The organism is Brevibacillus antibioticus, assembly GCF_005217615.1.
Taxonomy (GTDB): Bacteria; Bacillota; Bacilli; order Brevibacillales; family Brevibacillaceae; genus Brevibacillus; species Brevibacillus antibioticus.
On record NZ_SZNK01000001.1, the window covers coordinates 1,494,353 to 1,552,023 of the forward strand.

Annotated in this window: 42 protein-coding genes and 2 tRNA genes (2 of these 44 running past the window's edge); 38 read left to right on the forward strand and 6 right to left on the reverse strand. The window is 46.9% G+C overall.

All coding sequences use genetic code 11. The annotated features are described in order from the left end of the window. Positions 1 to 220 carry the 5' end (the start) of a hypothetical protein gene (locus tag E8L90_RS07125; RefSeq protein WP_244297171.1) on the reverse strand. 263 nt of this gene lie to the left of the window's left edge, so 220 of the gene's 483 nt are visible here — the first part of the coding sequence; it begins with the start codon at positions 218 to 220; its stop codon lies beyond the left edge, outside the window. 216 nt (positions 221 to 436) lie between these two features. Here E8L90_RS07125 and E8L90_RS07130 point away from each other — a divergent pair, with 216 nt between their 5' ends. From E8L90_RS07130 to E8L90_RS07155, 6 genes are all read left to right on the forward strand, one after another. After that, positions 437 to 1,783 carry an NAD(P)-dependent oxidoreductase gene (locus E8L90_RS07130; RefSeq protein ID WP_137028599.1) on the forward strand — a complete coding sequence of 449 codons (1,347 nt, stop codon included), beginning with the start codon at positions 437 to 439 and terminating at the stop codon, positions 1,781 to 1,783. Positions 1,784 to 1,798: 15 nt separating this feature from the next. Further along, positions 1,799 to 3,076: an NAD-dependent dihydropyrimidine dehydrogenase subunit PreA gene (gene preA, locus E8L90_RS07135; protein WP_137028600.1), complete on the forward strand. Its 1,278-nt coding sequence runs from the start codon at positions 1,799 to 1,801 to the stop codon at positions 3,074 to 3,076. A gap of 89 nt (positions 3,077 to 3,165) precedes the next feature. After that, positions 3,166 to 4,551: a dihydropyrimidinase gene (gene hydA, locus E8L90_RS07140; RefSeq protein ID WP_137028601.1), complete on the forward strand. Its 1,386-nt coding sequence runs from the start codon at positions 3,166 to 3,168 to the stop codon at positions 4,549 to 4,551. 34 nt (positions 4,552 to 4,585) lie between these two features. Further along, a complete protein-coding gene (locus E8L90_RS07145; RefSeq protein WP_137028602.1) occupies positions 4,586 to 5,476 on the forward strand; it encodes a nitrilase-related carbon-nitrogen hydrolase in 891 nt (296 codons plus the stop codon). A gap of 89 nt (positions 5,477 to 5,565) precedes the next feature. Beyond that, positions 5,566 to 6,078 carry a hypothetical protein gene (locus tag E8L90_RS07150; RefSeq protein WP_137028603.1) on the forward strand — a complete coding sequence of 171 codons (513 nt, stop codon included), beginning with the start codon at positions 5,566 to 5,568 and terminating at the stop codon, positions 6,076 to 6,078. A 106-nt stretch (positions 6,079 to 6,184) separates the two neighbouring features. After that, positions 6,185 to 7,897 (forward strand): methyl-accepting chemotaxis protein, encoded by a 1,713-nt coding sequence (locus tag E8L90_RS07155; protein ID WP_137028604.1) that lies wholly within the window; start codon positions 6,185 to 6,187, stop codon positions 7,895 to 7,897. A 66-nt stretch (positions 7,898 to 7,963) separates the two neighbouring features. Here the strand turns inward: E8L90_RS07155 and E8L90_RS07160 are convergent, their stop codons facing one another. After that, positions 7,964 to 9,454 carry an NCS1 family nucleobase:cation symporter-1 gene (locus E8L90_RS07160; RefSeq protein ID WP_137028605.1) on the reverse strand — a complete coding sequence of 497 codons (1,491 nt, stop codon included), beginning with the start codon at positions 9,452 to 9,454 and terminating at the stop codon, positions 7,964 to 7,966. 418 nt (positions 9,455 to 9,872) lie between these two features. Further along, a complete protein-coding gene (locus E8L90_RS07165; RefSeq protein WP_137028606.1) occupies positions 9,873 to 10,409 on the reverse strand; it encodes a YceI family protein in 537 nt (178 codons plus the stop codon). Between the two features lie 423 nt (positions 10,410 to 10,832). Between E8L90_RS07165 and E8L90_RS07170 the strand changes: the two genes are divergently transcribed. From E8L90_RS07170 to E8L90_RS07215, 11 genes are all read left to right on the forward strand, one after another. Next, positions 10,833 to 11,558: a DUF981 family protein gene (locus E8L90_RS07170; RefSeq protein ID WP_137028607.1), complete on the forward strand. Its 726-nt coding sequence runs from the start codon at positions 10,833 to 10,835 to the stop codon at positions 11,556 to 11,558. Between the two features lie 408 nt (positions 11,559 to 11,966). Continuing rightward, a complete protein-coding gene (locus E8L90_RS07175) occupies positions 11,967 to 12,557 on the forward strand; it encodes a GNAT family N-acetyltransferase (protein ID WP_137028608.1) in 591 nt (196 codons plus the stop codon). A gap of 94 nt (positions 12,558 to 12,651) precedes the next feature. Next, positions 12,652 to 13,068, forward strand: a complete 417-nt coding sequence (locus tag E8L90_RS07180; protein ID WP_137028609.1) for a DUF3054 domain-containing protein — start codon at positions 12,652 to 12,654, stop codon at positions 13,066 to 13,068. A gap of 55 nt (positions 13,069 to 13,123) precedes the next feature. Beyond that, on the forward strand, positions 13,124 to 13,255 hold the full coding sequence (locus tag E8L90_RS31070; RefSeq protein ID WP_255344520.1) for a hypothetical protein: 132 nt from the start codon (positions 13,124 to 13,126) through the stop codon (positions 13,253 to 13,255). Positions 13,256 to 13,338: 83 nt separating this feature from the next. Next, positions 13,339 to 13,701, forward strand: a complete 363-nt coding sequence (locus E8L90_RS07185) for a hypothetical protein (RefSeq protein WP_137028610.1) — start codon at positions 13,339 to 13,341, stop codon at positions 13,699 to 13,701. Further along, positions 13,685 to 14,308: a thiamine phosphate synthase gene (locus E8L90_RS07190; RefSeq protein ID WP_137028611.1), complete on the forward strand. Its 624-nt coding sequence runs from the start codon at positions 13,685 to 13,687 to the stop codon at positions 14,306 to 14,308. Before E8L90_RS07185 ends, E8L90_RS07190 begins: the two co-directional genes overlap by 17 nt. Positions 14,309 to 14,311: 3 nt before the next feature. Continuing rightward, positions 14,312 to 14,974, forward strand: a complete 663-nt coding sequence (gene thiE, locus E8L90_RS07195; RefSeq protein ID WP_137028612.1) for a thiamine phosphate synthase — start codon at positions 14,312 to 14,314, stop codon at positions 14,972 to 14,974. Between the two features lie 87 nt (positions 14,975 to 15,061). After that, positions 15,062 to 15,970 (forward strand): hypothetical protein, encoded by a 909-nt coding sequence (locus E8L90_RS07200; protein ID WP_137028613.1) that lies wholly within the window; start codon positions 15,062 to 15,064, stop codon positions 15,968 to 15,970. 86 nt (positions 15,971 to 16,056) lie between these two features. Then, positions 16,057 to 16,347 (forward strand): antibiotic biosynthesis monooxygenase family protein, encoded by a 291-nt coding sequence (locus E8L90_RS07205; RefSeq protein ID WP_137033315.1) that lies wholly within the window; start codon positions 16,057 to 16,059, stop codon positions 16,345 to 16,347. 258 nt (positions 16,348 to 16,605) lie between these two features. Then, on the forward strand, positions 16,606 to 18,132 hold the full coding sequence (locus E8L90_RS07210) for a two-component system sensor histidine kinase NtrB (RefSeq protein ID WP_137028614.1): 1,527 nt from the start codon (positions 16,606 to 16,608) through the stop codon (positions 18,130 to 18,132). Between the two features lie 192 nt (positions 18,133 to 18,324). Further along, positions 18,325 to 18,834, forward strand: coding sequence for a hypothetical protein (locus E8L90_RS07215; RefSeq protein WP_137028615.1), 510 nt, complete (start codon positions 18,325 to 18,327; stop codon positions 18,832 to 18,834). Positions 18,835 to 18,845: 11 nt separating this feature from the next. Here the strand turns inward: E8L90_RS07215 and E8L90_RS07220 are convergent, their stop codons facing one another. Further along, positions 18,846 to 19,532 (reverse strand): response regulator, encoded by a 687-nt coding sequence (locus E8L90_RS07220; RefSeq protein ID WP_137028616.1) that lies wholly within the window; start codon positions 19,530 to 19,532, stop codon positions 18,846 to 18,848. Next, on the reverse strand, positions 19,529 to 20,764 hold the full coding sequence (locus E8L90_RS07225) for a sensor histidine kinase (RefSeq protein WP_137028617.1): 1,236 nt from the start codon (positions 20,762 to 20,764) through the stop codon (positions 19,529 to 19,531). The genes E8L90_RS07220 and E8L90_RS07225 overlap by 4 nt, the downstream gene beginning before the upstream one ends. 171 nt (positions 20,765 to 20,935) lie before the next feature. Here E8L90_RS07225 and E8L90_RS07230 point away from each other — a divergent pair, with 171 nt between their 5' ends. The 13 genes from E8L90_RS07230 (at position 20,936) to E8L90_RS07290 (ending at position 30,922) form a co-directional block, all read left to right on the forward strand. After that, on the forward strand, positions 20,936 to 21,268 hold the full coding sequence (locus E8L90_RS07230; protein ID WP_167497588.1) for a MarR family winged helix-turn-helix transcriptional regulator: 333 nt from the start codon (positions 20,936 to 20,938) through the stop codon (positions 21,266 to 21,268). 122 nt (positions 21,269 to 21,390) lie between these two features. After that, the gene (locus E8L90_RS07235) at positions 21,391 to 24,528 is read left to right on the forward strand and encodes an efflux RND transporter permease subunit (protein ID WP_137028619.1); all 3,138 of its coding nucleotides are present in this window, start codon (positions 21,391 to 21,393) and stop codon (positions 24,526 to 24,528) included. A gap of 28 nt (positions 24,529 to 24,556) precedes the next feature. Beyond that, positions 24,557 to 25,783, forward strand: a complete 1,227-nt coding sequence (locus E8L90_RS07240; protein WP_137028620.1) for an efflux RND transporter periplasmic adaptor subunit — start codon at positions 24,557 to 24,559, stop codon at positions 25,781 to 25,783. 227 nt (positions 25,784 to 26,010) lie between these two features. Next, positions 26,011 to 26,721, forward strand: a complete 711-nt coding sequence (locus E8L90_RS07245) for a cytochrome c biogenesis CcdA family protein (RefSeq protein WP_016743533.1) — start codon at positions 26,011 to 26,013, stop codon at positions 26,719 to 26,721. Between the two features lie 23 nt (positions 26,722 to 26,744). Beyond that, on the forward strand, positions 26,745 to 27,278 hold the full coding sequence (locus tag E8L90_RS07250; RefSeq protein ID WP_137028621.1) for a TlpA family protein disulfide reductase: 534 nt from the start codon (positions 26,745 to 26,747) through the stop codon (positions 27,276 to 27,278). Between the two features lie 171 nt (positions 27,279 to 27,449). Continuing rightward, positions 27,450 to 27,644, forward strand: a complete 195-nt coding sequence (locus tag E8L90_RS07255) for a hypothetical protein (protein ID WP_137028622.1) — start codon at positions 27,450 to 27,452, stop codon at positions 27,642 to 27,644. A 454-nt stretch (positions 27,645 to 28,098) separates the two neighbouring features. After that, complete coding sequence (locus tag E8L90_RS07260; protein ID WP_137028623.1) at positions 28,099 to 28,734, forward strand: outer membrane protein assembly factor BamE; 636 nt, start codon at positions 28,099 to 28,101, stop codon at positions 28,732 to 28,734. 204 nt (positions 28,735 to 28,938) lie between these two features. Continuing rightward, positions 28,939 to 29,373: a hypothetical protein gene (locus tag E8L90_RS07265; protein ID WP_137028624.1), complete on the forward strand. Its 435-nt coding sequence runs from the start codon at positions 28,939 to 28,941 to the stop codon at positions 29,371 to 29,373. Between the two features lie 99 nt (positions 29,374 to 29,472). Continuing rightward, on the forward strand, positions 29,473 to 29,643 hold the full coding sequence (locus E8L90_RS07270; protein WP_015891498.1) for a YycC family protein: 171 nt from the start codon (positions 29,473 to 29,475) through the stop codon (positions 29,641 to 29,643). Between the two features lie 27 nt (positions 29,644 to 29,670). Then, positions 29,671 to 30,237 (forward strand): thioredoxin family protein, encoded by a 567-nt coding sequence (locus E8L90_RS07275; RefSeq protein ID WP_137028625.1) that lies wholly within the window; start codon positions 29,671 to 29,673, stop codon positions 30,235 to 30,237. Between the two features lie 66 nt (positions 30,238 to 30,303). Continuing rightward, positions 30,304 to 30,615 carry a hypothetical protein gene (locus E8L90_RS07280; RefSeq protein ID WP_137028626.1) on the forward strand — a complete coding sequence of 104 codons (312 nt, stop codon included), beginning with the start codon at positions 30,304 to 30,306 and terminating at the stop codon, positions 30,613 to 30,615. A 95-nt stretch (positions 30,616 to 30,710) separates the two neighbouring features. Continuing rightward, positions 30,711 to 30,795 (forward strand) — tRNA-Tyr (locus E8L90_RS07285). A 45-nt stretch (positions 30,796 to 30,840) separates the two neighbouring features. Continuing rightward, a tRNA-Leu gene (locus E8L90_RS07290) sits at positions 30,841 to 30,922 on the forward strand. A 157-nt stretch (positions 30,923 to 31,079) separates the two neighbouring features. Here E8L90_RS07290 and edeQ read toward each other — a convergent pair. Next, entirely contained in the window at positions 31,080 to 31,517 is a 438-nt protein-coding gene (gene edeQ / locus E8L90_RS07295) for an edeine self-resistance N-acetyltransferase EdeQ (protein ID WP_137028627.1), read from the reverse strand. 299 nt (positions 31,518 to 31,816) lie between these two features. On the opposite strand from edeQ, the gene edeP reads away from it, so the two are divergent. From edeP to edeI, 8 genes are all read left to right on the forward strand, one after another. Further along, the gene (edeP, locus tag E8L90_RS07300; RefSeq protein ID WP_137028628.1) at positions 31,817 to 36,322 is read left to right on the forward strand and encodes an edeine non-ribosomal peptide synthetase EdeP; all 4,506 of its coding nucleotides are present in this window, start codon (positions 31,817 to 31,819) and stop codon (positions 36,320 to 36,322) included. A 79-nt stretch (positions 36,323 to 36,401) separates the two neighbouring features. After that, positions 36,402 to 37,649 (forward strand): lysine 2,3-aminomutase, encoded by a 1,248-nt coding sequence (locus tag E8L90_RS07305; protein WP_137028629.1) that lies wholly within the window; start codon positions 36,402 to 36,404, stop codon positions 37,647 to 37,649. A gap of 24 nt (positions 37,650 to 37,673) precedes the next feature. Continuing rightward, entirely contained in the window at positions 37,674 to 44,189 is a 6,516-nt protein-coding gene (gene edeN / locus E8L90_RS07310) for an edeine non-ribosomal peptide synthetase EdeN (protein WP_137028630.1), read from the forward strand. A gap of 15 nt (positions 44,190 to 44,204) precedes the next feature. Next, positions 44,205 to 45,368 (forward strand): pyridoxal phosphate-dependent aminotransferase, encoded by a 1,164-nt coding sequence (locus tag E8L90_RS07315; RefSeq protein WP_137028631.1) that lies wholly within the window; start codon positions 44,205 to 44,207, stop codon positions 45,366 to 45,368. 17 nt (positions 45,369 to 45,385) lie between these two features. Then, positions 45,386 to 48,676 (forward strand): edeine non-ribosomal peptide synthetase EdeL, encoded by a 3,291-nt coding sequence (edeL, locus tag E8L90_RS07320; RefSeq protein ID WP_137028632.1) that lies wholly within the window; start codon positions 45,386 to 45,388, stop codon positions 48,674 to 48,676. A gap of 33 nt (positions 48,677 to 48,709) precedes the next feature. Then, positions 48,710 to 52,693, forward strand: coding sequence for an edeine non-ribosomal peptide synthetase EdeK (gene edeK, locus E8L90_RS07325; RefSeq protein WP_137028633.1), 3,984 nt, complete (start codon positions 48,710 to 48,712; stop codon positions 52,691 to 52,693). 30 nt (positions 52,694 to 52,723) lie between these two features. Further along, a complete protein-coding gene (gene edeJ, locus E8L90_RS07330; protein WP_137028634.1) occupies positions 52,724 to 55,414 on the forward strand; it encodes an edeine non-ribosomal peptide synthetase EdeJ in 2,691 nt (896 codons plus the stop codon). Between the two features lies 1 nt (position 55,415). After that, positions 55,416 to 57,671, forward strand: the 5' end (the start) of a protein-coding gene (gene edeI / locus E8L90_RS07335) for an edeine biosynthesis hybrid PKS-NRPS EdeI (RefSeq protein ID WP_137028635.1). 6,402 nt of this gene lie beyond the right edge of the window; the window shows 2,256 of its 8,658 coding nt (coding positions 1–2,256); the start codon lies at positions 55,416 to 55,418; the stop codon falls past the right edge of the window.

A 57,671-nucleotide genomic window follows, 5' to 3' on the forward strand; every position in this document is an offset into this window, starting at 1 on the left:
AGGTCTCCCGTTCGTCTATCCAATCCCCTAAAAATCCTTGATCTGCCCAGCGTTTGACGGTTGCCATACTACCAGCACGACCAGCTTTTGTCTCCAGGATGTCAAGTATTTCGCGCGAAGAGAGAAACGCTTTGCGCCTTTCGAGTTGCGTCAGGTAGTTTTTGCGCTCGGTTTCCAATTGGCAGAGAAGCGCATGGGCATCTTCGATTTTTTGTTTCACTACCCTGATCTCCAGGTCGTAATCCTTCATACGGGACGGCCCTTTCTTCCTTGTTTGTTTTTATCCTATTCGAACATGAAATCATTCATGTCAATCCAAACAGATTGATTTCGTTTCCTCACTAGGCAAATACGAAATGTAACAATCATAAAAAAGCGATTTCGCACATTGATTAATAGCAAGCATGTTTAGATCTGGTGAGGAGGTTGTGGACAGATGAGCATTCCCAATGAGCTCGCGAAAAATTTCGCGGAAGTCGTGCCTGCCTTAAAACCGTTGGAAGCCATCGATGAAGCGAATCGCTGCTTGTATTGCTATGATGCCCCCTGTATTAAGGCTTGTCCTACGTCGATTAACATCCCTTCCTTCATCAAAAAAATTGCGACTGGGAATTTGTTTGGATCAGCCCGGACGATCATGGAATCGAATCCCGTCGGGGCGAGCTGTGCGCGCGTATGTCCAACCGAGGAGCTGTGTGAGGGTGCCTGTGTACTAAATTCAGCTTCCAAGCCCATCATGATCGGTCTACTCCAGCGTCACGCGACAGACTGGGCAATCCAAAATCAAGCCACGCTTTTTTCAAAAGGCGAAGCAAATGGAAAACGCGTAGCCATCGTTGGAGCGGGCCCAGCGGGATTATCAGCAGCGCGTGAGCTTGCGCGTTTCGGCTACACGGTTACGGTATTTGAAGCAAAGGAAAAAGCGGGGGGATTGAACACGTACGGCATCGTGTCGTTCCGTCTGCCACAGGAAATTGCGCTATGGGAAGTAGAGCAAGTAGAGGCTTTGGGGGTAGAGATACGTACCAATACGCGAATCGGCGTGGATGTAGTGCCAGATGAGCTACTGGACCAGTATGACTCTATCCTGTTGGCCCCCGGTATGGGCAACGTCCCTCAGCTGCATATCCCTGGAGAAGAAGTGGAAGGTGTCGTCGATGCCATCGCACTCGTGGAGGAGACCAAGACCAAGCCACCATCAGACGAGATGCTCGGCAAAAAAGTCGTCATCATCGGTGCGGGGAATACGGCAATAGACGCTGCCACCTGTTCCAAACGTCTGGGTGCAGACAATGTTCAGATTCTGTACCGGCGGACAGTTCAAGAAATGTCCTGTTATCAGTTTGAGTACGAATTCGCCAAGCAGGATGGCGTAGAATTCCGCTGGCTCGTTGCTCCAACGCGTATACTCGCAGAAAACGGCCGAGTGAAGGGATTGGAACTGGTGCGCATGGAGCTCGGTGAACCGGATGAGAAAGGAAGAAAGCGCCCCGTAGAAATTCCAGACAGTCATTTTGTCATCGAAGTCGATTATGTCGTCAAAGCGATCGGACAAAACAGACATCTGTCTTTACTAGAAGCATTTGGGCTCCAACATCGTCATGGGATTGTCGAGGTCGAGGAAGGCACCTATCGAACCTCCCATGTAAAAGTTTACGCGGCGGGCGATGTCATTTTTGGTGGAGGCAAAACAGATGCGATGGTAGTCGACGCAGCCAATCACGGGAAACGAGCGGCTCATGCTATCCACCAATCGCTCCGTGAACAAAAACAGCCAGTATAAAGGAGGAGACCTATTATGGCAGATCTCAGCATAAATCTGGCGGGAATCCAATCCCCGAATCCATTCTGGTTGGCCTCTGCGCCGCCGACCAATTCAGGCTACCAAGTACAGCGTGCCTTTGAAGCGGGCTGGGGTGGCGCGGTCTGGAAGACACTCGGAGAGCCGATCATCAACGTCACCTCTCGCTTTGCCGCTCTGAACTTCGGGGGTCAGCGCGTCTTTGGTTTCAACAACATTGAACTGATTACGGACAAACCGCTTGAGGTCAATTTGAAGGAAATGGATGAAACGAAGCGGCGTTTTCCGAAGCACACGTTGATTGCGTCGTTAATGGTTGAACATAAACGGGAAGCATGGCACGAGATTGTCAAAAAGGTAGAGGCAATCGGCGTAGACGGTCTGGAATTGAATTTTGGCTGTCCGCACGGCATGGCAGAACGCGGGATGGGCTCTGCGGTTGGTCAGCATCCAGATTTAATCCGGCAACAGGTCGAATGGGTAAAAGAAGTCGCCCAAACCCCTGTTATCGTCAAGCTCACCCCAAACATTACGGATATTCGTTTTACTGCACGATCCGCAAGCCAGGGAGGGGCAGATGCCATCAGCATGATCAACACGATTAACAGCTTGATGGGGGTTGATCTCGATAAATGGCTGCCGATCCCACATGTGGATGGAAAAGGGGCGCACGGCGGCTATTGTGGTCCGGCAGTCAAACCAATCGCTCTGAACATGGTCGCAGAATGTGCACGCGATCCCAAGGTTGGTATCCCGATCTCTGGCATTGGAGGAATCTCTGATTGGCGTGATACCGTTGAATTTTTGCTGATGGGAGCAACGGGTGTTCAAGTATGTACAGCTGCCATGCATCATGGATTCCGGATCGTCGAAGACATGATTGATGGGCTTACCAATTACCTGGATCAGCGCGGGATTGCCTCCGTGATGGATATTGTCGGAAAAGCCGTGCATACGTACTCGGATTGGGGTCAACTGAATCTGAATTACAAGGTCGTGGCACGCATCCATGAAGAGACCTGTATTAACTGCAACAAGTGTCATATCGCTTGTGAGGACACTTCCCATCAATGCATTGACATTGTTCCTGATGCAGCGACAGGCAAAGAGCGCTTAGTCGTACGAGAAGAAGATTGTGTAGGCTGTAATTTGTGCTCCATCGTTTGTCCAGTGGAAGGAACGATTGAGATGGTCGAGATTCCGAGCGACAAAGCCCCTCTTAGCTGGAATCAGCGGCAGGCTGCTTTGGCTGCGGGTGGCAGCTGCGAGCTGTAAAGCAGTCATGTTTTCGGCATGGGGTGCATAGCGTGTACAGGGGAAGGCATGTCTACTCGGTGACGGGTTGAAGGGGAGATGATCATCAGATGAAAAAATGGATTCGAAATGGCACAGTCGTGACAGCGTCAGACACGTATCAGGCGGACATTTTGATCGATAGGGAAAAGGTAGTCGCAATTGGCTCCAATCTGGATGGAAAAGATGCCGAAGTCATCGATGCTACCGGATACTATGTTTTCCCAGGGGGGATTGACCCACATACCCATCTCGATATGCCTTTTGGCGGAACGGTTACTTCCGATAACTTTTATACAGGCACGAAGGCAGCCGCATTTGGCGGGACGACGAGCATCATCGATTTTTGCCTGACGAATAAAGGGGAGCCATTGCATTCATCCATTTCAACCTGGCACGAAAAAGCAAGGGGTAAAGCGGTCATTGACTACGGCTTCCACCTGATGGTTTCCAATGCGAACGATCAAGTGCTCGAGGAATTAGGAGCAGTCGTACGAAATGAAGGGATTACTTCGCTCAAAGTATTCATGGCCTACAAAAATGTGCTGATGGCCGATGATGAAACGTTATTTAAAACGTTGGTTCGGGCTAAGGAACTCGGTGCCTTGGTACAGGTCCATGCAGAGAATGGAGACGTTTTGGATTATTTGATCAAGCAGGCGATTGCAAAAGGGCAGACAGACCCCGTGTACCACGCCTACACCCGCCCTCCTGAAGCGGAAGGAGAAGCGACGGGACGTGCAATCGCATTGACTGCTCTGGCAGATGCCCAACTGTATGTCGTGCATGTATCGTGTGCAGAGGCAGTGCGTCGGATCGCAGAGGCTCGCGAAAAAGGATGGAATGTGTACGGGGAGACATGCCCGCAATATTTGCTGCTCGATATTACGGATCTACAGAAGCCGGGCTTTGAAGGTGCGAAGTACGTCTGGTCCCCTCCGCTTCGGGAAAAGTGGAATCAGGACGTCCTGTGGAGCGCGTTGAAAAATGGCATTTTGCAAACGGTTGGCTCCGATCATTGCTCTTTTAATTTCTCCGGTCAAAAAGAGCTGGGGCTAGGGGATTTTACGAAAATCCCGAATGGTGGGCCAATCATTGAGGACCGGATGCGCCTCCTCTTCTCGGAAGGCGTTGCAAAGGATAAGATCAGTCTCAATCAGTTCGTCGATATGACCTCTACAAAAGTAGCTAAATTGTTCGGGATGTTCCCGCAAAAAGGAACGATTGCGGTAGGTTCGGATGCGGATATTGTATTGTTTGATCCAACGGTGAAGTGCACGATCTCCGTTGAAACTCATCATATGAATGTCGACTACAATCCATTTGAAGGCATGGTGGTGAACGGCGATATCATCTCGGTGCTTTCGCGCGGCTCATTTGTCATTCGCAATCAGCAATTCGTCGGTCAAGCCGGGGCTGGACGCTTTGTAAAACGATCGACCTTTGCAAGACCGTAATCAATGAGAGTGCACAAGGGAGAGGAGGGCGATTATGGCAGATATCATTCGCATCGGCTTGATTCAAGCGAAAAACGAAGTCCACGGAGACGAACCGGTTCATATACACAAAGAAAAAGCCATCGAGAAGCATGAGAGGATGGTGCGGGAGGCGGCAGCCAAGGGGGCACAAATCATCTGTCTGCAAGAAATCTTCTATGGCCCGTATTTTTGTGCCGAACAGCAACCGAAATGGTATGAGTCAGCGGAAGAAGTCCCAAATGGACCAACCGTGCAACTTTTCTCTTCCCTTGCCCGCGAATTAGGAACGGTACTCATTTTACCTGTGTACGAACGCATAGGGATCGGTACGTACTACAACACTGCCGCTGTGATTGATGCGGATGGCACGTATTTGGGCAAATATCGCAAGCAGCATATTCCGCATGTCGGGGTGGGCAGCAGTGGCTGCGGATTCTGGGAGAAATATTACTTTAAGCCCGGAAATCTCGGCTATCCCGTTTTTGAAACCGCTTTTGCCAAGGTCGGGGTCTATATATGCTATGACCGCCATTTTCCGGAAGGCGCACGATTGCTGGGCTTGAATGGGGCGGAAATTGTATTCAATCCGTCCGCGACTGTCGCCGGCTTATCTGAATACTTGTGGAAGCTCGAGCAGCCTGCTCATGCCGTAGCCAACGGTTATTATGTGGCAGCGATCAATCGGGTAGGGACAGAAGCACCGTGGAACATGGGAGAGTTTTACGGGCAATCGTACTTGGTCGATCCGCGCGGACAATTTGTCGCTATGGGGAGCCGGGATCAGGATGAGGTCATTCTCGCTGAGATGGACCGTAACAAAATTCATGAGGTGCGGGATACGTGGCAATTTTATCGGGATCGCAGACCGGAGACCTACGAAGATATGGTAAAGCTATTACCTTAATAAAAGAGTGAGGGAGGTGCCGGATACGCGCCTTCCTCCTTTTCGCATCATTGGAAGGATTCCATCAGAGTCAAAAGGAGCGTTCAGGGATGAGGCAGATTGTATATCGAGGGGTCGAATATGGTGAGGGACTTCGCGTCGTGAAAGCGCAAAAGTATGAAAGGGCAGAACGACGTCATTTTACAAACGGTGCGAGTGCAAAGGCGGTGTTTGGCGCTGGTGTTTACTTGGTGAGCAATCCGGAAATCGCCGCACAGTATGCGATTTGTCATGCAGAGACCAATGGGGAGAAGGCAGTTGTGTTGAGCCAACAGCTACATTTGCAGGGTCTCGTTTGTTTGGACGAGCGCTATGGGGAAAATGAACTGCGCATCGATGCATTGCGTGCTGCTTATTCAGAAGAGGAGCTCGAACTAAGACAAAACGGAATGGGCTATGAAGAGTGGCTCGAATGGACAGGGGATAAGGTACGTGCGTATTTGATTGCCTGTGGATACCGGGGGATTCGGTATCGGATCAGCCCGGAGCTAGCGTATTATATTTGCTATGAGCCTGACGTTCAAATTGAAGAGATCGCGATTCTATCTGTGCTCGATGTGTGAGAAGGAGCCTATGACTATCGACTTATTCGACAAACTTTGGTAAGATTAGACAACATTTGCGCTTTTTCTAGCTTACTTATTTGACACAGGAAGGATTGCCGCAACGATGAGTCTATTACGTAACCTCAGCACCCGAGCTAAACTGTTTAGCTTGATTGTGATGATGGCCGTCTTTTTGTGTGCTGTCGGATTCACCGGATATTTTCATGTGCAAGTCTCAGGTGAACGCATACAGGCCATGTACGAAGAACAGCTTCTTCCCGTTAAGTGGATTAACGATTGGAGACAAGAAATCCGCGCGATTGACGGATTGGTCTATAAAATGATTCTCGAGCCATCTCCTACGGTCTTTGCTGAGTACAAAACAGAGCTGGACTTACGGATGGAAACAGCAGACAAAACGTTCCGATATCTCCAGGACTCTAAGCTGGATGCACAAGAACAAGAAAGAGTGACGACGCTAAAGGAGCTTACCGAGCAGTATCGCAAAGACCAGAGCGAGGTCGTTAAAATGATCCGGGAGGGTAAATCGGATCAAGCTTATTCGTTTTATCGTGCAACGGATAAGACGCTGAATTGGATTAATCAGGAACAGCTCAAATGGGCGAATGAAAAATCAGAGCACGCAATCGCCATGCAAAAGGAAAACCAAGATGAAACGCATGAAGCGATTACGTTCCTGATCGTGGTTGGAATACTGTCGATCCTACTAGCCAGTATATTGGGGCTCATTATCTCCCGGATGATCGCGGACCCACTGCGTACCGTTTCGATCCGTATGCAGCAATTAGCGAACGGAAACATGGCAGTTGCCCCCGTCACCTACGTGACTCGTGACGAGGTAGGGGTGCTTGGTACTGCGTTCAATGAATTGGTAACGAATTTCCGTTCATTGATTGAACAAGTAAAAGTGGCGGGTGAGCAGGTCGCTGCTTCCTCTGAGGAATTGTCGGCGAGTGCGGAACAGTCCGCCTATGCTACGGAACAATCGATCAGCAGTGTGCAGCAAATTGCCTCTGCCTCCGAAGTACAGACGCAACGGACGCAAGATAGTGTTCGTGTCATGGAAGAAATGTCAATTGCCATCCAGCGGATTGCCGATACGTCTGGAGCCGTTTCTGAATCATCGGCACAGGCAGCAGAGGATGCGGAGCAAGGAAACATTCATATTCAGCAAGCCGTTATTCAAATGAATACGATCTCCAACTCGGTGAATCAAGCAGCGGATCTCGTGCAACTGCTCGGGGCACGGTCAGAAGCAATCGGCCAAATTGTTGACGTGATTACTGGAATTGCTTCCCAAACCAATCTGCTGGCGCTCAACGCGGCGATTGAGGCAGCACGTGCAGGAGAACATGGCAGGGGATTTGCTGTCGTGGCCGATGAGGTCCGTAAACTCGCCGAACAGTCAGCGGAATCTGCGGGCGAGATTGCACGACTGATTGGGGAAATCCAGCAAGAAACCACGCAAGTCGTGCATGTCATGATGGATGGAACCAAAGAGGCGAAAAAGGGTGCAGAAGTCGTTCAAGAAGCGGGTGTCACCTTCCAGCGTATCGTAGCGTCTTCTCATGAGGTTGCAGGTCAAATTCAGGACGTATCTGCTGCTACCGAGCAAATGTCGGCAAGCATACAGCAAGTTGCAGCTGCTATGGATGAAATGAATCGACTCGCACAGGAAGCAGCCGTACATACCCAAGGAGTTTCGGCGGGAGCGGAAGAACAGCTTGCCAGCATGCAAGAAATCGCCCGTTCCAGCACGAATCTGAATGAGCTTTCTCAAGAGCTTCAAGAATCCATCAGTCAATTTAAATGGTAGAGCAAGTGAGTAAACGAAAGACTGGCAAACCCAACGGGGCAGCCAGTCTTTTTTGGTAGTTTGCTATTAGGAAGCAATCGTTTGTTTATTGTTTGCCGTGATTTTCTCGTATTCGTTGGCACTCAAGATCGAAGCATCATTTTTCATCATCCATGCGTAAATCACGAGTGAAATCAGTAGTCCGACCGTCCAGGCATTGTCCCAAATAATGGTTAGACCCGGAATGTATTTACTGATAAAAGGAATCGCAATCCCGATTAGCATCGCCCAGATGGCTCTGCCATTCAAGCCTGTTTTGTAGGCGTAGATGCCGTTTGTTTTGTACAGTTCTGTCAAATGAATACGCCGTTTGCGCACGAGCCAATAGTCGGCAATGGCAATTCCGTCGATCGGACCCAACAAGGCTCCATACGTTCCCAGCCATAAAAAGATGTAGTTGCCGAAGTTATCCAAAATGTACCAAGGCTGCATCAAGAGCGACACGACCCCGGCGATGATGGCGCCAGCTTCATACGAGAAGCGGCGAGGGGCCAGATTCTCCACTGCCCGGGCGGGAGCAACGATATTGGCCGCTACGTTGGTCGTCAATGTGGCAAGAATAATTCCAATGGTTCCGAGGAAAATGGCGAAAGGCGAGAATTTAGCCAACACGGCAGCAGGGTCCCACAACGCTTCTCCGTAAATAACGACAGTTGCGGAAGCGACAGCAACACCGATGAACGAGAAGAAACCCATCGTGGTCGGCAACGAAGAGGTTTGTCCGATGATTTGGGCTTTTTGACTTTTGGCATACCGACAGAAATCCGGAATGTTGAGGGCCATTGTTGCCCAAAAAGCAATCGCTCCCGTCAATGCTGGGAAGAAAACCTTCAGGAATTCTGCATTGGTAGTGAATTTCGAAGGTGCCGAGAGCATCGGTCCCCATCCGCCTGCTTTCGTAAGCGCCCAAACGAGGAGAGCCAAACTCATAATGATCAGGACGGGAGCAGCCCAAGCCTCCATTTTTTTGATCGCTTCCGGACCGCGATAAGCGACCCATACGTTCAAGAGCCAGAATGCGAAGAAGGATATCCAGAGATGTCCGGGAACATTTGCCCAGCCTGTCATCGACATGAGGAGCGTATCGATGGCTGCACCTCCGAACCAACAGTTGATGCCGAACCAGCCAGCACCAATCAAACCGCGTGCGACAGCAGGGATGTGCGCTCCTTTCGAGCCGAACCAGAGGCGCGCAAATACTGGATACGGAATGCCAAATTTCGTCCCGGCATGAGAGTTTAGGAGAATGGGAATAAGGACAATACAGTTACCGAGAATAATCGTCAAAATGGCCTGCCACCAGTTCATACCCAAGGAAATTAACCCTGCCGCCATTGCATACGTCGGCAAACAGATCGACATACCGATCCACAAGCTGGCGAAGTTGTAGGAAGTCCAGCTGTGTTCTGCTGTCGTCGTTGGCCGAAGACCTTCATTATAAAGCGGACTGTTCTTGATTGCCTTTTCGCCTTCTTTTGTCAGGGTCACAATTCCATTTGATACTGTCTGCGTTTTCATTTCTTTCCCTCCTTTTCTCTTCAAGATGTCTCGTATTCGGACAAGCGCCCTAGTTTGTCTTGAATACAAGTTGTAACATTATATTGGAGGAAAGAAGGCCTAATACCTGATTTTTCGTCGTAAAAAGACAGCCTGCAACGATATGCTTCGCCGTTTTCTTCTATTGTTGCGTCTTCAATTGAAGAGCAGGTGGGCAAAAAAGCATTGTGTGAGTTATAATGAATGCTGTCACTGTTTATACTTAACTTTGACATCCTATTATAACTAAAAGTGTAATTTGATTTTTTAATCCTGTTATGAAAAAGCCTTGTCATAACAGGATTTTTTATTTTCTTTGTCGTCATTTGTTCATTCTTGAAAACTTGAGTCCAGTTAGAGAAGTCCAAATTTACGAGAAATTATTATTCTACGTAAACCTTTAAGCTCCCTGTTTTGCTGCTTGTATGTCCAGTGAAATTTGTACTTGATCTGCCACTAATACTCCCCCCGTTTCTAATGCCGCATTCCAGGTGAGCCCGTATTCACTTCTACTAATTGACCCACTAGCCTCAAAACCTACTTTTTCATTTCCCCAAGGATCTTTGCCGCTTCCCTCGTAACTAACAAGAAACGTTTCTGGTTTAGTGGTCCCACGAATGGTTAAGTCCCCAGTTACTTCATATTCACCAGGGCTCTTCTTCGTGATTTTAGTCGATTTGAACGTCATTTTAGGAAAGTGTTCAACATCAAAGAAATCACCTGAACGCAAGTGATTATCACGGTCTTCGTTACGTGTATCGACACTATTCACGTCTACTGAGAATTCAATTGTTGCTGTTGTTAGGTCTTCAAGATCAGCATCTATTGTTGCTTCAAAAGTTCGAAACGTACCTTTGACTTTAGACACCATCATATGCCTAATTTTGAAATCAACACTACTATGTGCAGTATCTAAATTCCACTTATTATTTGTCATACAATCCCTCCTGAAATTTTTCTCACTCACAAACAGATTAGACAAAAAAGCAAGATTGTAATCAGCAATTTTATTTTACGTATAAAATCTAAAACACTGATATAGCTACAGGAATTGTCCATATCTTCTTTGGTTTAAAATTGACACTGGGGTGTGTAACAATCATTTTAGATAAATAATTGCATAGTATGTTGCACAAAGTCCCTGTTAGTGATGCAACTAGAAATTCAAATCGAATGGAAGCTTGGGGTGCAAGATATGTAAAAATACCCATAATAGACTTCTTGGTTTATAATAATTCTTTACTAACATTGCCATAATAAATAGTAGGAAATATTTTCCTTCGAAATTTGAACTGAAATGATAGAAAGTTATATTAAACCAACAAAGTTATATTAAACCAACAAGGAGGGGGTATAACTTATGGTTATACATTGGGAAACAACAGCAGTATACAATACGATTATGTCTGTATCAGTGGGTGTTGCTTTATTATCCATTGTTAAATTTTATTCGCAATTACATGCTAATAAAATTGGACATTTAGAAGGGTGGGCTATTGGCTTTGGAATACCCGGTTTCATATTAACGTTAACGGGTTTACATATGACTTTAACTTGGCCACTTTCAAAAATTGGATTTCCATTTGATGATATTATCTTTGGTGAATCATCTTTAGCTTTTGGGGTTCTTCTATTGGCAATAACGATTCTCTTATGGAGAAAGGCAAATTCATATATAAAACAAGGGATTGATATGAATGATGCAGCTTTAGTATCGGAAAACTTAAAGAGAAGTTTACCACATTTATTAAAACCATTATCTTATTTTGCAATAGCAATGGGTTGTTCTCTTATTGCAATGGGTTGTGCTGGCGTAACTTTTCAACTATTTGCCGCTCCTCCGGAAGAACCTATTTCTGGATTATTCGCTGCCTATCCAATGGTTGAAGCAACATTTATGTCTATTTTACTTGCTCTTACAGGAGTTGGAGCAATCTTATTCGCTGTTAATCAAAAAGAAAAACCAAACGAAAGTATGGCTAAATTAAATAAAGGTGTCTGGACCATTACTGGTATTATCTGGACAGCGTTCGGTATTATGAATTATTTTACTCATATTGGATTAATCGTAAACACAATGGGATAACGTTTTAAATAATTTATGGCCTATTAAAAGAATCCTAGATTTATTTACTGGATACATATTTTGGATTTCTGGTTAAATCTATAATTTTATATTACTTGAATTAACTAATATCCAAATCTGGAAGTACCAAAAAGGAAAAAGGTTCATATTCGGATGAATTTGCCGATATGAGCCTTTTTAGATTGGAAAAACCCGAAAAATCGGTCGTAGAAAGCCAAGACTAAATCTTCAATTTACGCTGTTTTTCTGGTTTGTGCGCTTTTGTGGTTGCTAATCCCAATCTTCTTAAAGCGCAGAGGGAAGTATTATTTTGTCTTGACAGTGTCCTCGCGAGCCCGTATCATTGGAAAAATTTCGGGAAGCTGTACTGCTTGATGGATGAAGCAGAACAGTAGAGGAGAGGCAGACATGTTAAACATTGAACCTGTTATCTTGAAAGGCAACCTGGTCCGATTGGAGCCGCTTAGAATGGCCCATGTAGACGATATCTGGAAGGCAGGTGCCTACGAAGAGATTTGGCCGCATATGTCCGTTACCATTCGAACAAGAGAAGATGCTCAGGCTTTTATTTTGCAGGCTTTACATAATGAACAAGCCCAAACAGAATTGCCATTCGTGATTATTCGCCAAACAGATGAGCAGATCATCGGGAGCACGAGATTTTTAGGAATAGCAAAAAAGGATCGCGGATTGGAAATCGGGTTTACATGGCTGACCCCATCTGTCTGGAAAACGGGCGTCAATACAGAATGTAAATGGCTTCTCCTGCGCCACTGCTTCGAACAACTAGGTTGTATTCGCGTACAGCTCAAGACAGATTCGCGCAATTTGAATTCGCAACGTGCCATTGCCCGAATCGGTGGCGTTCGAGAAGGTGTCCTGCGCAATCATATGGTGATGCCAGATGGATACATTCGCGACTCGGTATACTTCAGCATACTCGACCGTGAATGGCCAGAAGCCAAGCAAAAGCTGCAATTGTTGCTGTTTGGTGAATAAAGGCTTGGATTGATTGAAGGGCGTTCAGCGCATGTGTACAATAGGGGTGAACCAAGAGGGTTTACTCTGCCAAGACCCGGAAAAGAGGGTATACATGAGACTGCGTTTGTCGACACCGGGCTATTTATTGTTGCTCGGAGATCTGATCGCTTTTGTGCTTTTTGTTTATTATGGAAAAATCATTCATAACTACCCTGTTACGGTCATGGGGATTCTCGAAACATTGGCCCCCTTCCTGGTGGGATGGATCATCGCGATTCTGCTTTTCAAGAGCTATGGGCAGCGAACGTATGAATCTGCGGGCCGACAATTATTATCTGCACTAATGACGTGGACAGTAGCTGCACCAATCGGCTTACTGATCCGCTCCTGGTGGACAGGGGTACCGACTACGCTTGTTTTTGCAGGTGTGACTTATTTTATTACGCTGGTGTTTTTGCTCGGGTGGCGTGTACCGTTTGCCATCGGCTACGCGATCTACAAACGCAAGAGACTACTCGCAACTAGCTAATAAAGTGCCCCGAATTGGTTACGCTATCCTATGTACGACGTAGGAGGTGAATCAATTGGGAAAGAACAACAACAGCAAGGATCTTGGAAAAAACCGTGGAAAAACGTTGGATGAAAAAGATCGCAACACAAATTTGCGACAATCGAACCATAATGATCGAAATGAAGGAACGGCAAAAGACCGCTGAGCAATCAGCGGTTTTCTTAATGGATATAGGTCATGATGTGATATAATAGATTTTGTTTTTTTCTAGTGAGTGGAGGGAAACGTATGACGGAACCGATGCAGAATGTACAGCCGGTGACCTTGTCGTCACAGGCGTTTTTACTTTTGTGCAGACTATATGATGGCTGCTATGACGATTTGAAGCAAAATGAGCAGTTTTACGAACTCGTGGAATCCATCGGTGATATTTTGTTGGCGGGCATAGAAACGTTGGAGAAACAGGAAACCAAGCCGAAAAATATTACTTTTCCACTTACCTTGCAACAAGCATTTTTCTTGCGTCGGCTCGTGGTTGAGCTGTTGGCTCAGTCGCCGACGGAACAAGAAGACCGAACGACGCAATGGCTGCAGGAATGTGTGACAGCACTCGCTGGAGGCGGTGTCCAACCTGATGTCAAGCACACGTGAGCTGCATGTGATTACGAGCGGTCGGCATTCTCTTGATGACGTATTGCGAATGGCAGAAGCTGCTTATGCAGGTGGTATGAACTTTTTACACATACGGGAAAAACAGCGTACCGCAAAGGAATGCATGGACTGGGTAAAGGCATTGGCGAATGTCATCCCCCTTTCGTCCTTGATTGTGAATGATCGAGTGGACGTGGCTGCAGCGTCGGGTTGTGCAGGTGCTCACCTGGCATACCATAGCCTGTGCCCTGTGGAAGCGAGAATGGTACTGAAAACTGGTCAAAAAATAGGGCGTTCCGTCCATTCCGTGGAGGAAGCACAGCAAGCCATTGCCGCACAAGTCGATTATTTGCTCTACGGACATATTTTTGCGAGTGGTTCGAAGCCGGGTCAGGCACCAAGAGGAACAATCGAACTCGCGCAAATGACGGCAAGATGGCAGGTGCCGATCATCGGACTCGGTGGTGTCACCCCGGAGCGGACGGCGCAAGTTTTGGAAGCAGGTTGTGCGGGCATTGCTGTTTTATCGGGGATCACAGATGCAACTGATGCCAAGTCAGCAGCCAGCGCTTATCGAGAGGCATTGGATCGTTGGGAGGGAAAATAAAGCATGCGTGATATAAAAAGACTTCGGGAAAAAATGGGTGTATACCTTGTCGTTGGTACGCAGGACTGCGAGTATTCCAGCGAAATGACCGTGCAAACCGTGGAAGCTGCATTGCGCGGAGGAGTGGGCACGCTTCAGCTGCGTGATAAAGGAAGCAAGCTGACTGCCGAGGAACAATATGAGCTGGGCAGACAATTACAACAGCTATGCCGTGACCACGATACCGTATTTTTTGTGAATGACGATGTGGAACTGGCGATTGGCTTACAGGCAGACGGTATCCATGTCGGGCAAGATGACATGGCATTGGCAGAAGTACGCGCCAAAGTTGGCTCTGAGATGTACATCGGTGTTTCGGCAGGTACGGTCGAAGAGGCGCTCGCTGCCCAAAACGGTGGCGTCGATTGTATTGGTGTAGGAGCGATGTTCGCTACCCGGTCCAAGGCAGATGCTGGAGAGCCTATCGGACCAGTTGGGCTAGAGGAGATCCGTAAGGCAGTCGGTAATGACTTGCCTATCGTCGGGATTGGTGGCATCACACTGGAAAATGCCGCTGAAGTGCTTGCTGCAGGTGCCGATGGAGTCGCGATTATCAGTGCGATCAGCCAGGCCGAATCACCTGAAGAAGCAGCGCAAGCTCTACAGCGGATTGTAAGATCTCGTTAGCACGGACAAAGCGACGATTACATATGGTAGGGTAATAGAAACAAACCAGGATGCTGTAATCATAGCGATCAAAAGGAGGTGAAGCCGATGAAAAATCGGATTTACCGCATCGGATATGAATGGGTGAGCAAGCGGGAATTGCTCGAGCGATTGTTCATGACCGACTGCATTCTTATCGAACACAAGCGTATGCATCCTCCACCGGAGGATCAAGATACGGAATTGCCACCAGAAAAGGAAGTTCATGCTGTTTTGGTTCGCAGCCAGCGTCGCCCGGGCGAATGGGTGACGTTTAACGGGCTATATGAAATACAGACGAGAGAGCCTATTCCTTGGATAGAGTCACCGCTGGAGTACCATCAATTCGGCGTAGAATTGATTCCCGGTAATATTCGCAGGGAAAAGGCACCTCAAGGCAGGATACCAGCGCGAACCAAGCTGCAAATCGCAGCTGTGCGGCAAGATACGGTCTTTGTCACGGTTCCTGGGCATCCGTCCAGGCGTTACGAAATGTCGTTGGCTCACGCGCGTTTTGCCAAGGATAACCCCACAGAATTGGAAATGAAGCTGCAAGTATACGCTTTTCCTCCACGCAACGATATTTTTGTGGATTGGTTATTGAAAGAAGGCCGCAAAACAGGAATCATTACGCGCCCCAATCAGGAAAGGGTAGAAAAATCAGCTTTTCAGGTGTGGGAAGATCTACGCCAAGAATACGGCATTAGTGTCAGCGCGGCATTGCTTGCGATTAAACAGGCACTCATTGTTCTGGATCGTGCTGGTGTCGAGACTGACTTCCCATACCCGCCCCAGGAGCGATCGGATATATCTTTGTTCAACGAATCGGAGCGAGATGCCTTTTATTCCTACCAATCCGTTCGATGTGCGATGGCCGCAGTCGCTGCTCTGCTGACGGTAGACCCGAAAGATCCGTTGCAGGATACACTGTTGATGGATATTATGCTCGAGCAACAAATCAACCGCAGGCGCGAATAGCGTTTGCGGTTTTTAGGTTTTTCGCTAAAAGGAGTAGTATAATGGGAGTTAGTAGATGAACCCAATGAAAAGGACGTGTGACCATCATGTATGTATCCATGAACAGACTGACTGTACCAGCAGACTACCAATCCCATTTGGAACGTGCATTTGGTAATGGGGGGGAACGGATGAAGGAGGTTCCTGGTTTTTTGGAGTTCCTTTTTCTGGCACCAACGGAAGGTGACGAATACGTTGTTTTTACGAAGTGGACAGATGAGGAATCATTTAAAAATTGGACAGAAAGCGAGGCTTTCAAGCGCGCGCATACAGGAACCAACCCAAATAGCCCGGTGAAATCGGATTTGCGCAATTACGCTGTCAAATCCCATTCATAAAGCAAAAGCATTTGTCTCTACGGGGGCAAATGCTTTTTAGATGGTTGAATAATAAACATTCTTTACCATTTTATGCTCGATCGTGATATGATAGAAAATGGCGGGAAAGCGTTTTCAGACAAACATGTTTAGGAGGTGAAGGTGTCATTCTCTTCATCAAGCCGCTTTACATCTTGTCTCAATTACGTTCATAATAGAGCCTATACATACTTGGAAAAATAGCCTCAATGAAGCACGGAGAAAAGGAGCCAGAGTGTTTTGAAAAATCGAATAACTAAGTATCTTACTCATTTGGTCCCTGCGGCGGTGGCCAAGACGTTTTCCTTTCTTTCAGATCATCATTACTCTGCTTTGCTTCTAGAAGACCGCGAAAATACAGAGGCTTTGTTTGTTCAGCAAATCACGAAATGGATTGAAGTAGTAAAAGTAGTTGACACGTATGCATACGAGCGAGAATGGAGCGAAATGGCGTACAAATTTTCGTTGCTTGGAATGAATCTTACTTATTTGCAGCAATTTTTGCGCAAGTGTCGAGATGTTATTATGGAAGAGATGAATAATAACGCATTTTCTCTTGCCACGGCGGAAATGGAGCGAGTAGAGCTTTTGCAAGCACAGATTCGTCTCTATCAATCGATGGACTACATTTTGCATCAAATGGACGTTGTCTTCAACAAAAATTCGCAACAATTTCCGGTTGAGAAAACCCCAACTTCTCCTACAAGCTCGGCCAAAGGAGAAGATGTTACAATGCTCGCTGAACAGGAGCTTGTCCAATTGGTTCTGCAGTCCAGTGATATTGCCGTCTTGATGATCGACCGCCAGTTAAGAGTCATTGAAGCGAATTACGCTGTCTGTCATTTATTTGGCGTAGATCGGAATCAACTCATTGGTCGAAACATTGATCATGCCCTTCGCCCTCATGTAAGCGAGCGTTTTGTCCAGTGGGTGATTGAACGCGGGCAGTCTGGGCATTATGTTGCGGAATACAGAGGCAAGTGGACGACAGTTAGTACGAGCCCCATTTATTATAATGGAGAAATGTGGGGAGCGATCGCCGTTCTTCGGAATGTTACGGAAAGCAAAAAGTACGAAGAAGAATTGAGCAAGCGTGAAGCGCTGGCAGCAGTTGGGCAACTGGCTGCTGGGATGGCACATGAGATTCGGAATCCACTGACGGCCATTAAGGGCTTCATTCAGTTGTTGCGGGAGCAAGGGGAAGCAAATCGTAGTGAATCTTATTTTTCTGTTATCTTAACGGAAATTGAACGCATTGATGGGCTGTTGAACGATGTTCTTGTTTTGGCCCGGTACAGGGATGATAAAATCGTATCGGAACGTTTCTTAGTGATGGACGAATTATATGGCGTCATTCGTTTACTGGAGCCAGAAGCAAATCGAAGAGGAATCAAGCTTGAACTGGACATTGCACAAGGCGAGTGGCATGTGTTTGGTCATCGTTCGCGAATCAAACAAGCTATCTTGAACATCTTGAAAAACGCGCTTGAAGCATTGATGACCCAGGGCAATCTCGTTCATGTGAAAGTGTACTCATCTCTCAATCAAGTCATCATTGTTGTGGAAGATAACGGACCTGGTCTATCAGATTCTTGCCTGCAAAATTTATTCGTTCCTTTTTATACGACCAAACAAGAGGGAACGGGGTTAGGTTTGTCTACGACACAACGCATCATCGCGGATCACGGTGGCGAACTCTATGCGGAAAACTCTCCGAAATGGAAAGGAGCCCGTTTTGAGATTCGTTTACCTCTTTCAATTTCCTGAAAAAACAAAAAAATATTGTGACTGTAGACGGATCGAATATCCGTCTTTTTTTATGTTTGAGTGAGCGAATGGTCCTATTAGCAAAAAAGTTGCAAGTCTTTCGAATCAATCTTTTTGTTAGTTGTTGTCAAAGCGTGTCGATCAGTGGAATAATTTACAAAACGGTTACAATTTGAACGGAGTTGAACAACGGTGATACGGATGCTGAAAAAAAACGAAACGAGGTGGAGCTACTGGGAGGTTTGGTATGACGAATCGGAGCACCTTTACACTGTTCATTACGGAAATGTCGGAGAAATTGGCGACTATTTTGCGGTAGTAGCGGAGCAGATCGAGGGAAGGCCTGATGAGGTTTTACAAAGCTGGGCAGAACAGATGAAAGAACAAGGGTATCGGGTCATGAAAGAGAACGATTTCCATCCGATGATCATTCGCTTTCCCCATTTGTGTGAGTCAGAGATTGAAATGCGCTATTTTATCGAACAGCTGTTGGACGAATGCTTGGGAAAGACAGGGAATGGCCACAGCGACGGTGGGGAAGACAGTGAGAGGACATTGGCAGTGATTTGCCGGGTGATCGATACGAAGAAAGCGGCTGCTACCGTATTTGAAGCGATGTCTAGCGCACAGCTGGTGGAGAGATTTTCCGTCAGCTTAAAGCAGGAGGATGGAAACTTGATTCCACTCAATCCTCCTGCCTAAAACGATCAGATTTATTTCACGATTTTGTGCCGCAGAGCTTTTGCTACTGCCTGTGTACGATCCTCGACACCCATTTTTTGCAAGATCCGATGAACGTGTGTTTTTACAGTGCCTTCTGATATAAACAAGTTTTGCGCAATCTGATCATTTCGATAGCCATTTGCGATCTGTTGAAGTACATCCAGTTCTCGATCCGTGAGTTCATCTAGCAAGACTGATTGGGAGGTGGTCGTCGAATCTGGTGTCTCACGTTGACCTTGCAGAGCTTCGGCAAGGGCCTTTGCAGCTGTTACGGTGTGGAAGAGTGCTTCTCCCTGGTGGGCTCTGCGAATCAGATCAAGCATTTCCTGAGAGTCGGCATCCTTTAGCATATAGCCAATAGCACCAGCGCGAATCCCTTCCACCACATAATTGTGATTGTCAAAGGTGGTAAGAATCAATACCTTCGTGCGAGGATGCTGTTGCATGATTTCCCTGGTGGCTTCAATTCCAGACTTGTTGGGCATCTGAACATCCATTAAAACGACATCAGGTGCGAGGGCGCCAATTAGTTCTACTGCTTCTACACCATCGGAAGCTTCTCCAATTACTTCCATATCGGATTGCATTTGAATGACATAACCTAAACCTTGGCGAATCATGGTTTGGTCATCTACTAGGACCACGCGAATGGCTCCTTCTTTTTGTTTACCGGTCATGTTCGCATGCTCCTTTCAGGTTCAGTCTGGCGAATTGGAAAGCTGAAATCGAGTTGGAATCCGTGGGGTTCTCGTATGCGATAGGCGAGAGTTCCGTTCAATAATTGAATTCGCTCAGATATGCCAGTTAGGCCAAAGCCAGGTTTGATTTTTTGGTCGCTCGTGATACTTCCGTCGTCGCGGATGGACAACAAAAGGATGTCCTTCTTTTGTTCAATGATGACGAGTATTTCTTTTGCGTCAGAATGACGGAGGGAATTGGTGATCGCTTCTTGCAAAATTCGATAAAACGTTATCGTCATTTCCTGAGAGAGTGGGATGTCCAAATCGGAGCATATCAGCTCCATCTTTATTCCTGTATGCTTTTGAGCCTGCGACAAAAGAGCCCGCAGAGGCGTAAGTCCCAAGGAGGTTTTATCCAGAGCCAGTGTATGGACTGACGTGCGAATATCCTCCAGACTTTGCTTGGCAACACCGAGCATGTTGCGCACGGCTTCTTGTGCATTGTCAGGTCCATCCTGCAACATATACTTTAAGGCATGTAGCTGGACAATGAGTGAAGTCAAGCTATGGCCCAATGCATCGTGAATATCACGGGCAATTCTCGTTCGTTCCTCCAGAACCGCTACTTGAAGAGAATGAAGCGCAGCTTCTTGAAGTTGTAAGTGCGCCTCTTGCAACTCTGTATGAGTTTTTTGTAGCTGCTGCAGGTGCTGTTGGTTGGTTTCATATGCTTCTGTTTGAATTCGATAGCCACGTGCGCCGATATAGCAACCCACATACGTAAGAATATAAGAGATGATATGGGTGAATTTTAGGTTTTCTTCAAAATACAAAAAAAGCGTACTGCACGTACCAAAAAAAGTAGCATAGGCCAACGCACGGTGTCCATGAATGTGAAAACCGATAAAAACAGCGAGTGGGAGCATCAAGCCGAAGCCCTCTCCACCCAAGATGAGAGATTTTAGTAAGGAGACCATTCCCAGCACGACTGTCACTAACTCGAATTGGAAAGGCTTCCATTTTTTCTTGGAAGTCCAAAATACCACAAGGTAACAAATAAATAGTACAATGGTAAGGGAAAATTGCAACGGAGTTTCCCGTTTAAATGAATCAGGAAGCAAAGCTAATACAATTAAGATGGAAAACCACATGATCAGCAAACGTTTTTGTATGGCTTTCATCATTATCTTCAACAATGAGAAGTCCTTCTTTCTCTGCCGGATAATCACTTAACTTCATTCTAGCATGCGTTGTCGTCTATCTCCAGATAGATAAATCCTTGTCAGAAATCTACCCCTGGGTAGACTTCACTACATATACATTTCAGTAAAATTATTTTTGGGAAATAAATGATTAGTTATGGGTGGAAGTGGTTAAGTAGGATGGCAAGGGAGGTTCTCATGAAAGAACTGATTCAGTTGGCAAAACTCCTGCAAGAAGCCAGTGTTTTGTTTACCACGATTTCTGAGCAAGAGCTGGATACAAGCGATGTAACCTGGCAGCAGGTCTTGATTCTGGAGCAGCTTGGAAACGGGCCAAAAACGATGGGGGACATAAGTAAGACTGTCGGTCTTTCATACAGCACAACTTCCGGTCTCATTAACCGGTTGGAGCAGGAAAACCTGGTACGCAGGTTCCGAGACCAAGCAGATCGACGAGTTGTGTGGGTGTCACTGACAGAGCGTTTATACCGACAGCGAGATGTGAAATGGGGAAATTCACAAACGGTTTAAAATGGTTTCACCCTTTTATGTTTCGTTAAACGAAATGTTACTCGAAGTTCACCTTCTTCATTTCGTTATGCGAACTATTTGTCACAAAAAATTAGCAGATATATAAAGAAGAGGTGAGTGGATTGAATCTTTCTGAACTATCGATTAAACGCCCGGTCACCATGATTATGTTGACTCTGGCCATGCTGATTTTTGGTTTCGTTTCACTGCCTCGCTTGGCCATTGATCTCATGCCGGACCTGAACTTCCCGGTTGCTGTCGTGGTTACATCCGTTGACGGCGGATCTCCGAGTGAGGTAGAAAAACTGGTCACGAAGCCGATTGAGGACGCACTTGCAACGGTATCCGATTTAGATAGTATACAATCGGTATCGATGGAAGGCGCTTCGCAGGTTATTCTCATGTTTAACTGGGGGACAGACCTTGATCAGGCGACTCTCGACATGCGGGAGAAGGTAGATCAGGTTCGTGGCTCTTTGCCTGACTCAGCTAGAGCGCCACGCGTACTGCGCATTGATCCGAACAGTACACCGATCATCCAGTTTGCGGTGACGGGTGAGCAAGATATCAACAAATTGAAAAAGATGGCAGAGGATATGATCCAATCACGCTTGGAGCGTATTGATGGAGTCGCATCTGCTTCCATCAGCGGCGGACAAAGCCGGATCATCGATGTTACCGTCGATCCAGCCAAACTAGCGGCGTATGGATTGTCACTCGACCAAGTTCAGCAGGCTTTACAGGGCAGCAACTTGTCAGGTTCCGGTGGAGCGGTACGCGAGGGTGACGCCAAGCTCAATATCCGTGTACAAGGTGAGTTTGCCGATGTCGAACAAATCGCGTTGACACCAATCTCTGTCGGAGGAAACTCCATCAGGCTCAGCGATATTGCCGAAGTAAAAGACACGCATCAAGATGTAACGCAAATAAGTTACGTCAATGGAACACCTAGCTTGGGTATTAAAGTGACAAAAGCTTCTGGCGGAAACACTATTGAGGTAGCAGATGATGTAAAAGCTGAGCTGGAGAAAATCAAAAGCGAGCTGCCAGCAGGCGTAGAAATCATTACGACTCTAGATACATCCATCTACATTAAGGATTCCGTTTACACGACCGCTGAACATGCCCTGTTGGGTGGCGGTATCGGTATGATCTTGCTGTTCTTCTTCTTGGGCAGCTTGCGATCCACAGTCGTTGCGGTCATCGTACTTCCTGTATCGATCGTTGCTACGTTCTTGCTGATGTACATGTCTGGACAGACGATCAACCTGATTTCCCTCTCCGGTTTGACATTGGGATTGGGATCATTGATTGACTTTGCGGTTGTTATGCTCGAGAATGTTTTCCGTCATCGAGAACAGGGAAAAGGTATGATGGAAGCCGCCTTGGATGGTTCCAAAGAAGTAGGTACGGCAGTAATGGCTTCGGCTTTGGCGCAGATTTGCGTATTCTTGCCGATTGCCCTCACTGAAGGTATTGCTTCTGAGTTGTTTGGACCACTTGCATTGACGGTTGTTTACTCACATATTGCGGCGCTTGTATTCTCGATTTTGCTCGTGCCGATGCTGAGTTCGAGAATTTTGAACAAAATTCCGTCCCATACGCATCATGAGAACTATCGTGGAATCAATCCGGTTACTTGGTTCAACATTGGATTTAGCAAAGTAGAAAAAGGCTACCAAAGATTGTTAAAATGGTCTTTGGGCCATCGTAAAACAGTCATGATTTCTTCGGTCGTCATGATGGTGGGCTCACTGGCATTGACGCCATTGATCGGGGCAGAATTTATCCCGGCCATGGACCAAGGTCAAGTAAACATCTCCATCAAAATGCCAAATGGTACCGTTCTGGCTGAAACTGAGAAAGTAACCAGACAGGTGGAGGAAATTGCCAACACCGTACCGGAGAAGAAAATTGTAGCGACTTCGGTCGGTAGCAATGTATCGCCGATAGCGAGTACATTGTCATCCAATCAGGGAACGATCAGCCTGATGCTGGTAGATCTCGACCAGCGCACACGTTCCGCCAATGAGATTGTGATGGATCTCCAGGGAAAGCTAAAGCATATTGCTGGACCCGAAATTAAGGTAAGTGCACCAGCCGGTATGTCTACGGGTTCCCCCATTCAATTGAAGGTTAGCGGGGATGATTTGGCCGTACTGAAAGACATCAGTGGTATCATTAAAGGTGAAATTGAGAAAGTACCTGGTACGAGTAACGTAACAACCAGCTTGGAAGAATCAAGACAAGAGCTGGAAGTGAAGATCAATGCTGAGAAAGCGAGCTTGTACGGATTGACGACAGGACAAATTCTCACCAGTGTTCGCACTTCCTTCCAAGGTCAAACGGTAACGTACTATCGCACGGGGGATGATGAGATTGATGTCAACCTCAAGCTGCCAAAATCGTTTCAGGAAGATATCAACTTCTTGAACAATATGCGAATTTCCACTCCTGGTGGGGCACAGATCGCGCTGACCTCGGTTGCGACTATCAATAAGGTAGATGTGCCAGTATCGATTAACCGTGCCAACTCAAGCCGTGAAGTTCAAGTAACGAGTGATTTGGCAGGGCGTGACCTGAACTCTGTCATACGCGAAGTGCAAGAGAAAATTGCGAAGCTGAATCTCCCGGATGGCTACACAGTCGAATTTGGCGGGCAAAGTGAAGAAATGATGGAATCATTCAGTAGCCTTGCTCTCGCGATTGTACTGTCAGTCGTGTTGCTTTATATGGTAATGGCTGCGCAGTTTGAATCGTTATACACCCCATTTATCATCATGTTCTCCGTGCCACCAACGGTTACAGGCGTTCTGCTTGGATTATTGGCGACGGGGACAACGATCAGCGTTGGGGTTTTGATCGGATACATTTTGTTGATTGGTCTGGTCGTGAACAACGCGATTGTGTTGATCGACTACGTGAACCAACTGCGTGCAAAAGGTATGGAGCTGTATGATGCGATCCTGCATGCAGGACCGATTCGTCTTCGTCCGATTTTGATGACGACACTCACCACGATTCTTGCGATTGGACCACTTGCGTTCTCTGGAGGCGCTGGATCTGAGACGAACGCACCAATGGCCGTGACGGTTATTTTCGGTCTTGGGTTCTCTACATTGATTACACTGGTTCTGGTTCCTGTCGTTGCTTCTTGGTTTGATGATGTAGGGAAAAAGAGACGATTGAAGCGCAAGTTGAAACTCGAAAAGAAACTTGAAAAGAAACAAAAGAAAATCAATCCCGCTTTGGAATCGTAAGACGTTTGTGGGAAGAGGAGGGACATTCATGAAAATAAGTAAAAAACCCGTCATTTTGGCATTGCTGGCTATCACGCTAGTGGCAGGGTGCTCCAGCCCGCAAGCGGAAACGCCGCCTACGGAAAAGGTGGAAGCGGCAACCCCTGTACAGGTTGAAACTGTTGCTACAGGCACGGTCGTATCGGATTCTGGTCTCACGGCAAAGCTGGCGCCGAGTGAGGAAGTGCAAGTCTCCCCGAAAATGGGTGGGAAAATTTCTTCCCTGCCAGTCAAACTGGGCCAACACGTGACAAAAGGTCAAGTATTGTTCAAGCTCGATGAAAAAGATCTGGTGAACGGTGTCAAGCAAGCAGAAGCATCCTACAACGTATCCAAAGCCAGCTTAAATCAAGCAGGCAGTAGCTCTGATCAAGGCTTGGTTCAAGCGAAAAATAGTCTGAAGCAGGCAGAAACTGCTCTTCAGGATGCAAAAGTCAACCAGCAGCGGATGCAACAGCTCTTTTCACAAGGAGCGATTTCCGCGCAACAGATGGAGCAGGCAAATTCCCAGCTGACAACGGCACAGACCTCTTATGATAACGCGCAGCAGACATTGCAATCTGCGGGGCAAAAAACAAGCGTGCAAGTTTCCGAAGCCTCTGTACAGCAAGCGCAAGTAAGTCTGCAAAATGCTCGTGAGCAATTGGCGAATGCGACTGTGACATCTCCGATCAACGGATACATTTCGAGCGTAAACGGTGCAGTTGGTCAAATGGCAGGCCAGCAGCCGGTTGTGGTCGTTGTTAATACGAACCCACTTCTGGTAAAAGCGAATCTGTCAGAAGCAGATATCACAAAAGTAAAAGTAGGAACAACCGTAAAAGTAAATGTACAATCGACAGGAAAAACGATTGATGCCAAAGTAACGGCAATGAGTCCAGTAATGGATTCGCAGCTCAAGGCATATCCAGTGGAGATTACGATTCCAAACCCATCCAATGAGCTGAAGTCCGATATGGTTGTGAATGTAACCTTCCCAACCGTTGGGGAAAGTGGAGCAAAATCAATCGTGGTAACGCGCGGTGCAGTTTTTGATCGCGATGGAAAACAATATGTATTCAAGCTGGAAGGTGACATTGCAAAACAGGTCGAGGTCACGACAGGCAAATCCTCCAGTGATCAGATTGAAATTTTGACAGGCTTGTCTGCCGGCGAAAAGATCGTGGTAAAAGGGCAAACACTGCTTCAAGATGGCGGCAAAGTCACGATTCAGTAAGAAAAAGAATAGCAGGGAAGGGGCGGAGTACATCCGCCTCTTTTTTCTTAAGTGGACCAGATTTATCCATCCTCTTGTTACGTTTTGTGCCAAATAGTAATACATAATAAATATTATGTAAACTAAAATGTCACGGATTTAAGACAAAGTGTCATTCCTACTTTTGAAGGGGGAAAAGATTCGATACAATGAGAGGATAGTGGATAAAATACCCACCGGAGGTACATATGACTGGCGATATTACTGTGTTTGTGGCTTTTGCAGCAGGTTTTCTCTCGTTTATTTCTCCTTGTTGCCTGCCGCTTTATCCGTCCTTTTTGTCTTACATAACTGGGGTAACGATTGATGAAGTAAAGAAAGGGAGAGCGGTTTTTCGCAAGGAAGCCTTCTTGCATACCTTTTTCTTCATTGTCGGGTTTTCGATCATTTTCGTTGCGCTGGGGCTGTCTACATCTTGGATCGGAAGCTTGTTCACCGACCAGCAGGACTTGATTCGTCAACTGGGCGGTATTTTGCTTGCTGTTATTGGTTTCGTTATGCTTGGCGTGTTTAAAATGGATTGGATGATGCGCTCTTTTAAAGTCGATTTAAAATCGAGGCCATTGGGGTATACTGGGTCCATACTGGTGGGAATGACGTATGCAGCAGGATGGACACCTTGTGTGGGACCCATTCTTTCTGGCATTATCGTCATGGGTGTATCCAATCCTTCAAGCGCATTGGCTTACACCTTGGCGTATACGCTCGGTTTCGCCATTCCATTTTTTGTCATGACGTTCTTTATCAGTAAGGTGAAAGCGATTGTGAAGTATTCCGACCTGTTTATGAAAATCGGAGGAGCCATTATGATTTTGTTCGGTATTCTTCTGTATACAGATAAACTGACGGATATTACACGCGTTCTCATTCAAATGTACGGAGGCTTTACGGGATTCTAACTCAGTAGGGCAGAGGTGACACAATGAAAAAGCTGTTGCTCGCGGTGATCGTATTATTGGGGGTAGGACTTGCTGTTTGGGAAAAACCTCAAGAAACAACCGCAATCGTAGCAGAGGTTCAAAAACCGGAAGTTGGCTTTGCGGCTCCTCATTTTACACTGACAGGATTGGACCAGCAGACGTATAAAGTAGAAGGAAAAAGGGCGAAACCATTGGTCTTGAATTTTTGGGCTTCCTGGTGTGGACCATGCAAGCTGGAAGCGCCTGATTTACAAAAAGTCTATGAAAAATACGGCGGACAGGTTGATCTGTATGGTGTGAACGTCACAAGTAATGACAGCCCGGAAACAGCCGTGGCCTTCGTCACCAACTACAAGTTGACATTTCCGATACCGATGGATGTAGCTGGAACGGTGTCGAATCGTTACAAGGTGATGGCTTTCCCAACTACTTACTTGATTGACGCGGATGGGATCATACGAAAGAAGATAATTGGCATGGTTGATGCGCCTACACTGGAGCTGGAACTGCGCCAGTTGTTAAGTCCAAAGCCATAATGAACGCAGATTAGTCGCTGGGAGAGCATCCTCCGGCGGCTTTTTCTATTTGTGACACATATGACAAAGCCCATTTTGCAGGTGAATATCTTGATTTTGTATGCTTGCCTAAAGAGCGGGGGTGTTCTCTTTCATAGACTGGAGTGATCCAGGGCAAAGGGAGGAAAACGGATGGCCAAGGGCAAAAAGGTAAAGAAGAATACGCCACAGCACGCCAATCAAGTACAGCTGAAAATCGTAACGTCCCATACATGTCAAGTATGCAAGCAGCAATGCGCACGAGGGATGGCATATCTGCAACAAATGTCCCAGCCTGGCGCGATCGGCTTTGGTGTACCATGCATCCTCACTAAGCAAAAGCAATAGTTCGTCCTTTTCCGTGTGCGGAATCGTGTGTTCACGAGAGAGAGTCCCTTCGTGCGGTGAGAAGGGATCCACAGCCTGCCTCCAATTTGGAGCTGCCTACGGGTGGCTCTTTTTTCATTTTTTATGAGGAGTTAGGGGTGGGGAAATGTGACAAAAGTGGTTCAGGAGAGCCAACATTTCCTAACGAGACATGAAAGAGTATCATTTCAATGTAAGAAATTAAGCAGATTTATAGAAAGAAAAAATAACAATGTATAACAATCTAGGCTCGATTATTTCAATCAATATAGAGGAACGTTTTGAGTACTAAATCGTCTTATTCTAGTGAAGCGGTGATGACAATCATAAATCAATTTATTCCAGTCATCAAGAAGCATGCTAGAAATCTTGGGCATGCAGATCGATTTTGAACGATAAGATACGCGAAAAGGAATTTAATCAAGGAGGGATTATAATGAAAAAAGCACTTTTGAGTATAGTCGTACTTTCAATACTTGCTGGATGTGCGCCTGCTACCAGCTCAAATGTTGAAGTGCAGCCTGTTTCAAATGGGAGTGTTCCAATTGAAGAAGACCTCCTAAAAAAAATGAAGATTGTAAATGAAGATAGTGAAATCGGCTCAGGAGAACTAACTAAGGAGAATATTTCATTAGGGGGTATTCATATTGGAGATTCAGCAGAAGCCGTACGCAAACTACTTGGGGAGCCAACAAGTAAAGGAATGTTAAACTCTACGCCTTTTCCATTGTGGCACTACGAAAAGCAAAATATATACGTTGCATTCTATTATAAAGGAGGGAACAATCCCTCACCAGACAATCCAAAAGGCGGGGTTGTAAGCATAGTTGTTAACGAGCCATCTGACGTCAAAACAGATCGTGGTTTTGGTATTGGAAGCAGTCTAAAAGATGTGATGCAAAGTTTTCAAAGTGCTTATGCCTATGAAAAACGGAAGGATACAGATACACAATATGTGGTGATTTCAGGTTCAAGTTCATCTGGTAATGTCTTTTATCCATCGTTAAGAGTGTTATTAAAAGGAGACAAGGTAACGAGTATTAATATAAGCAATGAAGAAGAGCAACCATAAAAAGGAGAGTGGGATTCCCTCTCAAAATGACCAGTCAGCATCGTTAAGAACAGCGTTAAGTCGCCGACCTGGATAAGTATCACTTTTACTGCCACTCATGAAATGCCCTGTATTCCATGGTGACGCACCAATTCTTGAGCGAACAAACGCTATAACTATTTCATTATTCGATAGATTCAAACCTATGAGAGGATGCAAAATTCTATGATTTTGTCTGAGCAATACAAAGCATTGTCTAAGCCGAATTTTTCTATAATGCTTGAACTGTTATTTTCACCATCAAGTTTTAATGAAATATATTTACATCTTGGGCATACAAAGGAATCTGAAGATCAATTAAAATATTCGATTAGGTATGCTACGTTTTCATTCATGGAGCCATATGAAGTGTTAGAAGTCCCAGTTGAGCAAAGTATAGCAGAAAAAATTGAAGAGATACTTTGTGGGTCAAAGATTAGTATTATTCCTCAAAGATATAGTATGGGACTAGATGGACATTCTTACATACTAAAAGTAAATAGAGGATTCAATAAAATTGAAATCAGGTGGTGGTGTGAACCTGATGAGGAGTGGGCACCACTTGGAGAATTAGTTGAACTTATATTTAGTCAACTACCTAAGAAAGTAAGGGATTATTAGAATGTGGATACCTACTTATGGCTTGCATGCTGGTAGGTTTACCGGCTGTGTATTATACTGAAGGGACTGATGAAAACAAGGGAAAGGAGCAAAATTGACATGCGTCCATTACAAATATCACCGGAGACGGCAGTCAAGCTGGCGGAAGCACTTCAGGTACCCTTGGAGCGTCTTATGCACATGCCGCAACATATCTTGTTGCAAAAAATGATGGAGCTGGCTAATCAAGAAAAGGAAGCAAACGAAGCAGCGAATAAAAACCAAGAATAGGCGAGCGATACAAAAGGAGGAGAAGAGATGGGGGCAAATGTAGCACATAAATTCCGTACGGGGCTCAAGCCACAGGCGTTTGTGGAAAACATGACAAAAAATCAGGATACATACCAAAACTGGTCGGATGCATTCTCATGGTCGGATGAACAAGACCGTGCATTTTTTACCTCTCTCCAGCATCGTGATGACCTTAGATGCTTGATTTTAGCTGCGGACTGGTGTGGTGACGTCGTTCGCAACTTGCCAGTCGTGTTGCATGCCCTGAAAGAAACAGATATGCCAGTAGAAATGATGGTGATGGAAGAACACCTCGATCTCATGGATGAGTTTCTCACAATGGGCGGTCGAGCGATTCCAGTTGTTATTTTCGCAGACACGGGTGGACATGTTCTCGCCAGATGGGGACCGAGACCAAAGCATGTACAAGCTATCATGACGGCATTCAAGCAACAAAACCCGGACCGAAACGCCTCAGATTATGAGGACAAGATCAAAGTGGCGCGCGCCGAAATGCTCAAGCAGTATGGAGAAGGCACTGGCTACCAGCAAGTGATTGTCAAAGAGCTGAGAGAGCTGCTATCCTCAATCTAATCTCTCACATCAATAACAGGGCGGAGTTCCGGCTCCGTCCATTTACATGCAGAAGGGCTGATTAACATGTATTACTACGGGAATGAAACGATTATGTCCTTGGAGCAGGTGCTTCGCTTAAAAGCATCGGAAATTCGAATTCTGGAGTGGGTACGTACCTACGAGTTTTTAGAAAACAGTTATGGGATAGATGAAGCCGTTCCCTACTTCTTAGAGATAAAATGTGAAGAAGGGCAAGTGAAGATTCGCAAAAACCGCATACTAGACTTCCCGGAATACTCCTGTGAAGGAGAAGCAACCTTTCAAGAGGTAGACGAAGCACTGCGCGTTTTTCACGAGTGGGCACAGGAGATCTTGGCGAAGAAAGAGTTAATCTAAAAAAAATATTGACGTCAAACAAAGTTCATGATAAATTAATAAATGTCGCTTCTGGTTGAAGAGAGTAGACGTAGAAGATAGACAGCACATATTGTGGGGAGATAGTGAAGTGGCTAAACACGGCAGACTGTAAATCTGCTCCCTCCGGGTTCGGCGGTTCGAATCCGTCTCTCCCCACCATTGATTTTCTTTGGATGATGTGCTAATTTATTCATAGTTTCACTTGCCGGTGTGGCGGAATGGCAGACGCGCGCGACTCAAAATCGTGAGGGAAACCGTGGGGGTTCAAGTCCCTTCACCGGCACCATATCAAAAACGAATGCACACTAACCATGATGTTTACAGACACATGGATGGTGTGCTTTTTTAATATACGGGAAACAATTTTAAACAGCGGCGAGTCTAAGACTTGATTTTCAGGTCTTAGGTCGCCGCTGTTTCATTTTAGGGTAACGAAAATTTGCTTAAAAGTTCAATTCTGCAATCGTCTCCCCGAACAGAACCATGCCATTTTTTTGAAATCCGAGTGAAGCGTAAAGATTTTCAGCTGCGACATTGGCCGGGGCATAACCAATGACAATTTTTTGACAATCTTCCTTTGCTTTCAGGATATCAATGACTTGCGAAATTGCAGTACGTCCGTAGCCTAGTCGTTGGTACTTCGCATCAATTAAGAGTCTGTAAATCCAGTAGTTGCCATCGTCGGGGTCAAGCCCATACATGACAAAGCCAACCATCGTGTCATCATGGTAGATAGCCAAAGGAACAAATGTAGTTTGAAACTTTGCTTCAGCGATGGAGTAGAGGTTCGGAGCAACAAACTCGCTCTGTTCGGGAGTAGGTTCCAGTTCAATACACTCTTCCCAGTTTTCCAAAGTTACTTCACGAAGTGTCACAGACATCTAATCACATACATCCTTCCGGGGAACTGTTTTTGCCAATATATTACATTTTATCCTACGTGAAAAGAGAGTCAAAATCAATAGAGTGAACAAATTTTTTTCTGTTTTATGCAGCGCTACAGAAAGGGGAAAGAGAAGAATTAACCCAATTTTCAGAAATAACAATTTATGGAAAATTCATTTGACACTACAGAAGAGTCATCTATATAGTTGGAAATGGAAGTATCTGTAACCGATTTGATTTTTTACCATGACTGGATTGTGATTACATCTGCACAATTCAGAAAGGGGGATATGCTTTGCGCCAGGATAAGAAGCAATGGAAGGTCGGTTATCCTTTAAGTCATCCACAAAAGCGTATCTGGTATACGGAAAAAATGCATCCACAGCTTCCTGTCCATACGTTAGGGGGGATGGTGCGGATTCAGGGAAAGGTAAAACTGGATGTACTGGAAGCGGCCATTCACCTGTTCATTCAAAAGAACGATGCTTTGCGACTCAACTATCAGGAGGAAGAGACAGTCCTTCAGTTTGTTGGAGAGTACGAACCGCAGCCATTGCAGGTGTTTGATTTCAGACAGGAACCAAATGCCCCTGATCGGTGCAGACAATTCCTGCAAGCCTTGTTTGCAAAGCCGTTTTCGATCGGACAAGATCCTCTGTTCTACTTTTGTCTGATTCAACTGAGTGACGAAGAAGCAGGGTATTTTGTAAAGCTACACCATTTGATTGCTGATGGTTGGTCCATTTCAATCATGACAGAACAAATTGCTCACTATTATGACACGTTGTTGACAGGCGGTACCGTTCATGTAGGAGATGAACCCCCTTATCAAGCTTTTGTCGAAAGGGAGCATACCTACTCTCAGTCTGAGAGATTTGAAAAGGACAAGCGATACTGGCGGGACAAGTTTCAGAGCTTGCCTGTGATCACGACATTACAAAAGGCAACAGATACTACCGAAGGAAAGCGCAAAGTCTATGCATTCGACCGTGAAGATTCGACAAGAATACGTCAGTTTGCAGACCAGATGAAATGCTCGCTAAATTCCTTGTTTGTGGCTGTCGTCAGTCTTTACCTTCAGCGTTGTGCGAGGCAAGAAGAAATCGTGATCGGTACACCGCTGTTAAACCGTTCAGGCAAAGTGGAGCGCAAAATATTCGGGATGTTCACCAGCACGATGCCTTTTCGTCTGGCAGTGCCGATGGAAATGGCTGCTTTCGATTATGTTAAATATGTCAACAGGGAACTCACTTCCTGTTTTTTTCATCAGAAATATCCGTACGATTTGCTGGCTCAAGAGTTGGAGCTGAAGAAACATGGCTATGACAGCCTGTTTCAGATTTGTGTAAATTATTACAGCACGCAGCTGCCATTCACTCTTGGCGGGTACCCCGTGACCAATGAGGAGTTTTACAACGGTCACCAGTTGTATTCGCTCCAAGTGATTATCAGAGAATGGGCAACAGATGAACGATTGACGCTGGAATTGGACTATAAGATAGCCGAGTACACGGAAGAGGATATAGACCGAATAGCGGATCATCTTGTAAGGCTACTTAATCAGATGATCTCGAATTCAGATATTCCGCTCTCCAATCTGGACTTTCTAACTGACGAAGAGTTGACATTACAACTCAATACGTGGAACGATACAGCGGCTTCCTATCCCAGCGAGAAGACGGTTGTCCAGTTGTTTGAAGAGCAAGTAAAACGCTTGCCACAGGGAGTTGCATTGGAGTCAGAGGGGCGCACGCTGACATTTCAGGAACTGCATGATCAAGTGAATCGACTCGCTCAGTCGTTACGAAACCGAGGAGTTGGCCCTGGCGTAATTGTGGCGTTGCTGGCAGATCATTCACCAGAGATGATCATCGGGCTGATGGCAGTGCTAAAAGCTGGCGGGGCTTACCTTCCGATTGATCCTCAACTCCCTTCTCAACGCATTGAATATCTGCTGTCTGATTCTGGAGCGGACATGTTGCTTCGTCACACTTCGCGAAGAGAGGATATTTCGTGGTCCAAAGTAATCCTGGAGCTTGGTGATTTGTCCCTGTATCGCAATGGTGGCGAAATCCTGGAATCGGTTAATCAGCCAGATGATTTGGCCTATGTCATTTATACCTCAGGCTCTACTGGAAATCCGAAGGGAGTCATGGTTACTCATCGGGGGTTAGTCAACTATATTTCGTGGGCGAAAGACCGCTATCTCTCCTGCCCGGAAGAAGCGTTTGCTTTCTATTCATCACTGGCATTTGATTTGACGGTTACGTCCATTTTCTGCCCGTTGGTGAAGGGAAACCGGATGGTTATCTATCCGCACTCCGATTCAGAGTTTGTGTTATCGCGAATCTTTAGCGATGGACGCTCCCATGTTGTAAAGCTGACACCTGCCCATCTGTTTTTGCTGCAAGAAATGGCGCTTCCTTCTACTACGGTGAAGAGAGTGATTGTGGGCGGCGAGGACTTGAAGGTGAGTCTGGCTGAGGCCATTCATGCGAAATGGAACGGACAAATCGAAATTCTCAATGAGTATGGTCCTACTGAGACAGTAGTCGGGTGCATGATCTATCCATACGATCCTAAGTCCGATGTCGAAGGTTCTGTACCGATTGGACATCCGATCAGTAACGTGCAGCTCTACATTTTGGATTCATATGGGAAACCAATCCCGATTGGAACGACAGGAGAGCTATTCATCTCGGGAGATAGTATGGCACGAGGGTACCTTAACCGCGACGAATTGACGCGAGAGCGTTTCCTACCCGATCCGTTTCAGCCAGGTAAAGTGATGTACAAGACGGGCGATCTGGTTCGCTATCGGCCAAATGGAGTCATGGAGTATCTGGGGCGTGCTGACTATCAGGTGAAGATTCATGGTTACCGCATTGAATTGGGTGAAATTGAACAGCAGCTCCTTGGTCATTCTTCTGTGCGTGAGGCAGTAGTGATCGATCGCATGGATACGTGGGGGCGGAAGTACCTTTGTGCATATGTGATCACGGAAACATCTTTCCGGGAAAAAGAGCTCCGCGAAGAACTGGCAAGTCGATTGCCCGCCTACATGATCCCTTCGCAAATCCTGCAGCTTGAACAGTTTCCGTTGACTTCAAATGGCAAGGTAGATCGAAAACAGCTTCCCGAACCTGTCATGGAGCGAAAAGGTGCGGAGGATGAAACTAGGCCTCGTGACGAGTTTGACAAGCTATTGGTTGAAGTGTATGAAGACGTGCTTGGTCATTCACCGTTTGGGCTACATGACCCGTTTTCCCAACTTGGGGGGGATTCGATCAAGGCGATTCAGGTTTCCTATCGATTGCATCAGCGGGGAATCAAGATTCCAGTAAGAGACATCTTGATATATGACACGATTGCAGAACTAAAAGCGGGAAGTGACTGGAGCTGGGGAGTGGAACAGATCTCACAAGAGCCGTGTACTGGCGAGTTGCCGTCATCTCCCATCGTTTCTTGGTTTTTGTCACAACAGTTCGGCAATGCTGATCATTGGAACCAGTCGTTGCTCCTTGAAAGCAAGAAAAAAGTAACGCTGGAGGAGTTTGAAGAGAGTCTGTCTGCACTGGTTAATCATCACGATTGTCTTCGACTCAATTACTCTGCCAAAGAGGGGAGACTCTTTTACAATGAGCGTCACCTTCACAATCGAGTGTCCGTGACTTGCGTCGACCTTGCATCCTTACCGCAAGAAGAACAGGAGAGTAGAATGCTTGAGGCGATGAAAGCTTGCGCTGTTAGCTTCAAGCTAGAAGAATCATTGCTGCTTACCGGTTGTCTCTTTGAATTAGGTCCCGATCGACCGCAGCGATTGTTTCTGACGGCCCATCATCTTGTTGTGGACGGTGTCTCCTGGAGGATTCTCCTGGAAGATTTGATGAGCGCCTTGGCCAGTCTTCAACGGAATGAGCCGATTGTTTTGCCAGATAAAACACATTCGATGCAAGCGTGGGTAAAGGAAGTCTCCTCCTTTTACCAGTCGGATCAGGCAAACAAAGAAAGAGCATATTGGGACATGTTTTCCATCCCGGAAGACAAACTTCCTACTGACTACGATTTTGGCGAAGACTTAGTAGAATACAGCACGACATCTACACGCACACTTTCAGCCGAGATGACGTCGCGACTGTTGACAACGGCCAACCGAATGTTCAACACGGGTCCGCAAGACCTATTGGTTGCAGCACTTACCCGAACATTGTGTGATGTGTTTGATAGGGAGCGTCTCATGCTGGTAATGGAGTCGCATGGCCGTGAGTCTTCTATTCATACGATGAACGTAACCAGAACAGTAGGATGGTTTACCAGCATGTATCCTGTTTTGTTCGAAACGAATCCATCCAATCGGACTGATCACCTAAAAGCAGTAAAGGAGAAATTGCGCCAGATTCCGATGGGAGGGCTTGGGTTTGGTTGGCTTTTCCCCCATCTGCTCGCGGCAGAGGAAAAGTCCCAAGTTCGTTTCAATTATCTGGGAACCGTTGATAATCAACTGAGCGATGATCTGGTTCTCATGGGAGGAAACTTGGCGGTTGATGCCGGAGTGGGTAATCATCTGACAGCACTGCTTGACGTGGCTGCTCTCATTCGTCAAGGAGAACTTCAGGTTTCTGTTACGTACAGCTTGCGTAAGTATAGCGAGGAGACCATGGAGAAGTTACTTGCGTTGTTTATCCATGAATTAGAGCAGCTCATTGATCATTGCTGCCGCCAGGAGATCCCTGAATTTACTCCATCGGATTTTGAAGATGTGGAATTGACGCAAAAAGAGCTAGATTTGCTGTTTGGTTAACAAGCGAATGACATACTTGAGCGAGTGTTACGAGAAAGCAGATATGACGAGTGTTTAATGAATGACGGGAGGGATTACATTGAGTACCAAGGTGCTAATGGGGAAAAAAGGATTTGAGGAGTTCGCAACAATTGTCGGCTTTACAGAAGCTGAAAAGGAAGAACGCGGTGCATTGCTGGAGCAGTCTTATATGCCATTCAAGGTGACTCGCTATTATGCCGAGTTGATTGCGAGTCAATCAGAGCCTTATCGTACCCAGATGATCAATATCGTGCTTCCGCCACCGGGAGTGAAACCCTATAAAGGCCGTTTTGATCCGTATGGAAACAAGTCGTACCGTCAGGATGAAACAGCTTTCCTGCAACATAAGTACAAAAAGACATTGTTGCTTCACATCGACGACTTTTGTATTGCCAACTGCCAGTTCTGCTATAAAGTGAACGAAATCCGCCACGAGGATATTGGATACACCAATATTATGGAAAAAGCAGAAAGGGCCGTGCAGTATTTGGAAGCCCATCCGTTCATCGATAATGTCCTCTTTACCGGTGGAGACCCTGCTTCCTTCCGTAAAACCTCTGACTTAATCAAGCTGATTAGCGCTCTATTGAGTGTGAAGAGTATTCGACTCGTTCGCTTTGCAACCAAGGCTTTGGCCTACGATCCTGCTCGTTTTCTAGATGGAGAGCTACTGGCGTTCTTTGACCAAGTAAGACAGACGCCCGGCAAGCAGGTAAGTGTGATTTCCCAGTTCAATCATCCTGGGGAAATAAGTGATGTTTCGATTCAAGCAACGCAAGCACTGCTATCCGTCGGTGTACAGATTCGCGGACAGCCTGCCATTATTCGTGGCGTTAACGATTCTGTCGAGACTTTGATCGACTTGCAGCGTAAGTTTCTGGACAATCGAATCATTTCGTATTATTTGACAGTGTTTATGCCAGTCAGGGGAGTCGAGCAGTATGCCATTCCGCTGGACGAGGCGTTCCGGAATGTGGCCGAGTCCAAACGCAATCTGGGTGGTTTGGAGAAAAAAGGGGTACTGCTTACTTCGCACGACTTTGGAAAATTAGAGATTTGTGGCTTTTATCCGACAGCCGAGCGCCCTGAAAAAATTGTTTTGAAATGGCATCAAGCGGTCGGACCAGACTATCTTCCAGAGCGGTTGAAGGAATTAATCCCAACCCGTTCAGAAGACCTGATGATTTTAGACTACAAACAGGGAGAGATGTACTGCCTCGACCATGTTTTCGAACACAATGGCTTGCCGTACGTGAATGCAGATGGGGAGATTGTGGAAAACCTGTCGAGTGAAGCTGTTCGGTAAGGGAGTCAGGAGAGAAAAATTGTGATGAACAAGATCGACAAAAACAATATAGCTGACATTTTGCCGTTAAGTCCAACGCAGGAGGGCATGCTGTTTTACTACCGACTCCAAAAGGATTCCAATCTGTATTTCGAACAGCATCGGCTAACCCTTCGTGGCAAGTTTCAGCTGGAGTTATTTACGCAGGCTGTTTCGATGGCGTTTGAGGCCAATGAAATGCTTCGTACGGTTTTTCGCTGGGAGGGGCTTCAAGCCCCTGTCCAGCTGATTCTCAAGCAAAAGACATTGGAGATTCCTTATTTCGATTGGAGCGAGTTACCATCTGGAGCGCGGGAAAGAAAACTGTCTGCCTTGTTGTCACAGGATAAGCAAACACCTTTCACGCTTGAGTTGGGCAATACCATTCGCATTCAAGTAATAAGGATGGAGTTGTATCGGTATGAAGTCATATGGTCATTTCATCACATTCTCATGGACGGATGGAGTTCCGGCATTCTCCTAAGAGAGATATTTACAGCATATGGACAATTGTGCTCGGGGCTGACTCCGGCGATCAAACAGAAGGCGAAATACAAGGAGTATCTACGCTTTCTCAAAGAAGCATCGAAAGAACAATCGTTATCGTATTGGAAAGATTCCTTACAAGGAATTAGCTCGCCTACACCGCTTCCCTATATGCGGGATCGTAACGAAGAGCGGGGGTATTCTTCTTATCATCTCCGGCTCAGTCGAACGCTTACAGAGACATTGGAGGAAACATCCAAGCGTAACCGTGTGACAATCAGCACTGTGTTGCAGGCCGTATGGGGTATTTTGCTGCAAAAATACGGCGATACACGGGATGCTCTTTTTGAAGTGGCGTACGCCGGACGTCCTGCTCATCTCACCGGAGCAGAGGAAATCGTCGGCCTCTTCATCAAGACGTATCCGCTCCGGGTCAAACGGACTGAAACGACAACAGTCAAAGATCTGCTGGGTGTCATGATGGAAGAACAGCACCAGATGGCCCCGCATTTGTACGTGCCAGCAGTTGAGTTGAAAAACTGCTCAGAGATGGACGCACAAACCCCTTTGGCGCACAGCTTGTTCGTTTTCCAAAACTATCCGATCGACAAGACGCTGGCCGGATTGGAACTTGACTTTGAGCTAGAAAATATCACTTCACATGAAACAACCGATTATCCAATGGTGCTGGAAGTAACACCAGGTGATGAATGGACAGTCCATGTCAACTACCAGGCATGGAAGTTTCAAGCGAAAGATATCGAACGCTTGGCGCTTCACTATCTGAGCCTTCTCGAGCAGATTGCGGCTGATCCGGCTCAAGAGATTCGTGATCTTACCTTGCTCAGTGATCATGAGCGGCACGAGATGATCGAGGAACAGATGAAGGTCGTGCCAGTTCCAAGTAACTACTGCGTGCACGAGTTGATTGATCAAGCGGCAGAAAAAACACCGGATGCAGTTGCGCTTGTACAAGGAAAGCAGACAGTGACTTACAAGGAGCTACAAGAGCAAGCGAATCGCCTGTCTTACGCTCTGCAAAAGGAGGTGACAGATGCAGGTAGACCGATAGTTATCATGTGTGATCGTTCCCCTGAAATGATTACAGCACTGCTAGCTATCCTCAAAGCTGGGTGTTACTATGTCCCACTTGATCCAGACTTGCCAAAAGCGCGAATTGAACAGATCGTAAGCCAGATTCAGCCTAGTCTTATCGTGACAGAGGGCAGCTATCTGGAACTCGTTGCTGACTTGCAAACAAGGGTGTTTCGTCTGGATGAACCAGCTTGCTGGGCACAGGAATTAACGCAAATACCACAGCGAAAAGCGACGCCTTCGAGTACCGCATATGCCATCTTTACTTCTGGTTCAACAGGTACGCCAAAAGGTGTGCGTGTAAAGCATGATCAATTAATCAACGCTCTTTGGTGGCACATTGAATTTGTTGGGTTCGGAGTGCAGACGAGAACATTGCAGATCGCCACATTGACTTTTGACGCATCGGTTGTCGAGATTTTCTGCACACTCATCAGCGGTGGTACCCTTTGCTTGTTGCAGCGACATGAAAACAAATCCCCGCAAAAGCTTGCGGCTGCCATCGAGAGCCAACAAGCAAACGCGATACTCGTTGTCCCTACGATGTATCACGCTTTGCTTGACCACGCGGCTGATGGCTCACTGGATTCGATTCAAAAAGTGTTGTGTACAGGAGAGATGTTGTCTTCTTCGTTAGTGGAGCGACATGCGGCCTTGCTACCTCAAGCGCAGATGTACAACTTGTATGGTCCAACGGAAAATAGTATCTCGGCATCTGGGTATTGTGTACCGCGACAAGGGCCTTTTGAAAACCCGCTTCCGATTGGACATCCGAGTTACAACGTTCGTGTCTTTCTTCTGGACCAAGATTTTCATCTATTGCCCAAAGGGGTAATAGGAGAGATGTACGTAGGCGGGATGGGAGTAACGGAAGGATACATCGCTGACGAGGAAAAAACCAGAGCGTCCTATATCCTGACCCCGTATGGCAGGCTTTATCGTACGGGAGACTTGGCTTGCTGGACGGATGAAGGACATCTGCAATATTTTGGTCGCAAGGATTTCCAGATCAAGATTCGCGGCAACCGCGTTGAATTGGAGGAAATTGAAGCTGTCTTGCGCCGTCAGCCTGGTGTCCGGGAAGCAGCGGTAGTGGCCATTCAGGAGTCAAAGCGCGATCCTTATCTGGTAGCATGCTTGGTTGCGATGCATCCGATTGAGGAACATGTTCTGCGAGAAGCGGTATTGACTTATCTGCCTGACTACATGCTACCTGCCTTTTTCGTCCATCTTGATGCCTTACCTCGGACGCAGAGTGGAAAAGTAGACAAGACGGCCTTGCAACGTTTGGATTATACGCAGTATCGTTCGGGAAAGGAAGAGGCCCCGGCAGATGAACTTGAGCAGCAATTGGCACAAATATGGCGGGAGCTTTTGGCGGTCGAAAAAATAAGTGTGCACGATCATTTTTTCTCGCTAGGAGGCCACTCGCTGAAAGCGGCTCAACTCGTGACCAGAATGCAAAAAGAGAGTAAAACAGACATCACGATCAGGGATGTATTCCAGAACCCGACCATTCGACAATTAGCGGACCGCATCAGGGGTAGACAGCCGATATCCTACGCGCCGATTAATCGGGTGAGTCAAGCCGAGAAATACAGGGCTTCTTCTTCACAGAAACGAATTTTCGTGATGCATGGGATAGAAGGCGAAAGCACCAGCTACAACATGTCGGGTGTAATCGCGGTGAATGGTCATTTGGATGTAAGTCGAGTAAGAAGTGTGTTTAAGGAAATCATCCAAAGGCATGAAGCATTCCGTACTTCGTTTGCGGTACAGGATGGAGAAGTGTATCAATACATTAGCGACCATGTGCCATTTGAGATCCAAACCATGCATAGCGACGGCCGGACATTGGACGAACTGATGGAAGACTTCCGGCAATCTTTTGATTTGACGAAAGCACCTCTCCTTCAAGTTTGCCTAGTCGAGGTCACAGCCACTCAGCATTATCTGCTGTTCAACTCTCATCATATTATTTTGGATGGCATTTCACTGAATGTGTTAATGGAAGACTTCGCTAGATCGTATGTGGGTGAAGAGCTGCCTGTACTGCCAATTCAGTACAAGGACTACGCCGATTGGCAGTGGCAAAAGCGAGGTAGCGAGCAGTGGAATCAGCAGGAAAAATACTGGGTGGATACTTTCAGCGACCGAGTCCCGCTCATGTCTTTTCCGCTGGATTACCCGCGCCCTTCTGTTAAAACATTTCAGGGGGATCACCATACGTTCTATCTTACTGATTCTACGTACGGTGATTTGCATGCATTTGCCAAGCAGAACGAAGTGACTGTCCATGCTGTTTTGATGTCGGCTTATTACGTATTGCTGATGAAATACACGTCTCAGGAAGATTTCGTTGTCGGTTCACTGGTAGCTGGACGAAACCATCCTGATTTGGAGCGAATCGTCGGCGTCTTTATCAACTTCCTTCCGATACGCAATCGTCCTCGTGCCGATCTTGTGTATACGGATTTTGTACAAGAGGTTCAGCGCAGTCTGCTACTGGCCTACGAACATCAGGAGTATCCGTTTGAAGAGATCGTTGCTCGTAGCGCAGCAGGCATCCAGCAAACGCAAAACCCATTGTTTGATACGATGCTGATCTTCCATAACCAGCGCGAGCAAGAAGTCAGGTTTACCCTGGACGACGTGCAATTTGAAGAGGTTCCGCATGAATCGAAGACGTCGAAGCTTGACTTTAAGCTGGATATTACACCACTCGCTGATCAATTCAGATGCGTGCTTGAATACGATACCCAGTTGTTTAAATCGGAGACAATGGAAGGTTTCGCTGACAACTATTTGCGTGTCCTCACAGCACTTCTGAAGCATCCGAAACAGCGATTGGATGATGTTGACATCGTGTATCACCAAACGGAAAAAGAGGGCGTGATGAACCGCCTTCATCATGTCGGAGTTGCCGTTCCAGAACTGGGTCCGGCTCAAATCAGGTATGGCGCTCTTGGATTTGATGCGAGCGATTCCTTGCATGATCCAGAACAAAACGTGTATCTCTCGATGTGCATGAAACCGGGATGTGTACCTATCGAGCTCATCGCGCCTGTCGATGAAACGTCACCTTGCGTTCGTTTGTTGGAAGAGAAGGGGACGGGTCCGTACCATCTATGCTATTCTATTTCCAATATTAATCATTTCTTGAAGATGTTAGTTGATTCTGGCTTTAAATACGATTTGGTCAGCGCTCCGAAGCCAGCGGTGCTTTTTAATCATAGACTTGTTGCCTTTCTCTTTCTGGAATCGGTTGGCTTGATTGAACTTGTAGAGAGCGAGAACATGACGCATGACGAATGGCAAAGCAGCGATCAGCGATCTGCTGTCCGGTTGCTCACATCAGATGCTGAAAAGGCACTGTCGTTCTTTACGTTTCTGGGCTACCGTATTCACGAGAAATATCTGGATCGGCAATCGCAAGCCAGTATCATCACACTAGGCAAAGCAAGTGAGAGCAGTATCCAATTAGTCGAGCCCCGAATGGAGCAATCGCAAGAACAACGAGAGCTCATGAAAAGTGGTTCTGGCGTTTACCAGATCGAGGATCGGGTAGCGAACCTGACCGAACGGATCGACACCTTGATAGCGTGCGGCATCCCCGTTTCTTTTACAGACCGGGCAGGACGTAATCTGCAACTGACAGATGCCCCTTACCTACTATTAACCGACGGGAAATCAGCCGCCCAAAGACCTAAGCCGATTCTAGGCGAGTTTCATTCGGAAACAACGCCCATCTATTCCTTCGTTCAGGAACGTTTGCTGAAGCAGGAACAAGAAGAGGGGATTGTGGCTGTCAGATGTTTTGACATCGAGCTTCGGAGCGGAATCGAACTGTCGTATATGCAGCAAGCATGGCAAGCTCTCGTGCGACGTTTTCCTCTGCTGTCGCCCCAAGGCTTTTCCGAACCGATTCCGTTTGCGTTATGTGATTTACAGGAGAAAAGCGAGGCAGAGGCAACGGTATGGTTGCGGGATCAATTGACTGCCGAACAGAAGAGACCGTTTAAGGACAAAGCAGGAAGTTTGGTTCGATTTGAACTGATAAAGCTAGCTGCTGATCGCTATCGATTGATTGGAAGTCTACACAGCTCCTTTAGTGATTGGCGAGGTCTTGGACTCCTCCTGGAGGAATGGGAGGCTCTGTATCAGGCGATTGCAGAAGGGCATGAGCCTGCTGTGGAAGAACAGCCTAGCTACGAAGCATTCGCTGTTTGGCAGAAAAAAATGCTTTATTACGGACATCTCGAGGCCCAGCGTCACGAGTGGTTGACAGCAGCAAATCCACATTCTGCTCAACCTTTTGGTGCGGGAGGGGTAGCGACGCGACAAGTCGAGCAGTATATCGACCCGACAGGTCACGGCGACTTGCTGCATATAGCTACTCATTCCAATCAGGAATTGGGAGATATCTTGCTTGCCTCCTATCTGCTGTTACTTCGACAGGTCACTCAATTGCCGAGTTTGACGCTTGGGGTAGTGACGACGAATCGGACGCAAGGTGTGCTGGAACAAACGCTAGGTAACTTTGACAACATCATACCGCTCACTATCGATATGCAGACGATCAGTTCATTTTCACAATTAGTGGATCAAACGAAGCAAGTACGTGCTCGGATGGAAATGCTCTCGTTGTATCCGTCAGAGCACTGGCAAGCGACGACGCACATGGAATGGCCGACACTTTTTGTCAACCAGACGATTCCGTTCAAGGCTCAGTCAGCTGCTTGGAAACGTGAAGTCAAACGTTCAGTTGAGCCAGAAATGGCCGGAAGTCCGTTAGTTCTTCAGGTAGCAGAAACTTCGGAAGGTATCCATGTCGTTTTTACCTATGATCCCTCTATGCTTCAGACGGCCTATGTTGAATCGCTTTCTGATCGCTATGTGAAAATCCTAAAAATGCTAGCAGACAAATCCAAAATAAAGTAAAAGGGGTAGAGAAATATGGAAATCAGATCCTCTATTAATTTTCACGACGAACGCTTTTTGATGTTTGTACTGGACCAGATGGCAAATGAGCTTGAGAGAAACGGTGGAGAAGCGATCCGCATGACTCTTGGGAAGTCAGAAATGCCGCTGCATCCCGAAATTATCAATTCCATGCAACAGTCATTGAACAGCTTTGAAAAATATTCGCTCGTATATCCAGGTGGATTGCCGGAGCTGAAAGATAAGCTCGCAACCCACTATAAAACAAAATACGATGTGTCCATCAAACCGGAGAATTTCGTGATCAGTGTTGGTACCAGCACACTCTTCCGTAACTTGTTCTACCTCTTGCTTAAAGAGGGCGATGAAGTGTTGTTGCCACTTCCGTACTACTCGCTTTACCATTTCTGCGCGCTCTTAGTCGGTGCCAAAGTTCGTTACTACAAAATTGATATGGATACATTGAGACTTGATGTGGAGTCGTTTAAAGAGAATTTTACAGACAAGACGAAAGTGGTTGTGATCAACACGCCAGGAAACCCGTTGGGAAATATTCTTACAAAAGACGAATTGTATACGATCGACGGCATCGTAGACGGTCGTGCGGCTATTATCAATGACGAAATTTATGCGAATACCTACTTCGATGACGAGTGCGAATCCGTGATGCAGCTGAAAAATACCAAGTCTACGTTCATCACAACCGATGCATTTTCCAAAGCGTACCGGATGTATAGCAGACGTGTCGGATATGCGATCGTACCAGATGAGCTGGTGCAACCACTGACGGTCATTCAGCACCATACACTGCTCACAGCTGACCCGGTCGTACAGTTCGGAGCAATGGCTGCGCTTGATTACCAGCATGAGGTTGATCATTTGGTCCAACTGTACAAAGGTCGTCGGGACTACACGATCGATGCTTTCCAAAATGTAGAGGATGTCCGTGCTCTGCCAGCGAGAGGAAGCTTCTACTTCACGCTTGATTGCGAAGCGTTTATGAAGAGAAAAGGCATCAGCACCTCGCTTGAGTTGGCTACACAAATTTTCGAGGCTACACATGTGGCGACTGTACCGGGCTCTGACTTTGGTATCCCGAATACGCTGCGCCTCTCATACTCTGCCGCCAAGTATAACGAGGGAATTAACCGTTTGCGGGAATTTTTCACCACCACCTAAAAAGGGGAAGAGTCGCAATGAATGGACGTATGCAGCTCGATCTGGATCTGAACGAGTTTAACCTGCTCACTGATGAGGAAGCGAACTTGTTAACCCGAGTCAATCAGACAGACAAACCGTATCGCAACCAAGTAACAATCGCTGAACTGTTCGCCCGGCAGGCGGAAAAAACGCCTAATAGAGTCGCTGTGGTAGAGGCGGATCGAGAAAGAACATACGCAGAACTACACGCGGAAGCAAACCAGCTAGCCCGTATCCTAACAGATGCGGGTGTAGTTCCTTCGCAACTCGTAGGAATTCTCGCAGACAGGAGCTCCCGTATGGTAGCGGCAGTTCTTGCCATCCTCCAAGCAGGTGGGGGATACGTCCCGGTTGATCCGCATTATCCCCGAGCTAGAATTCGGTATCTTTTGCAGGATAGTCGCTGCAAGGTGCTTGTAACAGAATCCATTTATTTGGATGAGATCATACCCGATCTACCTGACAGCATCGAAACGATCATTTGTTTGGACGAGACTTCCTTCCATCACGAAGGATACAAGGTCTATACAGCGTCCGACATTCGCATCCAAAAGGATGAGGCGATAGCTCCGGCAGGTTCAGAGGATGATGTTGCTTACGTCATCTACACATCTGGTTCGACCGGTGCACCAAAGGGCGTCATGATTACGCACAAACAGGTTTTGAATACGTTGTTTTGGCTGGAGGAGACGTTTCCACTAAGCGAGACAGACGTAGTTGCCCAAAAAACCTCGATTTCTTTTACGGACTCGGTGTGGGAATTGTTTTGGCCGCTGATGGTTGGATCAAAGCTGTCTATTTTGAAAGAGGAAGACGGCAAAGATCCAGGAGCGTTGTATGACTGGTTGCAAGAGCAACGTATTACAGTCACCCAGTTCGTTCCAGCGATGATGAATGTGTTTCTGGCTCATGTGCATTCTCGTAAGGAACCAGATCCGTTGCCTAATTTGAAGTGGGTATTTAACGGAGGAGAAGCACTGACGGCTAATCTGGTTCGCGAATGGAATCGTCTGTTCCGTATCGCGCGAATCGCCAATATTTACGGGATGACAGAATCAGCGATATACGCTTCCGTCTATCTTTGCACAGAGCAGCCTGCTGAAGAAACACTCAGAATCCCTATAGGTGTTCCCATTGCCAATACTCATATGTTCATCCTTGGACAGACGGGGGAAATTTGTCCCCCTGATGTCAAGGGCGAGATTTGTATCGGAGGAATTGGCATCACTGACGGATATTTGGGTAAATCTGAGTTGACCGAGAAAGCATTTACGAATCATCCCATAACCGGCGAGCGCCTTTACCGTACGGGAGATGTCGGATTACTCAGCGAAACGGGCGTCTTTGAATATTTGGGGCGGATGGACGATCAGGTTCAAGTGCGCGGCTATCGTGTGGAACTGAAAGAAGTGGAACGCGCTGTCCTTCAGCATCCTGCTGTAAATCAGGTAGCTGTATTAGCTATGACTGATCAAATGGGTATGACCGAACTGGCTTGCTACTATGTAGGGCAAAAGGATGGCGTTCAGCCAGATGGGCTTCGTGCGCACCTGCTAGAGTGGCTCCCCGGATATATGATCCCGAGTTACTTTATAGAACTGTCTGAGATGCCGCTTACCCCGCATGGAAAGATCGATCGCAAAGCTTTGCCTGCTGTAAAGCCTGGCATCAGTAGTGATTACGTGCCACCGGCAAATCCTATCGAACAAAAGCTGGCTGAGTTGTGGTCGGAAGTTTTACAGATTCCATCCCCTGGTGTACTTGATCACTTTGTCGGACAGGGAGGACATTCGCTAAAGGCCATTCAGCTTTTATCCCGGATTGAAAGTGACTTTCAAGTGAAGCTTTCCATGCGCGACTTGTTTGATGCGCCGACGATTCGTGGTTTGGCGACAAGGCTCACAGGCAATCTCCAAGAAATGGAGCAAAAACCGATCGTCTTGCTCGCCGATCAGGAATATTACCCTGTCACGCGCGCACAAGAGAGGCTTTACCTGTTGTGGCAGTTGGAAGAAGATGCTACCAGCTACCATACACCGGGAGTAATGCGGATCAACGGTTCCCTTGATTCAGGCCGTCTTCAAGCGGTTGCGGATCAACTCGTCGCACGACATGAGGCGCTGCGCACCTCGTTTCATCTGATTGAAGGTCAGGTGAAACAAAAAGTACACAGTGACCTTTCTGTACAGATCGAGACATGGCAAGCGGACGAAGAAACTGTGGAAAAGACAATTGAACGCTTTTTCCGGCCTTTTGGTTTAAAGCAAGCTCCCTTACTTCGTATCGGCTTAATTGAGCTCTCATCAGAAGAGCATCTGTTAATTTTCGACATGCACCATATCATTTCAGATGGCATATCCAAATCCATCTTGCTTAAGGAGTTTTGTAACCTTTACCAAGGACAGGTGTTGCCGGAATTGTCGGTACAGGCCAAAGAATTTGCTTGGTGGCAAACAGAACAAGCTGCCGAGATTGGCTGGGTCGAGCATGAAGCCTACTGGTTGGATGCATTTTCCGAGCAGCCGCAACCATTGGCAATTCCGACCGATTATCCTCGCCCACAAACCATGACATTTGATGGCGATGAGTTGCTGACAGAGCTGTCTGGAGAGTGGTTGGAAAAACTCGACTCGTTCACCCGTCAGAGTTCTACGACGCTGTACATGCTTCTTTTGGCCGTCTATTCTGTTTTGTTATCCAAATACAGCAATCAGGCAGACATCGTCATTGGTTGCGACATGGATGGTAGACAACGAGCGGAGTTTGCCCCTGTTGTGGGAATGTTTGTCAACACCTTGGCCCTGCGAAGCTGGCCGAAGAAAGAATTGACCGTCCAAGAGTATATCGGTCAGGTACGCCAAAACGTGCTAGACGGTTTTGAGCATGGAGACTATCCATTCGACCAACTCGTCAGCCAAATTCAATTGACGCGCGATCCAGCAAGGAACCCGTTGTTTGACGCCATGCTGACCCTGCATCATGCAGCGGAGCAGCAAAAGGTCCTTCTCGATCAAATCGAGTTTGCTCCGTATGAGTTCAGACGTAGGGCTGCCATGCTCGATCTGGCTTTGGAAGTGGTTCATGCTGAGGATCACATATGCATGCACTGGCAATATAATACGAACCTGTATCACAGAAGAACAATCGAGAAGATGGCTCAAGACTTTGTCATTGTTCTGGAGCAAATGGTAGCCCACCCGAACCGAACCATCGGACAACTTCAGATCGGTCATGGAGTAGTACAAGTAGCACAGGGACAAGTGGACGACGATGACTTTGCTTTTTAAGAAATACATGACGGACAGAAAAGAGGGATTGGCTTGACAACGATAACTGCACAAAACATCTTGCTGGCCAGTGGGCAGTTTGATCGCGAAAAAGACTATTGGATGGAGAACCTTTCTCGAGAGTTTCATTCACTCGACCTTCCAACAGACTCTCGGGCCTCGTTTCAGCGTCAGTCTGAGCTTTGTGAGCTGAGCATCGTGTTTCCGGACGAGCTGAGCAAGGCACTGATTCATTTGAGCAATGGCTCGGATCAGCGTTTGTTCATGGCTTTGCTGAGTGGATTTGGCATCTTGTTGTCCAAATATACGGGACATCAGGACATATGCGTTGGAACGGCTATCTTTCGTCAAACAGAGCCGGGTGAGTTTTTGAACAAGGTACTGCCCTTGCGTCATCAGGTACTCCCGGAATGGAGCATCAAGGAGCTGCTGCAAGAAATTAGGCAGACCTTAAAGGCCGCTGTGGAACATCAGAACTACCCAATCTTGCGGGTGATCGAGGAACTGCAAGTACCGCAGCAGGGGAACAGCACACCGTTTTTTGAGGCGACGTGCTTATTGGATGTCCTTCATGATCAGGAAAGCCTGGAACAGGTTTCGAGCGAGTTGCAGCTCCTCTTTTCTAAAAAGGGGAACTCGCTCGAATTACTTGTGCGTTACGTGGGGCAAAGATACCAACTACCGATGATGGAACGGATGATGGAGCATTTGGTCCGTATCTATCAGGTTATCGTAACGCAACCGAATCAGAAGATCGCTGAAATAGCGTGCTTATCTGAGGAAGAGGTTCGGGAGTCCGTTCTTTCATTCAACGACAACCGGGTTGATTTTCCGCGCGATCAGAGCTTTGATCGCCTCTTTGAGGAGCAAGTAAAAAAGACTCCTCATCGCAAAGCGGTGACAGACGGAAAAACAACCTTAACCTATCAGGAATTAAACGAGCGATCCAACCGACTCGCGCGCCATTTTATCCAGCAAGGATTACGACCTGGCACGAAAATCGGTATCTATATGAAACGTAACGTGGATACGCTTGTTGCGATACTCGCGGTGTTCAAGGCGGGGGGAGCCTACATACCGATTGACCCAGACTATCCGCAGCATCGGATCTTGTACATTGTGCAGAAGAGCGAGATTGCAGGGTTGATAACTCAGCCCGACTTGCTAGATGGACTGGAGTCGATTCGAGCATCCTCACCGGAGCTGAAGTATCTCTATGTCTTTGGTCAATCCGATAAATCCGTAGCGTCACTTTCGGGAGAGGACATCGATCGAGAGAGTGCAGGAACAGACTTGGCTTACATCATCTTCACATCAGGCACGACTGGACAACCGAAAGGCGTTATGGTGCACCATCGTGGAATGGTTAACCACATTTTCGCTAAAATCAACGACCTATCCCTTTGCGAGGATGATCTTGTCGCACAAACGGCTTCTCTTTGCTTCGATATTTCTGTTTGGCAATATCTGTCTGTTTTGCTGGTGGGTGGCTCTGTGCAAGTGGTCGATACAGAGACGGTAATGGATACGCAGGCCCTTCATAACGTACTGCGTTCCAACCGCGTCACTGTAGCAGAAGTGGTACCATCTCTGCTTTCCGTGCTGCTTGATCTCGTTCAAGAATGGTCCGACTCCGAACGCAGCTTCCCTGATTTGCGGTGGATGGCAGTGACAGGAGAGGAGTTGCCTGCTCCTCTGGTACGGCGCTGGTTTGCCTGCTATTCGGAAATTCCATTGGTGAACATGTACGGGCCAACGGAAGCATCTGATGATATTACCCACCACATTATCCGGGAAATGCCGAGCGATCAGCAGATTGTCGTTCCCATCGGCATACCGATCCAGAACACTCATATTTACATACTCGATCAAAACCAGTGTATCTGCCCGCAAGGCGTAAAAGGAGAAATATGTGTGGCTGGTCCGGGGGTTGGATACGGCTACTACAAGGATGAGGAACGGACGAAAAAAGTTTTTCTAGCAAATCCGTATGCCAGCTGGGTAGAAGACCCTGACTATCATGTCCTCTACCGAACGGGTGATGTAGGCCGGATCACGGAGGACGGATATATTGAGTACTTCGGGAGAATGGACAATCAAGTCAAGATTCGGGGTTACCGAATCGAATTGAGTGAGATTGAACAGGTGATGCGCAGACATCCTTCGGTCAAGGATGCAGTGGTCTTGGCACTTTCAGAGGACACGGGTGCAAAGTACTTATGTGCCTATGTCGTTCCCTTGGAGGAATTTTCCGCCCTAGATGTGCGTGATTATCTGTTTACTGTGCTTCCGGAATATATGGTGCCGATGCACTATGTACAGCAAAACGTATTGCCACTTACCCCTAACGGAAAAGTGGACAGAGGGGCTTTACCGAAGCCTGGCATACAGGATCGGGTAGACACATCTATTTTTGTGTCAGCTACAACCGAGACCCAAAAAGCGCTCACCCACATCTGGGCGCAAGTTTTACAGCTCGATCCAAACACAATCAGCGCTCGGGACAATTTCTTCGCTCTAGGTGGGCACTCGTTAAAAATCAACGCAGTAGCTATGCAGGTTGCACAGCAGTTTGGCGTACAGCTTCCACTGCGAACCATGTTTAATCACCCAACTATTCAGGATCTTGGCAAAGTGATTGATGAAGCAGACAAGACGATTATGAAAACACGATTCCCAGTCGAAGCCAGATCATACTATCCTGTTACGGCTGCTCAAAGTAAGTTCTTTATTCTTCAGCAGTTGAATCCGGCTGACACAAGTCTTCACATTACGGCTGCCCGTTTCATCGAGGGTGATTTGACCCGTGAGAAGGTAGAACATGCTTTTCAAGGATTGGTTGACCGCCATGAATCTCTGCGTACCTCGTTTGATTATAGAGATGGGCAAGTGGTTCAAATTGTACATGATTCGCTAGTCTTCCGTTTGGAAGTGAGTGAAGCAAGTGCAGAGCAATTGGATGCCAGTCTGGCAACGTTTGTACGGCCATTCGACTTGCGTCAAGCGCCCTTACTGCGTGCAGGGTTAATCAGGATTGCACCGGAAAAGCATCTTTTGTTGTTCGACATGCACCATATCGTTTCAGACGGTGTATCTATGGACATTCTCGTAGAGGACTTTGTTCGTCTCTATGCAGGCGTGACACTCCCTACATTGGAAGTTCAGCAAAAAGAGTTTGCTGTCTGGCAGGAATCTGCACTTGAGTCAGGCGAGCTACAAGCTGACTATTGGACAGACTTGTTTACCAACCCGGCTCCACTTCTATCGATTCCGACTGATTACGAAAGGCCAGAATCTCTTACCTTTCCTGGTGAGACGATTGAGTTCGAGATATCGACAGAGGAGAGGCAGCGATTGCAGGAGCTGGCAACGCAGGAACATGCGACACTTTACATGGTGCTGTTGTCGGTTTACAACCTGTTGCTTGCAAAATACAGCGGCCAAGAGGATGTCGTTGTCGGAACTCCAGTAGCTGGGCGTAATTTTGCAGAGTTTGATGAAGTAATTGGGATGTTTATCAACACCATTCCCCTACGCCATTATCCAAAAGGCGAGAAAACATATCGCGAGTTTCTTGCGGAGGTCCGCGAGCATACGCTAGCCTCTTTTGAACAAGCGGATTACCCGATTGATCTGTTTGTCCAGAATCTTGGCCTTGAGCCAAATACAGGTCGTCAGCCCCTTTTTGATACGATCTTCGTCCTGCAAAACATGGACAATCCGGAAGGGGAACTGAAGCTTGAGGACATGATCGTCAAAAACTATCCACTGCCAAACAACACGGCTAAGCTTGACCTTCATCTGGCGGCTTACCCTGTTTTCGACAGACTTTTATGTAAGCTGGATTACCGCAGTGACCTGTTCCGTAGAGAAACGATGGAGCAGTTTGTGAGTGACTTCAAAAGCTTGTTGCAGCAGGTGATGGAAGAACCCGAGCGCCTCCTGCATGACTTTGAATTGACCCGTGAGGTAGCCCTTATTCAAGCACAGGGCGTCGATTGGGATTTTGAATTTTAGAGCAAGCGGTGAGTAAGAGGGGGAGGGCATATGGAGACTACTATTTCGCAAAACATTCTGCTAACCAGTCGGAAATTTAGCCGGGAGGAGCAGTACTGGCAAGAGAAGTTACAGGGAGAGTGGACGCTCTCCCTCCTTCCAACCGAAGGGACGGAGAAGGAACGCGATGGGGTGGAGGAGACAAAAGAAATATCTTTTGTCTTTCCTGATGATTTGAATGCTGCTGTTGCGGCCCATTGCGATCATCATCCGATGAAGCTCTATCTGTTCCTTCTGTCGACGTTTCAAATCATGCTGAATCGGTATAAACAGACGGACGACATGATCATTCTCACGCCCGTCTTTCAGAATCCGCTTCCCCCTAATGCTTGGAATCGGGTGCTGCCGCTGCGTGTACGGATGCATCAAGAAGCTACTTTTGCAGAAGTGGCGAAAGAGGGTAAGCAGCTGGTCAAAGAGGCAATTGAGCATCAGAACTATCCGTTTTCGCAAATGATGCAATGGCTTGAACTAGCCGACAAGGACCTGATGACACTGCTGGATACAGCCTTCGTTTTAGAAAACATGCAAGATATTACTGCTTTAGAAGGCCTGTCCTTGCAAGTGGTGTTTGCATTCAAGCAAACAGAAGATGGAATAACAGGACGTGTTCGGTATGTGGGCGAGCAGTTCGAAGAGGCTGTCATCGAACGGATGATCAACCATTATCAACAAATTCTTCGTGAAGTGGTCGTCGATCCCAAACGCTTGATTCACACAATCGATATGTTGACAGCAGCAGAGCGGACTGATCTGTTGTACACCCGAAATCAAACGGACGTTTCTCATTCTGCTCCAAAGCCGATCCATCAACTGATCGAGGAACAGGCAGCGCGGACGCCTCATCTAACAGCCGCTGTGTTTGGCAACAAAACACTTACCTACGCTCAACTTAATGGCAAAGCCAATGGCCTTGCACGTATGTTGAGGGCCAGCGGTATCGGAAAAGGAAGCTGTGTTCCAGTCTTGATGAATCGTAGCCTGAATTTGGTCATTTCCCTGCTAGCTGTAATGAAAACAGGTGCGGCATTTGTCCCGCTAGACGTGCAAAGTCCGAGCGAACGGAAAAAGCAGCTACTGGATGAATTGGATTGTCCGGTTACGCTGATCGGGCCAGAAATACGTCAAGAACCGTCATTCTTGCAATTGACACGTGCTGTAATCGTCGATGCGGATGAAATCCGGGAAGAAGAGGACTTCCATATCCAGGTAGATGTGGACGACCCGATTTATGTGATCTATACATCTGGTTCCACCGGCAAACCAAAAGGAGTTGTCATTCCTCATATCGGTATTTTCAATCGTTTTCGCTGGATGGATGAGCATTACGGTTGTACGGAACAGGACGCCATTTTCCAGACGACTCCCCATCACTACGACAGTTCGGTCTGGCAACTTTTCTGGCCGCTTTTGCATGGTGGACGTACGGTATTGCCGATTCCTGAATTCGAGATGACGCTCGATCAAGTGTTGAACGCCATTTCAACTTATCAGATTACGATTACGGACTTTGTGCCGTCGGTCTTCAACCTGCTGGTGGATCAAATGGAAACACGGATGGACATACACGACTCACTTTCTTCGATTCGCCACCTGATCTTGGGGGGGGAGGAAATTACGGCTCACACTGTGCACCTGTTTCTTCAGCGGTTTCCCCACGTTCGTATCACGAATCTGTACGGTCCGACGGAGACGTCTATTGGTGTCATCTACTTTGAGATCGACCATACCCATGAGGGGCCGATACCGATCGGTAAGCCGATAGCCAATACGAAAATTTTACTTCTGGGTTCCAATCGCAAACTTGTTCCGGCTGGACATCAAGGGGAGATTTATATAACTGGCTTGTGCTTGGGCCACGGTTACTTGCACGATCCTGAGAAAACAGCAGCCAGCTTTGTTGACAATCCTTATCCGGAAATTGGATATCAAAAGCTTTACCGGACAGGCGATCTTGGGCGTTATCTGCCGAATGGCAATATTAAGTTCTGCGGTCGCATCGATCATCAAGTAAAAGTACGCGGGCACCGAATTGAGCTGGGCGAGATTGATGAGGTGCTATTGTCCCATCCGCTAGTAAAAGAGTGTGCCGTGATATTTGAAGAAGAGAAGGCTCGATTGTGCGCGTACTACGTAGCGAATGCTCAGGAATTGACCGCAAGTGACTTGCGTGGTTATCTCAGTGAACGGCTTCCTGATCACATGATCCCTTCCTTTTTTGTCAGCATTGAAAAAATGCCTTTAACAGCAGGGGGCAAGATCAATCGCAAGCTACTGCCTGAAGTGGATGAACAACAGGTGTCCGATGCTGAATATGTAGCTCCACGAAACGAGAAGGAAGAACAGCTGGTTACCATCTGGAAAGAAATCCTGGGCATTGAAAAAGTGGGGGTACACGACAGCTTTTTCCAGCTGGGAGGGAATTCCCTGCTGTTGCTTAAAATGCATGCGCAAATGGTAAAACAAGTGGATAGCGAGATTAGCGTCGCACATTTGTTCTCCTACTACACAATTGCCATGTTTGTGGATTTTCTCGAACAAAGAAAACAGGATCAGTTTGCATCTATGGAAGATCAAAGCGATGATGATGAATCCCTTCTGGAATTGCTGAGGGAGGTCAAGGAGGGAGTTCTCTCCGTAGACAAGGGTGCCGAACTGATCGACAAAAGGAAGGGGAAATAAGATGAGTTTGCTAAAAAAATACATCTTGGAGCAAGTGGCTGCTCATCGACTGCAAGAGAAGGAAGCACTTCCTTTGCTAAAAGAACTGTCCTCTGCCAACGTAAACACTCGCCAAGATATCGCGATCATCGGTATGGCTTGTCGTTTTCCCGGAGCCAACAGCCTCGAGGAATACTGGAACAATTTGCAACAGGGGCATGATTCAATTGGTGATATCCCTGCTGCAAGGCGTCCAGATGTCGAGAGGGTAGCGAGAGAATTTTTTAACGACACAGACTTTGCGTATGAGCGGATGGGTTATCTCGATCACGTGGATTTATTTGATCATGCGTTTTTCGAGATATCACCTGCAGAGGCTCGAACCATGGACCCTTATCAGCGGATGTTTCTCGAGTTGGCATGGGAAACATTTGAACATGCCGGGTATAGCGAGAAGATGATCAGCGGTTCTCCTACAGGCGTATTTCTGGGATATTGTGACAATGAATCACAATACCAGCGTGTACTGAAAAACGTTGATTCGTCCTCACTGGCTGGCAACGTTGCAGCAATTATTGCTTCACGAATTTCCTATTTGCTGAATCTGTCAGGTCCGAGCCAACTGATAAATACATCTTGCTCTTCCTCCTTGGTCGCTCTGCACCAAGCATGTCAGGCCATTGGAAATAACGATTGTCGAATGGCTCTCGTAGGTGGAGTGAACCTGTCCCTGTTCCCGATTCAACAGGATACTGACTTTGGCATCGTTTCTGTCGAACGCAAAACCAAAGCATTTGATGACTTTGCTGATGGAACCGTGTGGGGAGAAGGTCTTGGCGCAGTTCTTTTGAAGTCATACGATCAAGCAGTCAAGGACAACGACTATATCCATGCCGTGATCAAAAGTACAGCGGTCAATTGTGATGGTCGTTCTACCAGTATTACAGCGCCCAATGCGATTTCCCAGTCCGCTTTGTTGCGAACAACCTGGGAGCGGGCGAAAATCAATCCGGAGAGCATATCCTATATTGAGGCACATGGAACAGGAACAAGATTAGGTGACCCTGTCGAGATTGAGGGGATCATGCATGCCTTTCAGAAGTTTTCAAAACGTAAGCAAATTTGCGCAATAGGCTCAGTCAAAAGCAATATTGGGCACACGATAGCGGCATCCGGTGTAGCTGGGATCATTAAGACGGCTTTGATGATGAAGCATCGCCAGATTCCGCCGACGCTGCATGTGAAACGGCCGAATACCTTAATTCCTTTTATTGATTCACCTGTTTATATAAATGATGTATTAAAGGCTTGGGATGTAGAGGTTGACCAACCTGTGAGGAGAGCCGGGATAAGTGCATTCGGCCTGAGTGGGACAAACGCCCACGTCCTATTGGAAGAGCCTCCTAAGCACGAGGCGACAGCCGTTTCAGAATCTGGCGATTACCTCATTACGTTATCTGCCAAAACAAGTGAGTCGCTATGGGATTTGCTCGAGAAATACCATGCATATTTATCAACGTCTTCTGAGCATTCCCTTCTTGATATGTGCGCTACTGCCAATAGTGGGCGCGGACACTATCGATATCGCCTTGCCTTCGTTATCAATAGTAAAGAGGACTTTTTGCAGAAAATCCATTGCTTGCGCGCGGGAGAACGGACGGAGGACGGTGCGCCGCTTGTTGATGGGAACCAGGTGTTCTACGGAGTACTGAATTCACGTGGGGAAAGTTCATTGCCGATCAGCATGCAAATAGACAGCTCTAACCCAGTAGAATTGGCCAAACAGTACGTGCGAGGGGTTTCTATCAATTGGCTTGAATACTACCGTCCAGTCAAATGGAAAAAGGTACCTTTGCCAACCTATTCCTTTGCAAAAACCCGGCACTGGGTACAATCGGATCAACCTGCAAACGACACGGTTGAGCGGCCCGCTGCTGTAGCAACTGAGGCGGCACATGAGAACGAAACAGCTGATGTTCATAAAATTGCTTCCACCTTCTTTACTTTTGGGGGAACGCTACTGAATCAGGTGAATGTCCAAAAGCAAACGGGTTTGGAAGAGGACGAAACTTTTTATTCCGGCTTGTTATCGCTTGAATGCTTGAAGCAACTAGGCGTATTCCACAAGCAGACGCAAACATATTCGCTGGAAGAATTGCGTGAAGCTGTAAGGTTTAATGGAAGAAATGAACACTTCTTCCAACTCATGCTTGAACTTGTCGTTAAAGCTTCCCTGATTGAACACGTTGAAGGGACATACCGTCTAACTGCACATGCA

Excerpts from the sequence above, each read along its gene's own strand:
- E8L90_RS07270 (WP_015891498.1), top strand. The coding sequence starts at position 29,473 with ATGCGTCCATTACAAATATCACCGGAGACGGCAGTCAAGCTGGCGGAA.
- hydA (WP_137028601.1), top strand. The coding sequence starts at position 3,166 with ATGAAAAAATGGATTCGAAATGGCACAGTCGTGACAGCGTCAGACACG.
- edeQ (WP_137028627.1), bottom strand. The coding sequence starts at position 31,517 with ATGTCTGTGACACTTCGTGAAGTAACTTTGGAAAACTGGGAAGAGTGT.
- E8L90_RS07150 (WP_137028603.1), top strand. The coding sequence starts at position 5,566 with ATGAGGCAGATTGTATATCGAGGGGTCGAATATGGTGAGGGACTTCGC.
- E8L90_RS07280 (WP_137028626.1), top strand. The coding sequence starts at position 30,304 with ATGTATTACTACGGGAATGAAACGATTATGTCCTTGGAGCAGGTGCTT.
- E8L90_RS07260 (WP_137028623.1), top strand. The coding sequence starts at position 28,099 with ATGAAAAAAGCACTTTTGAGTATAGTCGTACTTTCAATACTTGCTGGA.
- E8L90_RS07275 (WP_137028625.1), top strand. The coding sequence starts at position 29,671 with ATGGGGGCAAATGTAGCACATAAATTCCGTACGGGGCTCAAGCCACAG.
- E8L90_RS07220 (WP_137028616.1), bottom strand. The coding sequence starts at position 19,532 with ATGACCGGTAAACAAAAAGAAGGAGCCATTCGCGTGGTCCTAGTAGAT.
- E8L90_RS07200 (WP_137028613.1), top strand. The coding sequence starts at position 15,062 with ATGAAAAATCGGATTTACCGCATCGGATATGAATGGGTGAGCAAGCGG.
- E8L90_RS07170 (WP_137028607.1), top strand. The coding sequence starts at position 10,833 with ATGGTTATACATTGGGAAACAACAGCAGTATACAATACGATTATGTCT.
- E8L90_RS07155 (WP_137028604.1), top strand. The coding sequence starts at position 6,185 with ATGAGTCTATTACGTAACCTCAGCACCCGAGCTAAACTGTTTAGCTTG.
- E8L90_RS07145 (WP_137028602.1), top strand. The coding sequence starts at position 4,586 with ATGGCAGATATCATTCGCATCGGCTTGATTCAAGCGAAAAACGAAGTC.
- thiE (WP_137028612.1), top strand. The coding sequence starts at position 14,312 with ATGCGTGATATAAAAAGACTTCGGGAAAAAATGGGTGTATACCTTGTC.
- E8L90_RS07160 (WP_137028605.1), bottom strand. The coding sequence starts at position 9,454 with ATGAAAACGCAGACAGTATCAAATGGAATTGTGACCCTGACAAAAGAA.
- preA (WP_137028600.1), top strand. The coding sequence starts at position 1,799 with ATGGCAGATCTCAGCATAAATCTGGCGGGAATCCAATCCCCGAATCCA.
- E8L90_RS07255 (WP_137028622.1), top strand. The coding sequence starts at position 27,450 with ATGGCCAAGGGCAAAAAGGTAAAGAAGAATACGCCACAGCACGCCAAT.
- E8L90_RS07230 (WP_167497588.1), top strand. The coding sequence starts at position 20,936 with ATGAAAGAACTGATTCAGTTGGCAAAACTCCTGCAAGAAGCCAGTGTT.
- E8L90_RS07245 (WP_016743533.1), top strand. The coding sequence starts at position 26,011 with ATGACTGGCGATATTACTGTGTTTGTGGCTTTTGCAGCAGGTTTTCTC.
- E8L90_RS07190 (WP_137028611.1), top strand. The coding sequence starts at position 13,685 with ATGTCAAGCACACGTGAGCTGCATGTGATTACGAGCGGTCGGCATTCT.
- E8L90_RS07165 (WP_137028606.1), bottom strand. The coding sequence starts at position 10,409 with ATGACAAATAATAAGTGGAATTTAGATACTGCACATAGTAGTGTTGAT.
- edeJ (WP_137028634.1), top strand. The coding sequence starts at position 52,724 with ATGGAGACTACTATTTCGCAAAACATTCTGCTAACCAGTCGGAAATTT.
- E8L90_RS07130 (WP_137028599.1), top strand. The coding sequence starts at position 437 with ATGAGCATTCCCAATGAGCTCGCGAAAAATTTCGCGGAAGTCGTGCCT.
- E8L90_RS07315 (WP_137028631.1), top strand. The coding sequence starts at position 44,205 with ATGGAAATCAGATCCTCTATTAATTTTCACGACGAACGCTTTTTGATG.
- E8L90_RS07265 (WP_137028624.1), top strand. The coding sequence starts at position 28,939 with ATGATTTTGTCTGAGCAATACAAAGCATTGTCTAAGCCGAATTTTTCT.
- E8L90_RS07175 (WP_137028608.1), top strand. The coding sequence starts at position 11,967 with ATGTTAAACATTGAACCTGTTATCTTGAAAGGCAACCTGGTCCGATTG.
- E8L90_RS07205 (WP_137033315.1), top strand. The coding sequence starts at position 16,057 with ATGTATGTATCCATGAACAGACTGACTGTACCAGCAGACTACCAATCC.
- edeL (WP_137028632.1), top strand. The coding sequence starts at position 45,386 with ATGAATGGACGTATGCAGCTCGATCTGGATCTGAACGAGTTTAACCTG.
- E8L90_RS07185 (WP_137028610.1), top strand. The coding sequence starts at position 13,339 with ATGACGGAACCGATGCAGAATGTACAGCCGGTGACCTTGTCGTCACAG.
- E8L90_RS07240 (WP_137028620.1), top strand. The coding sequence starts at position 24,557 with ATGAAAATAAGTAAAAAACCCGTCATTTTGGCATTGCTGGCTATCACG.
- E8L90_RS07180 (WP_137028609.1), top strand. The coding sequence starts at position 12,652 with ATGAGACTGCGTTTGTCGACACCGGGCTATTTATTGTTGCTCGGAGAT.
- edeN (WP_137028630.1), top strand. The coding sequence starts at position 37,674 with ATGAACAAGATCGACAAAAACAATATAGCTGACATTTTGCCGTTAAGT.
- E8L90_RS07250 (WP_137028621.1), top strand. The coding sequence starts at position 26,745 with ATGAAAAAGCTGTTGCTCGCGGTGATCGTATTATTGGGGGTAGGACTT.